General features: G+C 73.5%; 41 protein-coding genes and 2 pseudogenes (1 of these 43 running past the window's edge). 7 read left to right on the forward strand and 36 right to left on the reverse strand.

What is annotated here, in order from left to right; genetic code table 11:
• A pseudogene (locus tag AB0O09_RS18395) lies at positions 1–99 on the forward strand (ATP-binding protein); the annotation flags it as partial.
• Between the two features lie 111 nt (positions 100–210).
• On the opposite strand, the gene cimA reads toward AB0O09_RS18395, so the two are convergent.
• From cimA to AB0O09_RS18410, 3 genes are all read right to left on the reverse strand, one after another.
• Positions 211–1,824 (reverse strand): citramalate synthase, encoded by a 1,614-nt coding sequence (cimA, locus tag AB0O09_RS18400; RefSeq protein ID WP_363542694.1) that lies wholly within the window; start codon positions 1,822–1,824, stop codon positions 211–213.
• A 428-nt stretch (positions 1,825–2,252) separates the two neighbouring features.
• Positions 2,253–3,365: a branched-chain amino acid aminotransferase gene (locus tag AB0O09_RS18405; RefSeq protein ID WP_344628453.1), complete on the reverse strand. Its 1,113-nt coding sequence runs from the start codon at positions 3,363–3,365 to the stop codon at positions 2,253–2,255.
• Between the two features lie 179 nt (positions 3,366–3,544).
• A complete protein-coding gene (locus AB0O09_RS18410) occupies positions 3,545–4,582 on the reverse strand; it encodes a 3-isopropylmalate dehydrogenase (RefSeq protein WP_363542696.1) in 1,038 nt (345 codons plus the stop codon).
• A 157-nt stretch (positions 4,583–4,739) separates the two neighbouring features.
• On the opposite strand from AB0O09_RS18410, the gene AB0O09_RS18415 reads away from it, so the two are divergent.
• The 4 genes from AB0O09_RS18415 (at position 4,740) to AB0O09_RS18430 (ending at position 11,025) form a co-directional block, all read left to right on the forward strand.
• On the forward strand, positions 4,740–6,815 hold the full coding sequence (locus tag AB0O09_RS18415; protein ID WP_363542697.1) for a PIG-L family deacetylase: 2,076 nt from the start codon (positions 4,740–4,742) through the stop codon (positions 6,813–6,815).
• Between the two features lie 114 nt (positions 6,816–6,929).
• Positions 6,930–9,536 (forward strand): YfhO family protein, encoded by a 2,607-nt coding sequence (locus tag AB0O09_RS18420; RefSeq protein WP_363542698.1) that lies wholly within the window; start codon positions 6,930–6,932, stop codon positions 9,534–9,536.
• 68 nt (positions 9,537–9,604) lie between these two features.
• Complete coding sequence (locus AB0O09_RS18425; protein ID WP_363542763.1) at positions 9,605–10,579, forward strand: glycosyltransferase family 2 protein; 975 nt, start codon at positions 9,605–9,607, stop codon at positions 10,577–10,579.
• Positions 10,576–11,025, forward strand: coding sequence for a GtrA family protein (locus tag AB0O09_RS18430; protein WP_363542699.1), 450 nt, complete (start codon positions 10,576–10,578; stop codon positions 11,023–11,025). The genes AB0O09_RS18425 and AB0O09_RS18430 overlap by 4 nt, the downstream gene beginning before the upstream one ends.
• Here the strand turns inward: AB0O09_RS18430 and AB0O09_RS18435 are convergent.
• The 22 genes and pseudogenes from AB0O09_RS18435 to AB0O09_RS18540 all read right to left on the reverse strand — a co-directional run bounded on the left by AB0O09_RS18435 (position 10,966) and on the right by AB0O09_RS18540 (position 44,256).
• Entirely contained in the window at positions 10,966–14,241 is a 3,276-nt protein-coding gene (locus AB0O09_RS18435) for a S8 family serine peptidase (protein WP_363542700.1), read from the reverse strand. The genes AB0O09_RS18430 and AB0O09_RS18435 overlap by 60 nt on opposite strands.
• Positions 14,242–14,426: 185 nt before the next feature.
• Positions 14,427–14,588: a hypothetical protein gene (locus AB0O09_RS18440; RefSeq protein ID WP_363542701.1), complete on the reverse strand. Its 162-nt coding sequence runs from the start codon at positions 14,586–14,588 to the stop codon at positions 14,427–14,429.
• 303 nt (positions 14,589–14,891) lie between these two features.
• Positions 14,892–16,472 carry a phosphoglycerate dehydrogenase gene (gene serA / locus AB0O09_RS18445; RefSeq protein WP_363542702.1) on the reverse strand — a complete coding sequence of 527 codons (1,581 nt, stop codon included), beginning with the start codon at positions 16,470–16,472 and terminating at the stop codon, positions 14,892–14,894.
• A 215-nt stretch (positions 16,473–16,687) separates the two neighbouring features.
• Entirely contained in the window at positions 16,688–17,686 is a 999-nt protein-coding gene (ilvC, locus tag AB0O09_RS18450; RefSeq protein WP_263103553.1) for a ketol-acid reductoisomerase, read from the reverse strand.
• A gap of 127 nt (positions 17,687–17,813) precedes the next feature.
• Complete coding sequence (gene ilvN, locus AB0O09_RS18455) at positions 17,814–18,338, reverse strand: acetolactate synthase small subunit (RefSeq protein ID WP_263107951.1); 525 nt, start codon at positions 18,336–18,338, stop codon at positions 17,814–17,816.
• A gap of 36 nt (positions 18,339–18,374) precedes the next feature.
• Complete coding sequence (locus AB0O09_RS18460) at positions 18,375–20,228, reverse strand: acetolactate synthase large subunit (RefSeq protein WP_363542703.1); 1,854 nt, start codon at positions 20,226–20,228, stop codon at positions 18,375–18,377.
• Positions 20,229–20,523: 295 nt separating this feature from the next.
• A complete protein-coding gene (locus AB0O09_RS18465; protein ID WP_363542764.1) occupies positions 20,524–23,475 on the reverse strand; it encodes an EAL domain-containing protein in 2,952 nt (983 codons plus the stop codon).
• A gap of 524 nt (positions 23,476–23,999) precedes the next feature.
• On the reverse strand, positions 24,000–27,029 hold the full coding sequence (locus AB0O09_RS18470; RefSeq protein ID WP_363542704.1) for an AAA family ATPase: 3,030 nt from the start codon (positions 27,027–27,029) through the stop codon (positions 24,000–24,002).
• Positions 27,030–27,148: 119 nt separating this feature from the next.
• The gene (locus AB0O09_RS18475; protein ID WP_363542705.1) at positions 27,149–27,340 is read right to left on the reverse strand and encodes a hypothetical protein; all 192 of its coding nucleotides are present in this window, start codon (positions 27,338–27,340) and stop codon (positions 27,149–27,151) included.
• Positions 27,341–27,566: 226 nt separating this feature from the next.
• Positions 27,567–29,069, reverse strand: a complete 1,503-nt coding sequence (gene gatB, locus AB0O09_RS18480) for an Asp-tRNA(Asn)/Glu-tRNA(Gln) amidotransferase subunit GatB (protein WP_363542706.1) — start codon at positions 29,067–29,069, stop codon at positions 27,567–27,569.
• Between the two features lie 31 nt (positions 29,070–29,100).
• Positions 29,101–29,340, reverse strand: coding sequence for a hypothetical protein (locus AB0O09_RS18485; RefSeq protein WP_363542707.1), 240 nt, complete (start codon positions 29,338–29,340; stop codon positions 29,101–29,103).
• Positions 29,337–30,830, reverse strand: coding sequence for an Asp-tRNA(Asn)/Glu-tRNA(Gln) amidotransferase subunit GatA (gatA, locus tag AB0O09_RS18490; protein WP_363542708.1), 1,494 nt, complete (start codon positions 30,828–30,830; stop codon positions 29,337–29,339). The genes AB0O09_RS18485 and gatA overlap by 4 nt, the downstream gene beginning before the upstream one ends.
• Positions 30,831–30,833: 3 nt before the next feature.
• Positions 30,834–31,130, reverse strand: coding sequence for an Asp-tRNA(Asn)/Glu-tRNA(Gln) amidotransferase subunit GatC (gene gatC, locus AB0O09_RS18495; protein ID WP_030272430.1), 297 nt, complete (start codon positions 31,128–31,130; stop codon positions 30,834–30,836).
• Positions 31,131–31,502: 372 nt separating this feature from the next.
• Positions 31,503–32,351, reverse strand: coding sequence for a hypothetical protein (locus AB0O09_RS18500; RefSeq protein ID WP_363542709.1), 849 nt, complete (start codon positions 32,349–32,351; stop codon positions 31,503–31,505).
• Positions 32,352–32,548: 197 nt separating this feature from the next.
• Positions 32,549–34,207 (reverse strand): annotated as a pseudogene (locus tag AB0O09_RS18505) (bifunctional diguanylate cyclase/phosphodiesterase); the annotation flags it as partial.
• A gap of 358 nt (positions 34,208–34,565) precedes the next feature.
• The gene (ligA, locus tag AB0O09_RS18510; RefSeq protein WP_363542710.1) at positions 34,566–36,866 is read right to left on the reverse strand and encodes an NAD-dependent DNA ligase LigA; all 2,301 of its coding nucleotides are present in this window, start codon (positions 36,864–36,866) and stop codon (positions 34,566–34,568) included.
• Positions 36,867–36,884: 18 nt separating this feature from the next.
• Positions 36,885–37,889 carry a methionine synthase gene (locus AB0O09_RS18515; protein ID WP_363542711.1) on the reverse strand — a complete coding sequence of 335 codons (1,005 nt, stop codon included), beginning with the start codon at positions 37,887–37,889 and terminating at the stop codon, positions 36,885–36,887.
• 125 nt (positions 37,890–38,014) lie between these two features.
• Positions 38,015–40,276, reverse strand: coding sequence for a right-handed parallel beta-helix repeat-containing protein (locus AB0O09_RS18520; RefSeq protein ID WP_363542712.1), 2,262 nt, complete (start codon positions 40,274–40,276; stop codon positions 38,015–38,017).
• A 196-nt stretch (positions 40,277–40,472) separates the two neighbouring features.
• Positions 40,473–41,162, reverse strand: a complete 690-nt coding sequence (locus AB0O09_RS18525; RefSeq protein WP_363542713.1) for an SDR family oxidoreductase — start codon at positions 41,160–41,162, stop codon at positions 40,473–40,475.
• 15 nt (positions 41,163–41,177) lie between these two features.
• On the reverse strand, positions 41,178–41,705 hold the full coding sequence (locus tag AB0O09_RS18530; protein WP_363542714.1) for a TIGR00730 family Rossman fold protein: 528 nt from the start codon (positions 41,703–41,705) through the stop codon (positions 41,178–41,180).
• A gap of 130 nt (positions 41,706–41,835) precedes the next feature.
• Positions 41,836–42,963 carry a tRNA 2-thiouridine(34) synthase MnmA gene (gene mnmA / locus AB0O09_RS18535; RefSeq protein WP_363542715.1) on the reverse strand — a complete coding sequence of 376 codons (1,128 nt, stop codon included), beginning with the start codon at positions 42,961–42,963 and terminating at the stop codon, positions 41,836–41,838.
• A gap of 111 nt (positions 42,964–43,074) precedes the next feature.
• Positions 43,075–44,256 carry a cysteine desulfurase family protein gene (locus tag AB0O09_RS18540; protein ID WP_363542716.1) on the reverse strand — a complete coding sequence of 394 codons (1,182 nt, stop codon included), beginning with the start codon at positions 44,254–44,256 and terminating at the stop codon, positions 43,075–43,077.
• Between the two features lie 134 nt (positions 44,257–44,390).
• On the opposite strand from AB0O09_RS18540, the gene AB0O09_RS18545 reads away from it, so the two are divergent.
• The gene (locus AB0O09_RS18545; RefSeq protein WP_363542717.1) at positions 44,391–45,221 is read left to right on the forward strand and encodes an IclR family transcriptional regulator; all 831 of its coding nucleotides are present in this window, start codon (positions 44,391–44,393) and stop codon (positions 45,219–45,221) included.
• Here the strand turns inward: AB0O09_RS18545 and AB0O09_RS18550 are convergent.
• The 4 genes from AB0O09_RS18550 to AB0O09_RS18565 all read right to left on the reverse strand — a co-directional run bounded on the left by AB0O09_RS18550 (position 45,157) and on the right by AB0O09_RS18565 (position 48,506).
• Positions 45,157–45,816, reverse strand: coding sequence for a trimeric intracellular cation channel family protein (locus AB0O09_RS18550; RefSeq protein ID WP_344622903.1), 660 nt, complete (start codon positions 45,814–45,816; stop codon positions 45,157–45,159). The genes AB0O09_RS18545 and AB0O09_RS18550 overlap by 65 nt on opposite strands.
• Before the next feature lie 508 nt (positions 45,817–46,324).
• Entirely contained in the window at positions 46,325–47,104 is a 780-nt protein-coding gene (locus tag AB0O09_RS18555; RefSeq protein ID WP_363542719.1) for a ferritin-like domain-containing protein, read from the reverse strand.
• Positions 47,105–47,247: 143 nt separating this feature from the next.
• The gene (locus AB0O09_RS18560; protein ID WP_363542721.1) at positions 47,248–48,060 is read right to left on the reverse strand and encodes a class I SAM-dependent methyltransferase; all 813 of its coding nucleotides are present in this window, start codon (positions 48,058–48,060) and stop codon (positions 47,248–47,250) included.
• A complete protein-coding gene (locus tag AB0O09_RS18565) occupies positions 48,057–48,506 on the reverse strand; it encodes a VOC family protein (protein ID WP_344622897.1) in 450 nt (149 codons plus the stop codon). Before AB0O09_RS18565 ends, AB0O09_RS18560 begins: the two co-directional genes overlap by 4 nt.
• A 21-nt stretch (positions 48,507–48,527) precedes the next feature.
• On the opposite strand from AB0O09_RS18565, the gene AB0O09_RS18570 reads away from it, so the two are divergent.
• Positions 48,528–49,130, forward strand: a complete 603-nt coding sequence (locus AB0O09_RS18570) for a CGNR zinc finger domain-containing protein (RefSeq protein WP_363542722.1) — start codon at positions 48,528–48,530, stop codon at positions 49,128–49,130.
• A 159-nt stretch (positions 49,131–49,289) separates the two neighbouring features.
• Here the strand turns inward: AB0O09_RS18570 and AB0O09_RS18575 are convergent, their stop codons facing one another.
• The 7 genes from AB0O09_RS18575 to AB0O09_RS18605 form a co-directional block, all read right to left on the reverse strand.
• Complete coding sequence (locus AB0O09_RS18575) at positions 49,290–50,369, reverse strand: dipeptide ABC transporter ATP-binding protein (RefSeq protein WP_344622894.1); 1,080 nt, start codon at positions 50,367–50,369, stop codon at positions 49,290–49,292.
• A 34-nt stretch (positions 50,370–50,403) separates the two neighbouring features.
• A complete protein-coding gene (locus tag AB0O09_RS18580) occupies positions 50,404–51,465 on the reverse strand; it encodes an ABC transporter ATP-binding protein (protein ID WP_363542723.1) in 1,062 nt (353 codons plus the stop codon).
• Positions 51,462–52,460, reverse strand: a complete 999-nt coding sequence (locus tag AB0O09_RS18585; RefSeq protein ID WP_363542724.1) for an ABC transporter permease — start codon at positions 52,458–52,460, stop codon at positions 51,462–51,464. Before AB0O09_RS18585 ends, AB0O09_RS18580 begins: the two co-directional genes overlap by 4 nt.
• 117 nt (positions 52,461–52,577) lie before the next feature.
• Entirely contained in the window at positions 52,578–54,344 is a 1,767-nt protein-coding gene (locus AB0O09_RS18590) for an ABC transporter substrate-binding protein (RefSeq protein ID WP_363542725.1), read from the reverse strand.
• Between the two features lie 98 nt (positions 54,345–54,442).
• Positions 54,443–55,429 (reverse strand): ABC transporter permease, encoded by a 987-nt coding sequence (locus tag AB0O09_RS18595; protein WP_363542726.1) that lies wholly within the window; start codon positions 55,427–55,429, stop codon positions 54,443–54,445.
• Between the two features lie 589 nt (positions 55,430–56,018).
• Positions 56,019–56,906, reverse strand: a complete 888-nt coding sequence (locus tag AB0O09_RS18600; RefSeq protein WP_363542727.1) for an enhanced serine sensitivity protein SseB C-terminal domain-containing protein — start codon at positions 56,904–56,906, stop codon at positions 56,019–56,021.
• A 189-nt stretch (positions 56,907–57,095) separates the two neighbouring features.
• Positions 57,096–57,671: the 3' portion of an enhanced serine sensitivity protein SseB gene (locus AB0O09_RS18605; protein WP_363542728.1), read on the reverse strand. Its footprint extends 216 nt past the window's final position; 576 of the gene's 792 nt are visible here — the last part of the coding sequence; its start codon lies beyond the right edge, outside the window; its stop codon occupies positions 57,096–57,098.

Below are 57,671 nucleotides of genomic sequence, written 5' to 3' on the forward strand. Positions count from 1 at the left end.
GACACCCCCATCATCACCCTCGACGCCCGACGCCGGGACAGCGCCAAGAGCGCCCTCATCACCCTCGTCGAGCACGCCCTCCTGGCCCGCCTCCGCTGAGGCACGGGTCCACGGAGGGGCCGGACACCCCGGAGGGGGCGCGGAAACCGCGCCCCCTCCGGCGTTCTCACGCCCCCTCGTGCTCCAAGAGCCCCGGGCGTCGCGGAAGCCTCATTCCGTCTCCTCCGGCGCCAGTCCGGCCCGCAGCAGCCCGTAGGTGTAGGCGTCCTCCAGGGCCCGCCAGGAGGCCGCGATCACGTTGTCCGCGACACCGACCGTGGACCAGGACGCCGCCCCGTCCCCGGACTCCACCAGGACCCGGGTCTTGGAGCCGGTGCCGTGCTGACCCTCCAGGATGCGGACCTTGTAGTCCACCAGCTCCAGCTTCGCGAGCTGCGGGTAGATCCGCTCCAGCGCGGTGCGCAGCGCCCTGTCCAGGGCGTCGACCGGGCCGTTGCCCTCGCCGGTGGCGATCCGGCGCTCGCCCTTCGCCCAGAGCTTCACCGTGGCCTCGTTGCCCGGGGTGCCGTCCGCGCGCTGCTCGCTGATGGTCCGCCAGGACTCCAGGCTGAAGAAGCGCTCGCGGCGGCCGCGCACCTCGTCGCGGAGCAGCAGCTCGAAGGAGGCGTCGGCGGCCTCGTAGGTGTAGCCCTGGTTCTCCTGCTCCTTGACCTTGGCGACCACCCGGCCGACCAGGTCCCGGTCCTCGGACAGGTCGTAGCCGAGCTCCTTGCCCTTGAGCTCGACGGAGGCCCGGCCGGCCATGTCGGAGACCAGCATCCGCATGGTGTTGCCGACCAGCTCCGGGTCGATGTGCTGGTACAGGTCCGGGTCCACCTTGATCGCGGAGGCGTGCAGGCCCGCCTTGTGCGCGAAGGCCGAGAAGCCCACGTACGGCTGGTGGGTGGACGGTGCGAGGTTGACCACCTCGGCGACGGCGTGCGAGATCCGGGTCATCTCGGCCAGTCGGCCCTCGGGCAGCACCCGGCGGCCGTACTTGATCTCCAGCGCGCCGACCACCGGGAAGAGGTTGGCGTTGCCGACCCGCTCGCCGTAGCCGTTGGCGGTGCACTGCACGTGGGTCGCGCCGGCGTCCACCGCGGCCAGCGTGTTGGCGACCGCGCAGCCGGTGTCGTCCTGCGCGTGGATGCCGAGCCGGGCCCCCGTCTTCGCGAGCACCTCGGCGACGGTCTCGCGGACGCCCAGCGGCAGCATGCCGCCGTTGGTGTCGCAGAGCACCACCACGTCGGCACCGGCGCGGTGCGCGGTGGAGACCACCGCGAGGGCGTACTCAGGGTTCGCCTTGTAGCCGTCGAAGAAGTGCTCGCAGTCGATGAACACCCGCCGCCCCTGCGAGCGCAGGTACTCGACGCTGTCCCGGACCATCTCCAGGTTCTCGTCCAGGGTGGTGCGCAGGGCCAGCTCCACGTGCCGGTCGTGCGACTTGGCGACCAGGGTGACCACCGGGGCGCCGGAGTTGACGAGGGCGGCCAGCTGCGGGTCGTCCGCCGCCCGGCCACCGGCCCGGCGGGTCGCCCCGAACGCGACCAACCGGGCGTGCTTGAGGTCGAGTTCGGTCGCCGCCCGGGCGAAGAACTCGGTGTCGCGGGGGTTGGCGCCGGGCCAGCCGCCCTCGATGAAGCCGACGCCGAACTCGTCCAGGTGCCGGGCGATGGTCAGCTTGTCCGCGACGGTGAGGTTGATGCCCTCGCGCTGGGCGCCGTCGCGCAGCGTGGTGTCGAAGACGTGGAAGCTGTCGTTGGGGTGGTCGCTGGCCTCGGTCATGGCCCTGGGTTCTCCGTTCGGTGGAGTACTGCTGTTGCCGGTGGGATCCGGCTCCACTGTCCAGCATCCCGCGCGCTCCCCGGTGTCTCCGGGCCCCTTGTGGGGGCCGGTGCCGGTCCGGGGCAAAACAAAAGACCCCTCGCGGGTGCGAGAGGTCTGCGCGCGGGTCTGGACGCTCGTGGTCGCTCCGCAACGGGGTGGTGCGGAGCGGTCACTGCGGACCGGCGCGCCTGCTGCTAATGATCAGCGAAAGCGAGGACACACCGGCAGTCTGGCACACCATCCGCCATCCGGCCCGGACCATCCGCATACCGAGACACGCCTGCTGGCAGCAGGTGGTGAACCGCAGGGGCGCGTGGGGACGCCCCCAGCTTTAGGCCGGGAGGTGTCCCCACGCGCCCCTGGCGTGGTCGACCGCTCCGAAAAGGTCAGACGATCTTGTGGAGCCAGTTGTGGGTGTCCGGGGCCTGGCCGCCCTGGATGGCGAGGAGGGCCTTGCGGAGCTCCATGGTGGTCGGGCCGGGCTCGCCCTTGCCGACCGTCCAGTCGCCGCGGGCGGACTTCACGGAGCCGACCGGCGTGATGACGGCGGCGGTGCCGCAGGCGAACACCTCGGTGAGGGTGCCGTCGGCGTTGCCCTGCTTCCACTCGTCGGTGGAGATCCGCCGCTCCTCGACCGCGTATCCGAGGTCGGAGGCGAGCTGGAGCAGCGAGTCGCGGGTGATGCCGGGGAGGAGGGCGCCGGACAGCTCGGGGGTGACGATCCTGGCGTCCTCGCCCTCGCCGAAGACGAAGTAGAGGTTCATGCCGCCCATCTCCTCGATCCACCGGTGCTCGGCGGCGTCGAGCCAGACGACCTGGTCGCAGCCCTTCTCGGCGGCCTGGGCCTGGGCGATCAGCGAGGCGGCGTAGTTGCCGGCGCACTTGGCGGCACCGGTGCCGCCCGGCGCGGCCCGGACGTACTCCTCGGAGAGCCAGACGGAGACCGGCTTGATGCCGCCGGGGAAGTACGCGCCGGCCGGCGAGGCGATGATCATGAAGAGGTAGGAGTTGGCCGGGCGGACGCCCAGGCCGACCTCGGTGGCGAACATGAACGGCCGCAGGTAGAGGCTCTGCTCGGGCTGGTTCGGCACCCAGCCCTGCTCCTGCTGGACGAGCAGCTCGACGGCCTCGACGAAGGTCTCGACCGGCAGCTCGGGCATGGCGAGCCGGCGGGCGGAGGCCTGGAAGCGGGCGGCGTTGGCCTCGGGGCGGAAGGTGGCGATGGAGCCGTCGGCCTGGCGGTAGGCCTTGAGGCCCTCGAAGATCGACTGGCCGTAGTGCAGCGTCATGTTGGCCGGGTCGATCTCCAGCGGCGCGTACGGCGTGAGCTGGGCGTCGTGCCAGCCCAGGCCCTCCGTCCACCGGATGGTGACCATGTGGTCGGTGAAGATCCGGCCGAAGCCGGGGTTGGCCAGCCGGGCCTCGCGCTCCGCGTCGGACAGCGGGTGCGCGGAGGGCTTGAGCTCGAACGTGATGGGCGCCTGGGTGGGCGTACTCATGACTGTCTGTCCTTCACCGTGGGGTTGGTCCGGGCCGCCGCCGCCGAAGGGGTAGAACGCACGACGGCACGGCCCACTGTCGATACTCGCATCCAGAGGGCCGTGCCGAACAGCCGGTCGGCTGTCGTGCTGTGCGGTTCCGGCCCTTCGGGCAGGAACCCTGTGCTGTTCCCGGCCCGTCAGCCGGATACTCGGGCGGCGAGCGCGTCGCCGACCTCGGAGGTGGAGCGGGCGCCGGTGCGCTCGGCGAGGTCCGCGGCGACGGCGGCCTCGACCTTCGCGGCCTCGGCGGTGTGGCCGAGGTGCTCCAGCAGCATGGCGACGGACAGCACGGTGGCGGTCGGGTCGGCCTTGCCCTGGCCCGCGATGTCGGGGGCGGAGCCGTGGACGGGCTCGAACATCGACGGGAACGCGCCGGTGGGGTTGATGTTGCCGGAGGCCGCCAGGCCGATGCCGCCGGTGACGGCCGCGGCGAGGTCGGTGAGGATGTCGCCGAACAGGTTGTCGGTGACGATCACGTCGAAGCGCTCGGGCTGGGTGACGAAGAAGATCGTCGCCGCGTCGACGTGCAGGTAGTCGGTGGTGACCTCGGGGAACTCCTGGCCGACCTCCTGGAAGATCCGCGTCCACAGGTGGCCGGCGTGGACCAGCACGTTGTTCTTGTGGACGAGGGTGAGCTTCTTGCGGGGGCGGGCCTGGGCGCGGCGGTAGGCGTCGCGGACGACCCGCTCGATGCCGAAGGCGGTGTTGAGGCTGACCTCGGTGGCCACCTCCTGCTCGGTGCCGGCGCGCAGGGTGCCGCCGTTGCCGACGTAGGGGCCCTCGGTGCCCTCGCGGACGACCACGAAGTCGATCTGCGGGTCGCCGGCCAGCGGGGACTTCACACCGGGGAAGAGCTTGCCCGGGCGGAGGTTGATGTGGTGGTCGAAGGCGAAGCGGAGCTTGAGGAGCAGGCCGCGCTCCAGGACGCCGGACGGGACGCTGGGGTCGCCGATGGCGCCGAGCAGGATCGCGTCGCGGTCCTTGAGCTCCTCCAGGACGGCGTCCGGCAGGGTCTCGCCGGTGCGGTGGTAGAGACGGGCACCGAGGTCGTACTCGGTGGTCTCCAGCTTCACGTCGGCGGGAAGGGCGGCGCTCAGCACCTTGAGGCCCTCGGCCACCACTTCCTGGCCGATGCCGTCACCGGGGATCACTGCGAGACGAAGGCTGCGAGACATGCTCAGGACCCTACTCCGCGTCCCAGCCACTGACATCTCGTGTCCAGGATCCGGACATTCGGGGACGGGCCGGCGACAAAGGGGGGTACGGAGCCGTACCGGACCGCTCCGTTAAAATCCGACAGATCTACACGGGGAATTCACGGGGGAAAGCACTATGGGGGGTCGGATCAGCAGACGCCGCGCGCTCTGGCTGGCCGGTGGGGCGCTGGCGCTGCCCGCGGTGGGCTGCGGCGTCGGCCTGGCGGTCCGGGAGGACCGGCCGAAGGAACCGGAGCCGCTCGGGCCCGCACAGGTGACCGGTGTCGCCCATCACAGCATCACACAGTCGTTCGTGCACGTCATCGCGCATCCGGACGACAATCTCTACTTCATGAATCCGGACCTCGACCACGCACTGGCCTCCGGTGCCGCCTGCGTCACGGTCTGCCTCACCGACGGCGAGTCCGACGGCCGCAACGTGCTGCACACCGAACTCGGCCGGGTCGTCCGCGCCGACCGGCCGGCCTACACCCGCGCCCGGATCAACGGACTGACCGCCGCCCTCGCGCTGCTCGCCACCGGCGACGAGAACAGCCCCTGGGACGTGTCGCTGGTCAGCTACCTGGACGGCCGGCTGGTCGAGCAGCACACCCTGCGGGCCGCGCCCCAGGTGCAGCTGATCCTGCTCGCCCTGGTCGAGGCCCGCTCGGTCAGCCTGCCGCGCGCCGCGAGCCTGCGCGGCCTGTGGCTCGGCGAGACGGAGGCCCTCGAAACCCTGCCGCCGGTGCGCAGCGGACTGCCCGCCGGCGCCGCCTACAGCCGGGAGCAGCTGATCGCCACGCTGCACTCCGTCCTCGACCACTACCGCCCGACCGTGGTCCGCACCCTCGACCCGAACCCGGACCACTCCCCCAAGCCGCCGAAGGACCCGCGCAGCGGCCACGTCTACCTGGACCACCAGGACCACACCTACTCCGCGTACTTCGCGCAGGCCGCGCTCGCCCGGCACTGGGCCGGCGACCGGGCGCGGAACGCCACCGTCGAGCACTACCTCGGCTACGTGAACGCCGCGCTGCCGCACAACCTCGACCAGGCCGCCGTCGGCCGCAAGGTGCTCGCGCTGAACAGCTACGGCTGGGCGGACAACCGGCGCTGCGGCGACCCGGCCGGCTGCGGCGACCGCAAGGTCGGGGCCGGCGCGCTGCGCAACGGCTGGGCGCAGTCCACCCGGTACCGCGCCCCGGGCAGCGGCGCCTGGCTGGTGCCGCTGCCCGACGGGCGGCTGGCCGCGTTCGGCCTGCTCAACGGCGCCGCGGTGCAGTGGACGCAGTCGCCGCGGGGCTGGGACGGGCCGCGGCGCCTCGCCGGCACCGGGCTGGAGGGGCAGGTGCAGGCCTTCCGGCAGGGCGACGGGCTGATACGCCTGCTCGGCGTGCGCACCATGCTGCGCTACGCGGCCGACGAGCACCGCCGCGAGATCGTCACCGCCGTGCAGACCGGCCGGGACTCCTTCGGTCCGTGGGAGAGCCTCGGCGCCCCGGACGGCGAGGACCCGGTGCGCTCGATGGAGTTCGGCTACCCGGTCGGGCTCGCCCTGGCGGACGGCACCGTGCAGGTCGCGGCCCGCACCTGGGGCGGCACGGTCGCCGTCCGGACCCTCTCCGGCGCGGGGGAGACGTGGACGGCGCTGACCCTGCCGCCGCACGCCGGCGGCGGTGTCCAGGACGGCCTGGGCGCGGTCGTCGACGGCTACGGCAACACCCACGTCTTCGCGCCCGGCCCGCGCACCGTCGTGCACTGGGCCTCGGACGTGCCCGGCGGCCCGCTGCGGCCGGCACCGCCGACCGGGCTGCCGGTGCCGGGCGGCCCGGTCACCGCCGAGCTGGGCGAGGAGGGCGCGCTGCGGGTGCGCTTCCGCGAGCCGAAGAGCGCCCGGGTGCTCACCGCCGAGCGGGCGCCCGCCTCCGAGGCGTGGCGGGTGGTGGCCGAGTCGGCGCCGCCCGGCGGCTTCGGCCGGGTCGCCGTCGCGGACGGCGCGATGGCCGTCCGCGACGACCGCGGGCGGACGGCGTTGCGCGCCGACGGCCGGGACTGGCAGCACGACGGCCCGCTGCTCGCGCACACCCCCGCGCTGGCGGCCGACCGGGACGGCCGGCTGGTCGCCGTGGCGATCGGCTGCGACGGCCACCTGTACTCCGCCCGCCAGCCGGTGCCCGGCGCCCCGTTCGGTGCCTGGAGCCAGGCGGGCTGAGCCGTTGCATATGCTCGGTGGGCATCCCCCGCGCCCCGTCCGGCCGCCGCATGCCCGCCGGCCCGTCCCGTACGACCCCTTCGGCCCGCCCGGGCCAGGCAGGAGCACCGCGCTGTGAGCCAGGAGACGGCCCCGACCCGCCCGGTCGGCCGCGAGCCGGCGGCCCCGGCCACCGGTGCGGACGCCGCCCGGGAGACGGCCACCGCGCCGGCCGCCGGGCGCTCCCGCAGGGGCGATGCCAGCGCCGCGGCGCTGGCCGCCGTGCTGTCCATGGCGGCGTTCTGCCTGGCCGGCGCCCTGCGCGGGACGTACCCGTTCGGGGCGCGGTCGCGCGCGGTGAACGACCTCGGCAACCAGTTCGTGCCGTTCCACGCCCACCTGTGGGACCTGATGCACGGCCGGGGCGGCGGCGACCTGCTGTTCAACTGGAACAGCGGCTACGGCTCGCCCTTCCTCGGTGACTTCGTCACGTACCTGATGAACCCGTTCTCCTGGCTGGTCGGGCTCTTCCCGCGGGACGCCGTCGACTTCCCCGTGTTCCTCGTCACCCTGCTGAGCATCGGCCTCGGCGCGGCCGCGATGACGGTGCTGCTCGGCCGCCTGGTGCCGGGCGGCCCGTGGCTGCGCGCCCTGCTCGCGGTCGGCTACGGGCTCTGCGCCTGGGTGCTCAACGACGGCTCGCCGGACCCGATGTGGATGTGGGGCCTGGTCTCGCTGCCGGCCGTGGGCCTGGCCTGCGACTGGTGCCTGCGCGGCCGGCGCTGGGTGCTCGGCACCCTGCTGGTCGCCCTCGCCTGGGCGGGCAACTTCTACACCGGGGCGATGGCGACCATCGCCTCCTGCCTGGTGCTGCTGCTGCGCCTCGCGCTGGCCGGCACCCCGTGGCGGGAGCGGCTGCGGACGGCCGGGCGGGCGGCCGGGATGTTCACGGTCGGCGTGTTGCTGGCCGCGCCGGCGATGACGGTCTCGCTGAAGGCCAGCAAGGCCTCGCAGCCGGCCCCGCCCGCGACCTACGAAGGCGCGCCGGGCCTCACCGACTACCTGGCGCAGCTGCTGCCCGGCGGCCGCTCGGACCACTCGGTGCCGAACGTCTTCGTCGGCGTGCTGGCCCTGCTGCTGGTCGCCTCGCTGCCGTTCAACCGTCGGGTCCGGCCCGCTGAGCGGATCGGCTGGTACGCGCTGCTGCTGCTGGTCGGGGCGAGCTTCGTCTGGGAGCCGACGATCCTGCTGTGGCACGGGCTGGCGATCCCCAACGGCAGTCCGTACCGGGCGTCGTTCGTGCTCAGCGGCATGCTGGTGATGGCGGCCTGGGCGTCGCTCGCCCGCCGTCCGGACGTCCGGACGCTGCTGGGCGGCGCCGGGCTGGTGGCGCTGCTGGCGCTGGCCGGGCACGGGCAGAGCTCGGTCCGCTGGTCGACCTGGATCGAGGTCGGGGCGGGCGGCGCGCTGCTGCTCGGTGCGCTGCTGGCGCTCGCCCGGTGGCGCACGCGCCTGCTCGTGCGCCGGTCCGCCGGCGCGGTGCTGGTGCTCACCGTCTTCGCCTCGGCCGCGCACACCGCCTGGGCGGTCACCGAGATCCGTGACCGGCTGCCCTTCTACCAGCCGCGCACGACCGTCTCGGCGCAGTCGACGGCCGCGGCCGAGGCGCTGCGCGCGGCCGACGACTGGCCGAACGGCCGCACCGACCCCGGTCCGCACGAGTTCGCCAACAACGACCCGCTGCTGCTCGGCGGCCAGGGCGGCTCGTACTACAGCAGCTACCTGCCCGCGGTGACCGCCGGGATGCTGCAGGGACTCGGCGCCGGCTGGTACATCCAGGGCCGGCACACCCTCAGCCCGGCCGACCCGGTCGGGCGTGCGCTGTTCGGCGTCACCACGTACCTGGACTCCACCGGTGCGCCGGGCGGCTTCGCGGTGAAGCACGCCCCGGCCGCGCCGCTGGTCACCGTGCACCCGACGGCCGCCCCGGACACCCGCTCGGTGTGGAGCCGCCAGGAGTCGCTGCTCGGCGCGCGGGTCTACGAGACGCCGGCCCCCGAGTGGACGGCCGGTCCGCGACCGGTCCGCTCGCCGGGCGGCTGGCGGGTGCCGGCGACGCCGAAGGGCGGCACCTGGACGACGTTCACCGCCTCCTGCACCCCGGGGCGCACCGCCTTCCTGTACGCGCCCTGGCTGGGCGGCACGGTGACGGGCGCGGGCGGCAAGTACACCAGCTGGGGCCGGCAGCCGATGACGGCGATGCCGATCCGCGAACTCGGCCCCGTCCCCGCCGACGGGCGGGTCACCGTCCAGCTGCGGGCCGCGGCGAAGGCGGACGTCCCGGAGCTGCCGCTCGGCTGCCTCGATCCGGCCGCGCTGTCGGCCGCGTTGCACGGCCTGCACGGGGCGACGGAGGTCACCGCCGGCGGCCACGGGCTGCGGGCGGAGCTGCCGGCCGGGTCCACCGGCACCGCACTGATCTCGGTGCCGGCCGTGGACGGCTGGCGGTGCTCGGTGGACGGCGGCCCGGCGCGGGCCCCCCGGTCGGTGCTCGGCATGACCGGCGTCGACCTGGGCGCGGGCGCCTCCGAGGTGTCCTGCGACTACCGGCCGCCGGGTCTGCTGCCCGGTCTCGCGGCGAGCGGGGCCGCCGCCGCGGTGCTGCTGGGCGTGGCGCTGCTCACGCGGCTGCGCCGCCGGAACGGGCGGGCGGCCGACGGCGGGCCGGTACCATCTGTGTGAAATCAGACAGGCAGGGTGAGGGGTCAGTGCGTGCGGCCGCCGACTGCGTCGAGGCCGGAGGTGGACTGGTGCGGCTGTCCGTGGTGGTGCCCTGTTACAACGAGGAAGCGGTGGTCGAGCTCTTCGACACCGCGATCCGCGCGAGCCTCGACGCCCTGCCGGTCGAGTACGAGCTCTGCTACGTCGACGACGGCAGTGCGGACGGCACGCTGGAGCGGCTGCGCAAGATCGCCGCGGAGCACCCGGACACCACCCGCTACGTCTCCTTCAGCCGGAACTTCGGCAAGGAGGCCGGCATGCTGGCCGGCCTGCGCGAGGCGACGGGCGACGCGGTCGTGCTGATGGACGCCGACCTGCAGCACCCGCCGGAGCTGATCGAGCGGATGCTGGAGCTGTACGACCGCGGCCACGACCAGGTGATCGCCCGCCGCACCCGGGAGGGCGACAGGCCCGTCCGCACGGCGGTCAGCCGGCTCTACTACCGGATGGTCAACCGCTGGGTGGACGTCGAACTCCAGGACGGCGTCGGCGACTTCCGGTTGCTGTCGCGCGCCGCGGTGGACGCGCTGCTGTCCCTGCCGGAGTACAACCGGTTCTCCAAGGGCCTGTTCTCCTGGATCGGCTTCGACACCGTCACCTTCGACTACCAGAACGTCGCCCGCGAGGCCGGCGAGACGAAGTGGCACTTCGGCGCGCTGCTCAACTACGGCATGGACGGCCTGATCTCGTTCAACAACCGGCCGCTGCGGATCGCCATCTACCTGGGCCTGGCCCTGGTCGGGGTGGCGGCGCTGTACGCGGCGTGGATCACCGGCGTCGCCCTGGTCGACGGCGTGGACTCCCCCGGCTACGTCACCCTCATCGTGGCGATCGTGGGGCTGGGCGGCCTGCAGATGGTGATGCTCGGTCTGATCGGCGAGTACATCGGCCGGATCTACTACGAGACCAAGCGGCGGCCGCACTTCCTGGTCAAGGAGACCAACGTGCCGCGGGCCGCGTTCCGCGCCGAGGGCCACCGCGCCCGCGCCGGGGAGCCGGTGTGAGCCCGCAGCTGTGGCAGGTCGTCAGGTTCGGCCTGGTCGGTGTGGTCAACACCGGCACCTTCTACCTGCTGTACCTGGCCTTCCACCCGTACCTGCCGTACTTCGCGGCGTTCAGCGCGGCGTTCTTCCTGAGCATGGTCGGCTCGTTCTTCCTGAACACGTACTTCACGTACCGGACCCGGCCGACCTGGCGGAAGTTCCTGCTCTTCCCGCTGCCGAACATCACCAACTACCTGGTGCAGAGCGGCGGGGTGTTCGTGCTGGTGGAGTGGGCGCGGGTGGACGACCGGATCGCGCCGCTGCTGGCCGCAGCGGTCGCGATCCCGATCACCTACGTGCTGTCGAAGCTGGTGCTGACCGGGCGGGGCACGGGCCCCGCCGGCGGCTCAGCGCAGGGTGACGACCTCGGCCCGGCGTCCGCCCGGGTTGAGGTGGTGGAGCAGTAGCAGCCGGGCCGCGGCGTCCGCCCGGGCGACCCGCAGCACGCTGCCCGGCCGCTCCGGCACGGCGACGGCGGCCGGCCCGTCCGTGCCGTCGGTGCCGTCGCGGACGTCCAGTGCCGGGTGCAGCACGTCGAGGGCGAGGGTCGGCCGGCCGTCGGTGAGGCCGATCGAGCCGAGCGCGTCCTGTTCGCTCGGCGCACCGGGCAGCACCTGGCCCGTCCACAGCGCGTACCGGACGGTGCTCGCGCCGGACGTCAGCCCGGGCAGGGCGGAGAGCCGGACGGGCAGCACCAGGGCGTCGCCGTCGAGCAGCCCGGTGTCGGTGTCGCCCCAGCGGGCGTTCAGCGGCTGGACGTCCAGTTCCCTGCCGGTGCGGGCGTCCGTGGTGCGGGCCACCAGGACGTCGCTGCCGCGCAGTCGGGCGGCGGCGACGATCGCGTCGGTGCGGCCGTCCCCGTCGGTGTCCAGCGAGGCGCGCACCCCGAACATGCCGACCGGGGTGTCGGCCGGGCCCCACAGGGCGGCGGCCAGGTAGAGGGTGCCCTCGCCGAGCGGGTCCCCGTGCGCCGGGGCGTCGCTGGCCGCGCCCGCGAACCGCAGGTTGGCGGCGCGCTCGCCGGGCCGCTCCACGCAGATGTCGTCGGCGTCGCCGGCGTCGGCGCACTCCGGCCAGCGGGCGGCCTCTCCGCCGTACACGAAGGCGCTGAGCAGCCCGGCACCGTCGCCGGCCGGGGTGCCGGTGCCGGCCAGCGCGAGCATGGTGGCGCCGGCCCGACCGGCGGCGAGCTGCGGCCCGGCGGTGAACTGCGAGGCGGGCCGCGGGGCGGCGAACAGCGGAACCCGCAGCTGCGGCAGGCCGGTGTCGGCCGGGGTCAGCAGCAGCCGGCCGGAGAGCTCGCCGCGGTAGCTGCGGGCCCGGCCGGCCTGTTCGAGGTCGAGGGTCGGGTCGGGGGTGCGGGTCAGGCTGCCGGGGACGCGCAGGGTGACGGTGACCCGGGCGGTGCCGCCGGGCTCGACGGTGACCTGCCCGGGGCTGATGCCGAAGGAGGCGCCGGGCAGCTCGGTGGCGGCCGCGTAGCCGGTGGTGTAGGTGAGCGGGGCGTCGCCGTGGTTGCGGATCTCCACCTGGCGTTCGAGCTCGACCGGGCCGGTGGCCTCGACCGGGCCGAAGGAGACGCCGACCGCGCCGTCCACCGCGCCCTGGCCCGCCGCGTAGGCGACCGCCGGGGTGGCGACGGCGGCGTCGGCCCGGGCCCGGCCGGCGCCGGTGCGCTCCGGGCCGTACACCGGGCTGCCGGGGTCGGCGTCGTGCCGGGTGTCGACGGCGGTGTTCATCAGCGCTGCCTTGACCTCGGCGACCGGCCAGTCGGGGTGGGCGGCGCGGACGAGGGCCGCGAGGCCGGTGACGTGCGGGGCGGCCATCGAGGTGCCGTCCTCCCGCATGCCGCCGCTGCCGCTGCCCGCCTTCGCCGACCAGATCGTCTCGCCGGGCGCGGCGACGTCGGGCTTGACGATGCCGGGCACCCCGATCCCGCGGGAGGTGAAGGGGGTGAGCATGTCGGTGCGTTCGGGCCGGTCCTGGGAGACCGCGCCGTGCAGGGTGTTGCCCGGGGCGGCGAGCTGGACCTTCACCGGCCCGTCGGCCACCGCGGCGAGCAGCCGGTCGCCGTCGGTGCGGGCCAGCAGCACGGCCGGGATCCGGCTGTCGCCGGCGATCTCGGCGAGGGACTCGCCGTCGGCGGTGAACAGCGTGCCGACGGCGCCGGCGTCCGCGGCGTGGTCGGCGCGCACGGCCGAGCCGCAGGCCCGGTCGGCGTCCTTGCTGCGCCAGGCGAGCACCGCGATCCGGCCCTTGAGCCGGGCGGCGTCGGCCGCGTCGAAGGCGGTGCAGCCGTCCTGCTGGTCGGCGGGCCGGGCGAGTTCGGCGGTGACGTCCCGGTCGGACCAGCCGGTGTACTCGGAGCTCCAGTGGCCCGGGACGACGCCGGCGAGGGAGGCGGGGGCGAGCACCCGGATGCCGTCGGCGTCGCCGTGCGGGTCGACCGAGGCCGCGACGGTCACCACCCGGGCGGCGGTGCCGGGGCTGCCGCCGATCCCGTACAGGTCGCCCTCGTTGCCGGCCGATGCGACCACCACGGTGCCCAGGGCGGACAGCGCGTCGGCGGCGAGCGAGTCGGCGTCGTCCGGGCTGCCGAAGGCGCTGCCGAGCGAGAGGTTGACCACGTCGAGGCGGTCGGAGAGGTCGCCGTCGCCGTTCGGGTCGGCGGCCAGGTCGAGGGCGTGCGCGAGCTGGTCGGTGGAGCCGTCGCAGCCGAAGACGCGCAGGGCGTAGAGGGTGGCGCCGGGGGCCGCGCCGGGGGCGACGGAGAAGGCGGCGGGGTCGAGGCCCTCCCGGTAGGGGCCGCGGTAGGGCTTGCCGTCCTTGGTGACGCCGAGGCCGGCGGCGGTGCCGGCGACGTGGGTGCCGTGGCCGTTGGCGGCGCAGTCGATCGGGTTGGCGTCCGGGTGCGGCACGGGCTGGTGGTGCGGGGAGGAGGGGTCCGGGTTGTAGTCGTCGCCGACGAGGTCCTGGCCGCCGGCCACCTTGGCGTTGGGGAACAACGCGGCCGGTGCCGGGCGGGCGCCGTCGACGGCGGCGAAGACCTCCGGGGTGCCGGGGCCGCCGAAGTCGGCGTGGGTGTAGTCGATGCCGGAGTCGACGATGCCGATCCGCACCCCGCTGCCGGTGGTGCCGCCCGGGCCGGACCAGACGGCGGGTGCGCCGGTCAGCGGGACGGAGTGGGCGTTGGCCCGGTGCTGCAGGGTGACGCGGTGCACGGCGCGCACCCCGGGCAGCGCGGTCAGCCGGGGCACGGCGGCGGCGGGCACGGTGACGGCGACGCCGCTGAGCAGGGTCTGGGTGCGGTAGACCACCCGGGCACCGGGCGCGGCGGCCCGGACGCCCGCGGCGAGCCGGTCGACGGCCTGCACGGCGCGGGCGCGCTGCCCGGCGCCGGCCGCGGCCGCGGCGGCCCGGACGGCGTCCGGGGAGCGCCGCTGCCGGCGGGCGTCGGCGGCGGCCCGCTGCCAGGCGGGTGCCGCGGCCTCGGTGCCGAGTTCCAGCAGCACGGTGACCGGTGTGCCGGGCGGGGCGGGGGCCCGTCCGGCCGTGGGGGCGGCCCATGCTGCGGGGGCGGCGAAGGTGACGAGGGCGAGCGCGAGGGCTGCGGGCGTACGCACGGGTGCGGTCTCCCCGGCAGGGGTGGCCTGATCGTGCGGCCGCCCGCACCGCGCGGACGTCGATCCCCCTCCCGACGGCCCAAATTAGGATCATCGCGCCGGGCAGGGCGAGCCGCTTCGCTCGTCGGGGGCCACTGTGCACTCGTCCGTGTGACGCTGCGTCAGTCTTTCGGCCCAGTACGGCGTCAGCCCAGGTGGTGGCCCGTCACCCCGCCGTTGTCGCGGCGGTCCAGGGCGCGCTGCAGCGCGTCGGCGGCGGAGCGCGGGGCCTGCTCGGCGCGCCGGCGGCGGCGCGGAGCGGGGGCGGCGGGGGTGGCGGGGGCGTGGCGGTCTGCGGTGTGGGGCATACCGACTCCTTGGTGCGTGCGCCAGCTGCAGGGCGCGAAGAACGGGGAGGGTGGGTACGCCGGGCAGGGATCGCCTGCCGGTACGCGTACGGGCCGTACGGGCCGTCACCCTGGGCTTGCAGGGGTGGCTCACCGTATGGCCCTTCCACGGTACGACGACCGGCCGTGGATGTCTGCACGAATAGTTGGATTTCCTAGTATCTGAGACGCGGGCGCCTGCCGACGGCCCGTCCGGGGCCCGGAAAACGCCCGGGCCCGGACCGCCGTGGCGGTCCGGGCCCAGGTCAGCGGCCTGAGGGAGGCTCAGCCGAGGTTCACCGCACGGGCGAACTTGGCGCCGATCTCGGCGGCGATGGCGTTCAGCACGTCCTGCGAGATCTCGCTGTCGACGGTGATCGAGGCGAGCGCGCCGGAGCCGTCCCGGGCGACCTGCATGCCGGCGATGTTGATGCCGGCGTCGCCGAGGATGCGGCCGAGGGTGCCGACCACGCCGGGGCGGTCCTCGTAGGTGAAGAAGGCCATGTGGTCGGTGAGCGCCACGTCCACGTCGAAGCCGTCGACGCCGACGATCTTCTGGGTCTGCTTCGGACCGGAGAGCGTGCCCGAGATCGCCACCTCCTCGCCGTTGGCGAGGGTGCCGCGGACGGTGATGACGTTGCGGTGCTCGGGAGACTCGCTGGAGGTCGTCAGCCGGACCTCGACGCCGCGCTCCTGGGCGAACAGCGGGGCGTTGACGTAGGACACCGTCTCGGCCACCACGTCCTCGAACACGCCCTTCAGCGCGGAGAGTTCGAGCACCTTGACGTCGTGCTGGGTGATCTCGCCGCGGACCTCGACGTCGAGGCGGACGGCGACCTCGCCGGCCAGCGCGGTGAAGATCCGGCCGAGCTTCTCGGCGAGCGGCAGGCCCGGGCGGACGTCCTCGGCGATCACACCGCCCTGGACGTTGACCGCGTCCGGCACCAGCTCGCCGGCGAGCGCGAGGCGCACCGACCGGGCGACGGCGATGCCGGCCTTCTCCTGGGCCTCGTCGGTGGAGGCGCCCAGGTGCGGGGTGGCCACCACGTTGTCGAAGGCGAACAGCGGCGAGTCGGTGCACGGCTCCTTGGCGTACACGTCCAGGCCGGCGCCGGCCACCCGGCCGTCGCGCAGGGCGCTGGCGAGCGCGGACTCGTCGACGATGCCGCCGCGGGCGGCGTTGACGATGCGCACGGTCGGCTTGACCTTGTGCAGCGCCTCGTCGCCGATCAGGCCGATGGTCTCCGGGGTCTTGGGGAGGTGGACGGTGATGAAGTCCGAGACCTCCAGCAGCTCCTCCAGGGAGACCAGCTTGACGCCCATCTGGGCCGCGCGGGCGGCCTGGATGTAGGGGTCGTAGGCGACGATCTTCATGCCGAAGGCGGACATCCGCTGGGCGACCAGCACGCCGATCCGGCCGAGGCCGACCACGCCGAGCACCTTCTCGGAGAGCTCGACGCCGGTGTACTTGTTGCGCTTCCACTCGCCCTGCTTGAGCGCGGCGTTGGCCGGCGCGATGTTGCGGGCGACGGAGATCAGCAGGCCGCAGGCGAGCTCGGCGGCGGTGACGATGTTGGAGGTCGGCGCGTTGACGACCATCACGCCGGCCTTGGTGGCGGCGGAGACGTCCACGTTGTCCAGGCCGACGCCGGCGCGGGCGACGACCTTGAGCCTCTTGGCGGCGGCCAGCGCCTCGGCGTCCACCTTGGTGGCGGAGCGGATGAGGATCGCGTCGACGTCGGCGATCGCGGTCAGCAGCTCGGTGCGGTCCGCGCCGTTGCACTGGCGGATCTCGAAGTCCGGGCCCAGGGCGTCGACGGTGGCGGGAGACAGCTCTTCGGCGATGAGTACTACGGATTTGCTCACGACAGTGTGTCCTTAACTGTCCGGTTCGCCCCGGCACGAAGGTGGCGTGACCAGCGGGGGAAGGTGGCATGCCGCGTAGCTAGACGCACGACGCTGTGGGCCTGACGCGCACTCGGAAGTGTATCGGCGGGCTTCGGGAGGGGCTGCTCCCGTCCGGAGAAATCACCCGGACGGGAACAGCCGACTTGTACAAAGGGGATGACCCCCGGAGGTGCTTACGCCTCCTCGTCGACCCAGCTCATCAGCTTGCGCAGCTTCTTGCCGGTGGTCTCCAGCAGGTGGTCGGCGTCGGCGTTCTTGTACTCGTTGTACTTCGGCAGACCGGCCTTGTACTCGGCGATCCAGGTGTTGGCGAAGGTGCCGTCCTGGATCTCCTCGAGGACCTTCTTCATCTCGGCCTTGGTGTCGGCGGTGATGATGCGGGGGCCGGTGACGTAGTCGCCCCACTCGGCGGTCTCGGAGACCGACCAGCGCATCTTCTCCAGGCCGCCCTCGTACATCAGGTCGACGATGAGCTTCAGCTCGTGCAGGCACTCGAAGTAGGCGATCTCCGGCTGGTAGCCGGCCTCGACCAGGGTCTCGAAACCGGCCTTGACCAGGGCGGCGGTGCCGCCGCAGAGGACGGCCTGCTCGCCGAACAGGTCGGTCTCGGTCTCCTCGGTGAAGGTGGTCTTGATGACGCCGGCCTTGGTGCCGCCGATGCCCTTGGCGTACGACAGGGCCAGCGCGAAGGCGTTGCCGGTGGCGTCCTGCTCGACGGCCACGATGCACGGGACGCCGCGGCCCTCCTCGTACTGGCGGCGGACCAGGTGGCCCGGGCCCTTCGGGGCGACCATGCAGACGTCGACGTCCGCCGGGGGCTTGATGAAGCCGAAGCGGATGTTCAGGCCGTGGCCGAAGAACAGGGCGTCGCCCGCCTTCAGGTTCGGCGCGATGGACTCCTCGTAGACGTCGGCCTGGATCGGGTCCGGCACCAGGATCATGATGACGTCGGCCTCGGCCGCGGCCTCGGCCGGGGTCACCACGCGCAGGCCGGCCTCCTCGGCGACGGCCTTGGACTTGGAGCCCTCCTTCAGGCCGACGCGGACGTCCACGCCCGAGTCGCGCAGGGACAGCGCGTGGGCGTGGCCCTGGCTGCCGTAGCCGATGACCGCGACCTTGCGGCCCTGGATGATGGACAGGTCGGCGTCGTCTTCGTAGAACAGCTCGGCCACGGGGGCACATCTCCTTGCAGTGATGGTGATGCCGGGTGGTGCGGTCTCCACCGTAGGTGACCCGGCGGGGGTTCGGGGCGGTGCTTCAGGGGGTGAGACGGCGCGCCCGCGCGACGCGCCGGTGTCGCTACGCGCTGCGGTCGAGGGCGCGCAGCGAGCGGTCGGTGATCGACCGGGCGCCCCGCCCGATCGCCACCAGTCCGGACTGCACGAGCTCCTTGATGCCGTACGGCTCCAGCATGCGCAGCATGGCCTCCAGCTTGTCGGAGCTGCCGGTGGCCTCGATGGTCACGGCGTCCGGCGAGACGTCGACGGTCTTGGCGCGGAAGAGCTGGACGATCTCGACGATCTGCGAGCGGGACTCGGCGTCGGCGCGGACCTTGACCAGGACCAGCTCGCGCTGGACGGCCTGGCTCTGGTCGAGCTCGACGATCTTTATCACGTTGACCAGCTTGTTGAGCTGCTTCGTCACCTGCTCCAGCGGCAGGTCCTCGACGTTGACGACGATCGTCATCCGGGAGATGTCCGGGTGCTCGGTCGGGCCGACGGCGAGGGAGTCGATGTTGAAGCCCCGGCGGGAGAACAGCGAGGCGATCCGGGCGAGCACGCCCGGCTTGTTCTCGACCAGGACGGAGAGGGTGTGCTTGGACATGGCGGTCATGGGCTCTCTATCGGTTGGTCGGGGCCGTCAGTCGAGGTCGTCGCCGAAGTCGGGCCGGACGCCCTTGGCGAACTGGATCTCGTCGTTGCTGGTGCCGGCGGCCACCATCGGCCACACCATGGCGTCCTGGTGGACGATGAAGTCGATGACGACCGGGCGGTCGTTGATCTCCATCGCCTGCTTGATGACGGCGTCCAGGTCCTCCGGGCGCTCGCAGCGCAGGCCGACGCAGCCCATCGCCTCGGAGAGCAGCACGAAGTCGGGGATCCGGGTGCCGTTGGCCGGCGGCTCCTTGCCGTCGTGCTCCGGGCCGGAGTGCAGCACGGTGTTGGAGTAGCGCTGGTTGTAGAAGAGCGTCTGCCACTGGCGGACCATGCCGAGCGAGCCGTTGTTGATGACCGCGACCTTGATCGGGATGTTGTTCAGGGCGCAGGTGACGAGCTCCTGATTGGTCATCTGGAAGCAGCCGTCGCCGTCGATCGCCCAGACGGCGGTGTCCGGCTTGCCGGCCTTGGCGCCCATGGCGGCCGGGACGGCGTAGCCCATGGTGCCCGCGCCGCCGGAGTTGAGCCAGGTGGCCGGCTTCTCGAAGCGGATGAACTGGCTGGCCCACATCTGGTGCTGGCCGACGCCCGCGGCGTAGATGGCGTCCGGTCCGACCAGCTGGCCGATCCGCTCGATGACCTGCTGGGGCGACAGCTCGCCGGCCGGGGCGGGCTCGTAGCCGAGCGGGTAGGTGCGCTTCCACTCGTCGAGCTTGGCCCACCAGTCCGCGTAGTCGCCCTTGTGGCCGGCGTCGTACTCGGCCTGGACGGCGACGATCAGGTCGGCGATGACCTCGCGGGCGTCGCCGACGATCGGGACGTCGGCGGGGCGGTTCTTGCCGATCTCGGCCGGGTCGATGTCGGCGTGGACGACCTTGGCGTGGGGGGCGAAGCTGTCCAGCCTGCCGGTGACGCGGTCGTCGAAGCGGGCGCCGAGGGTGAAGAGCAGGTCGGCCTTCTGCAGGGCGGTGACGGCCGGGACGGAGCCGTGCATGCCGGGCATGCCGAGGTGCTGCGGGTGGCTGTCGGGGAAGACGCCGATCGCCATCAGGGTGGTGACGACCGGGGCGCCGGTCAGCTCGGCGAGGATCCGCAGCTCGGCGCTGGCCTGTGCCTTGAGCACGCCGCCGCCGACGTAGAGCACCGGGCGCTTGGCGTTCACCAGCATCTTCGCGGCCTCGCGGATCTGCTTGGCGTGCGGCTTGGTGACCGGGCGGTAGCCGGGCAGCGAGGTCTCGACCGGCCAGCGGAAGACCGTGGTGGCCTGCAGGGCGTCCTTGGCGACGTCGACCAGGACGGGGCCGGGGCGGCCGGTCGCGGCGATGTGGAAGGCCTCGGCGATCACCCGGGGGATCTCGGCCGGGTCGGTCACCAGGAAGTTGTGCTTGGTGATCGGCATGGTGATGCCGCAGATGTCCGCCTCCTGGAAGGCGTCCGTGCCGATCGCCTTGGAGGCGACCTGACCGGTGATCGCGACGACCGGAACGGAGTCCATGTAGGCGTCGGCGAGCGGGGTGACCAGGTTGGTGGCGCCCGGGCCGGAGGTGGCCATGCAGACGCCGACGCGGCCGGTGGCCTGCGCGTAGCCGGTGGCGGCGTGGCCGGCACCCTGCTCGTGGCGGACCAGGATGTGGCGCACCTTGGTGGAGTCCATCAGCGGGTCGTACGCGGGGAGGATCGCGCCACCGGGGATGCCGAAGACCGTGTCGGCCCCTACGGCCTCGAGGGAGCGGATGAGCGACTGCGCTCCGGTCATCGTTTCGACGGTGGTCTGCTGACCCGGAGCGTGGGCTGCCGGGGTGTCCCCGCGGCGGGGGGATGCGGCGTGCTCAGTCATCTGCCTGTCTCTTCTCGGGTTCTGCCGGCCCGGGCAGTTGAGGGTCCTGCCGTGCGTCGGACCGGTAAGCCGGCTCTGCCCCAATCGTCCCGATTTGCGACGCTTGGGGCCAGTGGTCTTGCAGGGATGGAACGGTTCGCGTGCAACAAAAAACCCCTCGTGCCCAGGGCATGCGAGGGGTGGCGCGTCGGTCTCTCTGATGTGGAGCACACGGGCCCACTCAGCCGACGCGCCCGCCAAGTACGAGAATTCGGGTGCGCATGGCACCGACCTTCCTCCCCCTCGGCGGGGGGTGTCAAGCTGGTGGGACGGAGGTCTCACCATGCGGACCCCCGGACGGACCCCCCACGGCATGGCGTTCCGGCAGGTCGGAGGGGGTGTGGTGGTGCCCCGGCCGACCCGGCGCGGCCTCGGCCCGGCCACCCGCCCGGGTGTCCGCGGCGAGGTGCGGACGGCGCCCGGACGCCGACCCGGACGGCCGGGGCACCGGGTACGAGCGGCGGGCCAGCGCCCGGCGCAGCCGCGGCTCGTCCAGCGGCGGTGCGAAGACCGGGCCCTGCGCCTGGCGGCAGCCGAGCTCCTGCAGCACCACGGCCTGCCGCGGGTGGTCCACCCCGTCGGCGGCGGTCACCAGACCGAGGTCCCGGCCGAGCCGCAGCGCGTGCCCGACCAGCGCCCGGGCGAGGGCGGAGTCGGCGACCTCCTGGACGAGGCTGCGGTCGAGTCCGAGGGTGTCCAGGGGCAGCCGGGCCAGCGCCCCGAGCGAGCCGCCGCCCGCGCCGAAGCCGCCCACCGCGGTGGACACCCCGAGGCGGCGCAGCGCGGAGAGCCTGCGGGCCACCTCGTCGGCGGTGCGGTCCGGGCCCGTCCTGGCCAGTTCGACCACCAGCAGCTCGGGGGGCAGGCCGCTCTCGCGCAGCGCGGCGGCGACCGTCTCGTACAGGCCGGGAGCGCAGATCCGCTCGGCGGTGAGCCGGACCCGGACGGGTACCGAGCCGGCCCGGTCGCGGCGGCGGGCGGCGGCCGCGGTGACCGCCTCCTGGAGCAGCCAGCGGGCGAACCGGGCGGCCGCGTCGCCGGGCTCGGCGGTGCGCAGGAACTCGGTGGGGGTGAGCAGCAGTCCCTGCGCGGAGCGCCAGCGGGGCTGGGCGTCGAGGCCGACGACCACGCCGGTGGCGAGGTCCACCACGGGCTGGTGGAGCAGGGTGAAGCCGCCCTCGCGGACGGCGGTGCGCAGCCTCGTCTCCAGCTCGCTGCGGCGCTCGACCTCGGCCCGCATGCCGGGCCGGTAGAGCACCACCCGGCCCTTGCCCTGGGACTTGGCGCGGTACATCGCGAGGTCGGCGTTGCGCATGAGCTCGTCGGTGGCGGCCTTGGGGTCGGGACCGCGGCCGGGCGAGGCGAAGGCGATGCCGATGCTGGCGGCGACGCCGAGCTCCGCTCCGCCGATCCAGTACGGCTCGGAGAGCGCGGCCCGGACCCGCTCGGCGAGGTCGCGGACGCGCTCCGGGCCGAGCCGGCCGCAGACCAGCACGGCGAACTCGTCGCCGCCGAAGCGGGCCACGGTGTCGCCGGAGCGCACCGCGCGGCGCAGCCGGCCGGCGGCCTGGACGAGCAGTTCGTCGCCGGCCTGGTGGCCGACGGTGTCGTTGACGGCCTTGAAGCCGTCGAGGTCGAGGAAGAGGACGGCGACGCCGTCCCGGTCGCCCGAGCCCAAACTGCCCGAGCCCGAACTGCCCGGGCCCGAACTGCCCGGGCCTGCGGGGCCGGGGCCGCCGTCGAGGCCGCCGGCCCCCAGGGCCGCGCCGAGCCGCTGGACGAACAGCGCCCGGTTGGGCAGGTCGGTGAGCGGGTCGTGGAAGGCGTTGTGCTGCAGCTGTGCCTGGAGGGCGACCCGCTCGGTGACGTCGCGGCTGTTGAGGATCAGTCCGTCGCGGTGCCGGTTGAGGGTGGACTCCACGTGCAGCCACTCGCCGGTGCCGGAGCGGATGCGGCACTCGACCCGGGCGGAGGGCTCGGTGCTCTCGGCGAGGCCGGGCAGGTGGCTGCGGGCGAGGAAGCGGCGGACCTCGCGGAGCACCCGTTCGACGTCCTCGGGGTGGACCAGGTCGAGCAGGTTGCCGCCGACCAGGTCCTCCGGGTCGCGGGAGTACACGCCGAGGGCGGCGGGGCTGACGTAGGACAGCTCGCCGTCGGCGGCGGCGATCATGATGACGTCGCTGGAGCCCTGCACCAGGGAGCGGAAGTGCGCCTCCTTGTGGGCGAGCTCCTGGGCGAGCGAGAGGTTGTCGAGCAGCATCACGCCCTGCCGGACGATCAGCGCGAGGCCGACGGTGCAGGCGGCGGCCAGCACCACCCGGTCGACGGGGTGGCCGTTGCCGAGGGCGTTGTAGAGGATGCCGGCGGTGCAGACGGCGGCCGCGGCGTACGGGGTGAGCGCGCTGAAGGTGGAGGCGACCCGGCGGCGGGGCAGCCCGCCGGCCGAGGGGTGCTCGCGGGAGGACCGGCGGGCGTCCGGGGACCACGGGGCCCAGGCGAGCAGCAGGCTGCCGGCGAACCAGCCGGCGTCGAGCAGTTCGCCGGAGTGGTAGCTGTTGCGCAGTTCGGGGGCGGTGAACAGGGCGTCGCAGACCACGGTGACGGCGAGCGCGAGCATCGCGGTGTGGACGGCCGCCCGGTTGCCGTCCCGGCGCCGGAAGCGCAGCCCGACGACCAGGCTGACCAGCAGGATGTCCATCACCGGGTAGGCGAGGGCGAGCGCGACCTCCATCGGGTCGCCGGACTGGCCCTGGGCGGTGCGGCCGAGCGCGAGGCTCCAGCTGAGGGTGAACAGCGAGCCGGCGACCAGCCAGCCGTCCAGCAGCAGGCAGAACCAGCCGGCCGGGGTGCGGGGGCGCTGGGCGAGCACCAGCAGGCCGGTGATGGCGAGCGGGGCGAACAGCAGGAAGGCGTAGTCGGCGGGCGAGTCCTGCGGCAGCGGGGTGCGCAGCACGACCTCGTACCAGCCCCAGGCGCCGTTGCCGAAGGCGACCACGGCGGAGGCCAGGCCGAAGAGCAGCCAGGCGGACCGGGCCGGGCCGCCGACCCGGAAGCCGTGCACCAGACAGGAGAGGGCGGCCGCGGCGGCGGCCGCGGCGAGGCCGAAGTCACCCATGACCAGGGAGACTTCGCGGGAGCCCCAGCCGAGGGCGGCGCCGGTGGTGTAGCCGGCGCCGAGCAGGACGAGCAGGACGGCCGGAATCCCGATGCGGCGCGCGGGCCGGCCGGGCCGGCCGGGTCTCGCGGAGCGGCGGCCGCGGACGGTGCGGCAGAGGCGTGCGCGGGAGCGCGGAGCGGGCGCGGAGCTCGATCCGGCGGCCGCCCCGGAGGCCGGTGCGGGGGCCGGGACCTCGGCGGGCAGCACCGCATCGGTGGAGTTCACTCGACATCTCCCCCTCCGGCCCGGGGCTCGTCCGTGCCCGGACCACGGCTGTGCGGCGGCGCGGCCGCGCGATCTGACGCCACGTCAACATCATGTCGCGGGGGGCCCGTTCCGCTCTGCCGTACCGGTGTTCCCACTCGGGACACTACACCACTGCCGTCACTCAACGGCACGTGCATTCAACTTAGAGTAATGAGCGGACGCCCGGCGGCGGCGCTGGTCCAGTCCTTCCGGTGGGTGTCGGCGGCGCACGGTCGAGGGGCGCGCGCTCACACGCGCCCCTCGCGCCCCCCGTTCGGCCGATCCCCCGTCAGGCCGCGCCGACGGTCTCCGGGCCTCTCCTCCCGGACCTACACGGCCGTCTCCGCCTCGAAGAGCCGCAGCCGGTGGGCGACCGCCGCCGCCTCGCCGCGGCCGCTCACGCCGAGCTTGGCGAGGATGTTGGAGACGTGCACGCTGGCCGTCTTCGGCGAGATGTACAGCTCCTCGGCGATCTGCCGGTTGGTGCGGCCGAGGGTGAGCAGCCGCAGCACGTCCCGCTCGCGCCGGGTGAGGCCGAGTTCCGGTCCGTCGTCGGCGGCGGTCCGCGCGCCGCCACGGGCCTCGGCCCGCTCGGCGGTCAGGCGGGCACGCCCGGCCAGGTGGGCGACCTCCGACTCCAGGTACCGGTCGCCGCTCGCCCGGGCGGTGTCGGCGGCCTCCTCCAGCAGGGCGCGCGCCTCGTCCCGGCGGCCCGCCGCGGCCGCGCTCTCGGCGGCCCGCAGCAGGGCCAGCGCCAGCGGGCCGGGCAGGCCCACCGGGCGCAGCAGCCCGATCGCCTCGGCCCAGTGCCGGCGGGCGTCGCGGCCCTCGGCGCGGGCGAGTTCGCCGTCCAGCAGGCGTACCCAGGCCCGGTGCAGCGGGACCTGCGGTTCGAGCCGGGCGGCGGCCTCGGCGATCCGCCGCAGCACCACCGGGCGGCCGAGGTCGGCGGCCGGCAGGCCGTGCGAATCGGCCTCCGCGCCGGCGCCGTGCACGAGCAGCGGCAGCATCAGCGCCTCGTGGCCGGCGGTGAGCTCGATGTCGAGCGCGGCGAGCAGTTCCGACCGGGCGGCGAGCGGCCTGCCCTGCCGGGCGTGGATCCGCACCGCGAGCATCGCGGAGGGCAGGACGTTCTGCGGCTGGCGGGCGAGGTCCGCCGCACGGGCCCGCCGGTTGAGCTCCGCGGCGGAGTCCAGGTCGCCCGCCAGGAAGCTGAGCTCGCCGCGGAGCCGGTCGAGGAACTCGTGGTACGGGTCGAGCGGCGGCCCGTACTCCCAGGCGTCGAGGGTCGCGGCGGCCTCGGCGCAGCGGCCGAGGGCGGTGAGCGCCTCCACCAGGTTGCCGGTGAGGCAGCCGCCGGCGGTGCCGAGCAGGCCGGTGCGACCGGCGACCTGGAGGCCCTCGCGGGAGCGGTCCAGGGCCTCCGCGGAGCGGCCGAGGCCCTGCATCAGGCAGGACAGGTTGTTGAGGCCGCGGCAGAGCACGTCGGCGGCGCCGAGTTCGCGGGCCCGGCCGATGGCGTCGGTGAGCAGGGCGATGGCGCGTTCCGGCTCGCCGAACTCGCCGTAGAGGCCGGCCAGGGTGATCCGGGCGTGCTGTTCGACGGCGTCGGCGCCGACCTCGCGGGCGATCTTGGCGGCCTGTTCGGCGACGGCCATGTGGGAACGGTCGGGGTGGCCCAGCATGCCCTGGGCGGCCTCCATCGCCAGCACCTCGGCCTGGACGGCGGACGGGCCGAGTCCGGACACCAGCCGGTAGGCGTACTGGATCTCGCCGCCGTCGGGGCGCTCCAAGTGCCCGCAGGTCTTGGCGAGCTGCACCCGGAACCACGCCGCGCGGGCCGGGTCGGTGTCCTCGTCGAGCAGGTCCAGGGCGCGCCGCACCAGGGCGATCGCGCGGTCCCAGTCGCCGCTGCGGCGGGCCGCGACGACGGCCTCCGCCAGCACGTCGACCAGGTGCAGCCCGGCGCAGCCGGGCTCGTGCGCCTCGCCGGTGCAGCCGCAGGAGGGGTAGGTCTCGGCCCGGTCGTAGGGGCGGACGGGGGTGCTGCGGACGCCGTCCGGCACCTCGTCCCACAGCTCCAGGACGCGTTCCAGCATGCGCAGCTGCTCGGCGAAGGCGTTGCGGCGGCGGGCCTGCAGGGCGGCATCCAGGGCGGTGGGCAGCGCCCGGTCCGCCTCGTGCGCGTGGTACCAGTAGTTGGCCAGCCTGGCCGCGCAGGCCTCGCCGCGGACGAGCCCGGGGTCGGCCTCCAGGACGGCGGCGAAGCGGCGGTTGGTGCGGTGCCGTTCGCCGGGCAGCAGGTCGTCGGAGACGGCCTCGCGGACGAGGGCGTGCCGGAAGCAGTAGCCGTCGCCGTCGGTGTCGGGGCGCAGCACGCCGGCGCCGACGGCGGTGCGCAGCGCCTCGATCAGCACCTCCTCGGGGTCGTCGAGGACGGCGGCCAGCAGGTCGTGCTCGACCCGGGTGCCGCCCTCGGCGGCGATCCGCAGGATCTGCTGGGTGTGGTCGGGCAGGGTCTCCACCCGGACGAGCAGGATGTCGCGGAGGCTGTCGGGGATGCCGGCGGTGCAGCCCTCGCGGGCGGCGGAGGCGAGCTGTTCGACGAAGAACGGGTTGCCCTCGGCGCGGCGGTGGATGCGGTCCACCAGGACCCGGTCGGGCGTGGCGACGCCGAGGATGCCGGCCAGCTGGGCGGCGGTCTCGGCCGGTCCGAAGCGCTCCAGTTCCAGCCGCTGGACGGTGCGCAGCCGCTCCAGCTCGGCCAGGTAGGGGCGGAGCGGGTGGCGGCGGTGCAGGTCGTCGCTGCGGTAGGTGGCGAGGACCAGCACCCGGGCTCGGTGCAGGGTGCGGATCAGGTAGGCGAGCAGGTCGCGGGTGGAGCGGTCGGACCAGTGCAGGTCCTCGACGACCAGGACGAGCGTACGGTCCTCGGCGAGCCGCTCGATCAGCCGGGCGGTGCGGTCGAAGAGCCGGGCGCGGCCGAACTCGTCGTTGGAGCCGGCGTCCGCCTCGCCGAACTCCGGCAGCAGCCGGGCGAGGTGGCCCTCCATGCCGGCCGCGGCCTGTTCGAAGGCGGGGCCGAGTTCGCGGTGCAGCCGGCGCAGCGCGGTGGCCAGCGGGCCGTAGGGCAGGCCCTCGGCACCGACCTCCAGGCAGCCGCCGACCGCGGCGACGGCGGACGGTGCGCCGACGCCGTCCAGGAACTCCTCCACCAGGCGGGTCTTGCCGATGCCGGCCTCGCCGCCGACGAGGACGGCCTGGGGCTCGCCCGCTGCGGCCCGGGCCAGCGCGGTGGCGAGGAGCTCGGTCTCACGGCCGCGGCCGACGAAAACAGGGCTGACCGAAATCTGCTCCATGCTGGCGAGCATGGCACAGGATTCGGACACGAACTGAGATGCGGTCCCAGGGAGTGGACGGCCGACGGGGAGGGCGCCGTGGGCGTCCTCCCCCGCGCGGTCCCCCTGACCGCCCGACATCAGCATCCGGCCGGTCCGGCGGTGCGCAGCGGCGCGGCCACGGGGGCGGCGTGCCGCAGGCTCCGGGCGAACCGGCGCATTCTGCCGGCCCGCGGTCCGCCGGCCCGTGCGGCCTCGCGTGCCAGCCGCTCGATCCCGGCCCGGTGCTCGAGTTCCCGCTGGCGCTGCAGGAAGAGCTCGTACTCCATCACGGCGGTTCACCTCGTCCTGTCCCGGTCCTGTCGTCCTGGTACCGAGACTCCTCTCCGAGGGGGGCGGGGCACATCGGGAGGCTGCCGGATCTTCCGGGGCCGCCGGGCTCAGACGCCGGGCCCCGGGAACGGAGCAGGCCCGTGCCGGCCCCTTAGTCGGGGCGGGCACGGGCCTGGGGCCGCTCCGGGGTACCTAGGGGTACCTCAGAGCGGGCCGGGCAGGTCCTCAGGCGCCGAGGCGCTCCAGGACGAGGTCCTTGACGCGGGCGGCGTCGGCCTGGCCGCGGGTGGCCTTCATGACGGCGCCGACCAGGGCGCCGACGGCCTGCACCTTGCCGTCGCGGATCTTCGCGGCGACGTCCGGGTTGTCGGCGATCGCCTGGTCGACGGCGGCGCCGAGCGCGGAGTCGTCGGAGACCACGGCGAGGCCGCGCTTGGCGACGACCTCGTCCGGCTCGCCCTCGCCGGCCAGCACGCCCTCGATGACCTGGCGGGCCAGCTTGTCGTTGAGCTTGCCCTCGGCGACGAGCGCGCAGACCCGGGCCACCTGGGCCGGGGTGATCGGCTGGTCGGTGAGCTCGGTGCCGGTCTCGTTGGCGCGCCGGGCGAGCTCGCCCAGCCACCACTTGCGGGCCTGGTCGGCGGGGGCGCCGGCGGCCACGGTCTCCAGGATCGGCTCGACGGCGCCGGCGTTCAGCACCGCCTGCATGTCCTTGTCGGACAGGCCCCACTCGGCCTGCAGCCGGGCCCGGCGGACCCGCGGCAGCTCGGGCAGCGCGGCCCGCAGCTCCTCGACCCACTCCCGGGAGGGCGCGATCGGCACCAGGTCGGGCTCGGGGAAGTAGCGGTAGTCCTCCGCCTCCTCCTTGATCCGGCCCGAGGTGGTGCTGCCGTTCTCCTCGTGGAAGTGGCGGGTCTCCTGGACGATGGTGCCGCCGTCCTGCAGGACGGTGGCGTGCCGCTGGATCTCGAACCGGGCGGCCCGCTCGACGCTGCGCAGCGAGTTGACGTTCTTGGTCTCGCTGCGGGTGCCGAACTTCTCCCGGCCGATCGGACGCAGCGACAGGTTGACGTCGCAGCGCATCTGGCCCTTGTCCATCCGGGCCTCGGAGACGCCGAGGGTGCGGATGAGCTCGCGCAGCTCGGTGACGTACGCCTTGGCGACCTCGGGGGCGCGCTCGCCGGCGCCGACGATCGGCTTGGTGACGATCTCGATCAGCGGGATGCCGGCCCGGTTGTAGTCGAGCAGCGAGTACTCGGCGCCGTGGATGCGGCCGGTGGCACCGCCGACGTGGGTCGACTTGCCGGTGTCCTCCTCCATGTGGGCGCGCTCGATCTCCACGCGGAAGACCTCGCCGTCCTCCAGCTGCACGTCGAGGTAGCCGTTGAAGGCGATCGGCTCGTCGTACTGGGAGGTCTGGAAGTTCTTCGGCATGTCCGGGTAGAAGTAGTTCTTCCGGGCGAACCGGCACCACTCGGCGATCTCGCAGTTGAGGGCGAGGCCGATGCGGATCGCCGACTCCACGCCGATCCGGTTGACGACCGGCAGCGAGCCGGGCAGACCGAGGCAGGTGGGGCAGGTCTGGGTGTTCGGCTCGGCACCGAGCTCGGTCGAGCACCCGCAGAACATCTTGGTCCTGGTACCCAGCTCGACGTGGACCTCAAGGCCCATCACCGGGTCGTACGAGGCCAGCGCGTCCTCGTACGAGACCAGACTGATGACGCTCACAGCGTTTCCTTCACTTCTTCTTCGAGGTCCGTCAGCCGAGCAGCACGTCGTCGTCGCCGAGCTGGCGGAGCTCGCGGACGAGGAGCGCGGTGCCGGTAATCAGGGCGGCGGCGCCGACCAGGGCGTTGATCAGCTTGAGCGTGTCGTTCTCGGTCCGGGCCTTCTTGACGTCCTTGGCGATGGTGACCGCCCCGAACGCGCTGGTGCCGATGGACAGCCACAGGCCGGGCTTGCTGTGCTTGAAGCCCTTGGCCTTCTCGATCCTGCTCACAGTGCCGGTGCCTCCTCCAGCAGGGGGTGTCCCCACTTCTCGTTGAGTGCGGCCTCGACGGCGCCGCCCACGCGGTACAGGCGGTCGTCCGCCATCGCGGGGGCGATGATCTGCAGGCCGACCGGGAGATTGTCCTCCGGGGCCAGGCCGCAGGGCAGCGACATGGCCGCGTTGCCCGCCAGGTTCGACGGGATGGTGCACAGGTCCGCCAGGTACATCGCCATCGGGTCGTCGGCGCGCTCGCCGATCGGGAAGGCGGTGGTCGGGGTGGTCGGGGAGACCAGCACGTCGACCCCGGCGAAGGCGGCGTCGAAGTCCCGCGAGATCAGCGTGCGGACCTTCTGCGCCGAGCCGTAGTAGGCGTCGTAGTAGCCCGAGGAGAGGGCGTAGGTGCCGAGCATGATGCGGCGCTTGACCTCGGGGCCGAAGCCGGCCTCGCGGGTGAGGGCGGTGACCTCCTCGGCGCTGCGGCTGCCGTCGTCGCCGACCCGCAGGCCGTAGCGCATGGCGTCGAAGCGGGCCAGGTTGGAGGAGGCCTCGCTCGGCGCGATCAGGTAGTACGCGGGCAGCGCCAGGGTGAACGACGGGCAGGACACCTCGACGACCTCGGCACCGAGCTCGCGGAGCAGCTCGACCGACTCCTCGAAGCGCTGCATCACGCCGGCCTGGTAGCCCTCGCCGGCGAACTCCTTGACGACGCCGATCCGCATGCCGCGGACGTCGCGCATCCGCGCCGCCTCGACCACGGCCGGGACGGGCGCGTCGATGGAGGTGGAGTCCAGCGGGTCGTGGCCGGCGATGGCCTCGTGCAGCAGCGCCGCGTCCAGCACGGTGCGGGCGCACGGGCCGCCCTGGTCGAGCGAGGAGGAGAAGGCGACCAGGCCGAAGCGGGACACCGAGCCGTAGGTCGGCTTGACGCCGACGGTGCCGGTGACGGCGCCGGGCTGGCGGATCGAACCGCCGGTGTCGGTGCCGATGGCCAGCGGCGCCTCGTAGGCGGCCAGCGCGGCCGCGGAGCCGCCGCCGGAGCCGCCGGGGATCCGGGAGAGGTCCCACGGGTTGCCGGTCGGGCCGTAGGCCGAGTTCTCGGTGGAGGAGCCCATCGCGAACTCGTCCATGTTGGTCTTGCCGAGGATGACCACGCCGGCGTCCTTCAGACGGGTCGTCAGCGTGGCGTCGTACGGCGGGATCCAGCCTTCGAGGATCTTCGAGCCGCAGGTGGTCGGGACGCCCTTGGTGGTGAAGACGTCCTTGAGCGCGAGCGGGACGCCGGCCAGCGGGCCGAGCTCCTCGCCGCGGGCGCGCCGGTCGTCCACCGCGCGGGCGGCCTTCAGCGCGCCCTCGGTGTCGACGTGCAGGAAGGCGTTGACCTTCTTGTCGACGGCCTCGATCCGGTCCAGGTGGGCCTGCGCGACCTCGACGGCCGAGACCTCGCCGGCGGAGACGGCGGCGGCGGTCTGCGCGGCCGTGTACTTGATCAGCTCGGTCATCGGTCAGTCCTCCCCGAGGATCTGGGGCACACGGAAACGCTGCTCCTCGCCGGCCGGGGCGCCGGACAGCGCCTGCTCCGGGGTGAGCGACGGCCGCACCTCGTCCGCGCGCATGACGTTCGTCAGCGGCAGCGGGTGGGAGGTCGGCGGGACGTCCTGTCCGGCGACCTCGGAAACGCGGGCGACCGCGCCGATGATCACGTCGAGCTGCTCGGCGAAGTGGTCCAGCTCTTCGGCCTGCAATTCGAGACGCGACAGCCGAGCGAGGTGGGCGACCTCCTCGCGCGTGATGCCAGGCATGCAGCGATCCTCAGGTTCGGGTTCGGGTGAGACCGGGTGCTTGCCCGTCCTCTTGGTCTAAGGACACATCCTATGGCGCGCGCCGCCTCCCCCGGCGCCGCACGGGTCCGGGCGCACCACCGGGAGGCGTCCCCGACCGCCCGCCGGTGGCGGGAGCGACGGGGGAGGGGGCGACGTCGGCGCCGGGTCAGGAGGGCCCGGCGGCGAGCGGGCGAGTCTCCCGCCCCGAGCCGAAGGGCCCGCCGGTGGCGAGAGCGACGAAGAAAGGAGCGACGGAGGAGCGACGGAACGTGGGGGGCACCTCCCGGCCGTCAGGCTGGGGGAGGGTGTCGGCGCCGGGTCAGGAGGGCCCGGAGGCGAGCGGGCGAGTGCTCAGAGCGACATCGTGGAGGGGTCGGTGGGTGCGTCGCCGTCGCCGTTCAGCCGGTCGAGGTCGACGGTGTCGGAGGGGGCGGGGGTCTCGGTCGGCACCGGCGTGCCGAACTCCTTGAGCTCGACCCGGCCGGTCTCCTCGCCGCCGGTGCGCTCCATCCGCAGCGGGTACGGGCGGCCGCGGGTGGCCACCGTGAGGGTGCTGGTCGCCCCGTCGGCGGTGCCGGTGACGGGGACGGCCGGGGTGCCGTCGACGGTGACGGGCTTTCCCACGGCGAGTCCCCCGGGGGTCTGCTCGACCAGGGCGCTGCCGAGGGCGTCGAGGTCGCAGACGGTGCCGATCTCGGAGAAGTCGGTGTTGTCGGTGGTGGTCTTCAGGTACTTGTCGCCGACCAGGTCCTCGGTGGCGGCGCCGCCGTGGGTGCGCCAGAACACCTCGTCGGGCTTGACCCACAGCTGGGTGCCGAGCTTGACCAGGCGGAAGGTGCCCTGACCGCTGAGGCCCATGGTGCCCGCGCAGTTGCCGGCGGTGTCGGCGGACAGGTCGAAGGTGACGGTCTGCCCCTGGCTGCTGCCGCGGCCGGTGATCCGGACCGAGCCGGCCTCCTTGAGCGCGGCCACCGAGCGCTGCACGATCTCGGCCCCCGCGAGGGCGGCGACGCCGTTCTCCGGCTGGGCGGAGGCGGGCGAGGCCGCAGCCGAGGAGCGCGCCGCGGTGCCGCTGCCCGAGCTGCCCGGGGCCGCGCCCGGCCCCCCGCCCGCACCGGTACCGGCGCAACCGGCGGCACTGGCCAGCAGGACGAGGCCGGCCAGGACGGCGGGCGTCCGCGCCGTCCGCTGCTCGCTCACGGCTGTCTCCTTCGACGGTCCGGTGTGTGCTCAGAGGGTCACACTCAACCGGAACCACCGCATCCGCAACAAGGGCTGCGTGCGAAGGGACCGCGGCACGGCGCCGCTGCGCCCGGCGGCCGTTCCGGGCCGGGCACGCGTCTGCCCCCGGACGTCCTGCGCACACCCCCGGGCCGCCCGCGGCGCGCGGGCGGCCGCTACTGCTGGGTCGTCGGGGCGGGCAGCGGGGCGCTCGGCGCCGGCAGCTCCGCCTGCGCCTGGACGGTCGGCAGCGAGCGCGGCTGCGGGACGGGCGGGGCCAGCGGCTGTTGCGGGGCGAGCCGCTCGACCCGGGCGGTACCGGTCTGCCGGACCATCAGCCAGGCGGTCGCCTGGTCGGCGGGCAGCGCGGCGGAGACCAGCCAGCCCTGCACGGCGTCGACGCCCATGCCGTGCAGCCGCTCCCAGGTCTCGTCGTCCTCGACGCCCTCGGCGACCACGGTCAGCCCGAGCGAGTGGGCGAGCTCGACCGAGCAGCGCACCACCGCGGCGTCGTGGTCGTCGGCGACCATCCGGGAGACGAAGGAGCGGTCGATCTTCAGCTCGCCGACCGGCAGGCTGCGCAGCCGGGCCATCGAGGAGTGGCCGGTGCCGAAGTCGTCCAGGGACATGCCGACGCCGTAGCGGCGCAGCTCGGCCAGGGTGTCGGCGGCGCGCCGGGAGTCGTCGAGCAGCAGGCGCTCGGTGATCTCCAGCTGGAGGGCGTGGGCGGGCACCCGGTGCCGGGTGAGGTGGCCGGCGACCCGGGTGGCGAAACCGGGGTTGAGGACGTCCCGCGGTGAGACGTTGACCGCGACGGGCACCTGCAGCCCCTGGTCGCGCCAGGCGGCGAGCTGGCCGACCGCCGCCTCCAGCACGTAGTCGGTGAGCCGCGGCATCAGGCCGCTGGACTCGGCGAGGCCGATGAACTCGTCCGGGGGGACGCGGCCCTGGCCGGGCCGCTCCCAGCGCAGCAGCGCCTCCAGGCCGACCACCCGGCCGTCGAAGGCGACCTTCGGCTGGTAGTGCAGCTGCACCTCGCCGGTCTCCAGGGCGCGCCGCAGGTCGCCGAGCAGGCCGATCCGGTACGGGGTGTCGGTGTCCTGGGCCTCGTGGTAGACCTCGACGCCGCTGCGGCCGCGCTGGGCGTGGCCCATGGCGACGTCGGCCCGCCGCAGAAGCGATTCGGCGTCCCGGGCGTGCGCCGGGTAGACGCAGACGCCTGCGCTGGCCTCCAGGACGAGCAGCAGGCCGTCCAGCCGGATCGGGGCGGCCAGTTCGGCGATCAGCGCCTTGGCGATCCGCTCCAGGGTCTCCGGGCGGCCGACGCCCGGCAGCAGGACGGCGAACTCGTCGCCGCCCATCCGGGCGACCACCGGCCGGCCGCCGCGGTGCAGCGGGGAGGGCAGGGCCGCGGCCACCTCGTCGGGGGTGGTGCGGGCCGGGTCGGCGGACGGCCGGGAATGGCCGGTCCGCAGCGCCCGGTGCAGCCTGCGGGCGATGTGCACCAGCAGCCGGTCGCCGGCGGTGTGGCCGAGGGCGTCGTTGAGCGACCGGAACCTGTCCAGGTCGAGCAGCACGATGCCGACGCTGTAGTCCTCCTCGTCGTCGTGCCGGGCGATGGCGTCCTGGGCGGCGAGGAGCAGGGCCTGACGGTTCGGCAGGTCGGTCAGCGGGTCGGTGAGCTGGTCCCGGGCCCGGTCGCGGGCGATCCGCCAGGCGGCGACCAGCACCGCCAGCGGGACGGCGAACAGCGGCAGCAGCTCCGGTTCGTACCGGTAGACCAGCACGGCCAGCGGGATGAGCGGCGCGGCCCCGGCCAACAGCACGCCGAGCAGCAGGACCGCCCCTGCCATCCCCTGCGGCGGGCGTGTGGGCGCGCCGCCGGTCGTACGATCCATATGCCCTGTCCTCCGTCGGGCCCGCCCCGTCAGGCCGCCTTACGGTGAGGCACCGTGCGGTGCCGGTGGACGTCAGGTACGGGGGTGCCCCACGAGCGGCGGCCGGAGCCGCCGCCATTCACCCCTGCTGACACTCTGTTGCGCCAAGGGTAAGCCGGAGTCCGCCGACAGGGCGGACTTTCGGACAACCCCGGGCGCGCCACCGGCAGACCGATGCCGGACAGTGACACAATGCCCGGTTTCCGGCCGGTACACCCCGTGACGCGGTGTCAGGACGATAACAGGATCGGGCCGGTCAGCCCTCGGCAGACCGCTCCGCGGACTGCTCGACCGGGCCCTCCGCGGGCTGCTCCCCGGTGTCCAGGCCCAGGTGGGCCCGGGCCGCGTCGGCGCCCTGCTCCAGCAGCACCGCGAACCCGGCGTCGTCCAGGACGGGCACGCCCAGCTGCACGGCCTTGTCGTACTTGGAGCCGGGGTTGTCGCCGACCACCACGAAATGCGTCTTCTTGGAGACCGAGCCGGTCACCTTGGCCCCGCGCGAGGTCAGCGCCTCCTTGGCGCCGTCCCGGGTGTGGCCGGCCAGGGTGCCGGTGACGACCACGGTCAGGCCCTCCAGCGGCCGCTCGCCCTCGTCCTCGGCGCCGGCCTCGGTGAACCGCACGCCGGCGGCCCGCCACTTCTCCACGATCTCCCGGTGCCACTCCTCGGCGTACCACTCCTTGACCGCCCGGGCGATGATCGGGCCGACGCCCTCGGCGGCGGCCAGCTCCTCCTCGGTGGCGGCGAAGATCCGGTCCAGGTCGCGGAACTCGCGGGCCAGCGCCTGCGCGGCGACCGGGCCGACGTGCCGGATCGACAGGCCGTTCAGGTACCGCCACAGCGGGCGATCCTTGGCCGCGGCGAGGTTGTCGAGCAGCACGCTCAGCGACTTCTTCGGCTCGCCCTTGGTGGTGGCGAAGAAGGTCACCACCTTCTCCTCGCCGGTGCGGTCGTCCGGCTTGGGCATGCCGGTCTTGGGGTCGCGCACCAGCACCTTGATCGGCAGCAGCTGCTCCTCGGTGAGGCCGAAGATGTCCCCCTCGTTCTTGACAGGCGGCTCCGCGGGCTCCAGCGGCTGGGTCAGCGCGGTGGCGGCGACGTAGCCGAGGCCCTCGACGTCCAGCGACTCGCGGCCGCCGAGGTACGCCAGGCGCTCGCGCACCTGGGCCGGGCAGTACCGGGCGTTGGGGCAGCGCAGGTCGATGTCGCCCTCGGACATCGGGCGCAGCTCGGTGCCGCACTCGTGGCAGTGCGTCGGCATCACGAACTCCCGCTCGGTGCCGTCCCGCAGGTCCTCGACCGGGCCGAGGATCTCCGGGATCACGTCGCCGGCCTTGCGCAGCACCACGGTGTCGCCCAGCAGGACGCCCTTGGCCTTGACGACCTGCTGGTTGTGCAGGGTCGCGTACTGGACCATCGAGCCGGCCACCTTCACCGGCTCGGCCATGACCGCGTACGGGGTGGCCCGGCCGGTGCGGCCGATGCCGATCTTGATGCTGGTGAGCTTGGCGGTGACCTCCTCCGGCGGGTACTTCCAGGCGATCGCCCAGCGCGGGGACTTGGAGGTCGCGCCGAGCCGGCCCTGCAGCGGGATCTCGTCGACCTTGACCACCACGCCGTCGATCTCATGCTCGACGGAGTGCCGCTGCTCGCCGTACTGCTTGATGAAGGCCCGCACCTCGTCGAGGGTGCCGACCACCTGGTTGTGGCGGGCGGTCGGCAGGCCCCACTCGCGCAGCAGGTCGTAGGCGTGCGACTGGCAGTCGATGTCGAAGCCGACCCGGGTGCCGATGCCGTGCACCACCATGTGCAGCGGGCGGGAGGCGGTGACCAGCGGGTCCTTCATGCGCAGCGAGCCGGCCGCGGCGTTGCGCGGGTTCATGAACAGCCGGACCATCGCCCGCGGCCGTCTGCCCTCCTTGGCCCGTTCCTCGTTCTCCAGACGGCGGCGCTCGTTCTCGGCGGCGAAGGAGGCGTTCAGCGCCTCGAAGGCCTCCGTCGGGAAGTACACCTCGCCGCGGATCTCGACCAGCTCGGGGACGTTGTCGCCCTGCAGCCGGTGCGGGATCTCCTTGATGGTGCGCACGTTGGCGGTGATGTCCTCGCCGACCCGGCCGTCGCCGCGGGTCGCGGCCAGCACCAGCTCGCCGCGCTCGTAGGTGAGGTTGACGGCGAGGCCGTCCACCTTGAGCTCGCACAGGTAGTGGTAGTCGAGGCCGTCGAGCTCGCGGGCGACGCGCTCGGCCCAGGCGGCGAGCTCCTCGTCGTCCATCGCGTTGTCGAGGCTGAGCAGGCGCTCCCGGTGCTCCACCGAGGCGAAGCCCTCGGCGACGGCGCCGCCCACCTTCTGGGTGGGCGACTCGGGCGTGCAGAGCACCGGGTGCTCGGCCTCGATCGCCTGCAACTCCCGCATCAACAGGTCGAACTCGGCGTCGCTGACGACCGGCGCGTCCTGCTCGTAGTAGCGGACGCGGTGGTCCTCCACCTCGGCCGCCAGCTCGACGTGCCGCCTGCGGACCTCCGCGGGAACGTCCTCCCAGCCCTCGACCGCCGCCACCGTGCGCCTCCTACCGTCTCACTCCGGGTTGTCCGCCAGGCTCTGCGCGGCCCTGGCGCTGTACGTCAGCGCCCGGCGCGCGTACGCGGGGGACGCCCCCGCCAGCCCGCAGGTCGGTGTCACCACCACGCGGCGGGCCAGCAGCTCGGGGCCGAACCCGAGCCTCTTCCACAGCGTCCTGACACCCTGGACACTACCGGCCGGGTCCGACACAGCCGTGTCGGTGGAGGGCACGACACCGGCGAGGATCACCGTGCCCGCCTCGACGGCCTCGCCGAGGTCGTCGTCCTCACGCTCCGTCAGCAACGAGAAGTCCAGCGACACTCCGGCCACCCCGGCCCGGCGCAGCAGCGGGATCGGCACGCCGGGGGCGCAGCTGTGCACCACCACGGGGACGTCCAGGGCGCGGATCACCGAGCGCAGCGCCTCCTCGGCGACCTGCCGGTCGACGGCACGCAACCGCTGGAAGCCGCTGGCGGTCTTCACGGCGCCGGCCAGCACGGCGGGCAGCGAGGGCTCGTCCAGCTGCAGGACGGGCTGCGCGCCCGGCACCCGGCGGCGGACGTCGGCGAGGTGGCGGCGCAGGCCCTCGGTGAGCGACTCGGCGACGTCCCGGCAGGCGCCGGGGTCGGCGAGGGCCTTCTCGCCGTGCTTGAGCTCCACCGAGGCGGCGAGCGTCCACGGGCCTACGGCCTGCAGTTTGAGCGGGCCCTCGTGGCCCTGGGTGAACTCCTCCAGGGCGTCGAGGTCCTCGCCGAGCCAGGAGTGGGCGCGCCGGGTGTCGCGGCCGGGCCGGTCGGCGAACCGCCAGCCGCTCGGCTCCACCTGGGCGAACAGTTCGACCAGCAGACCGGCCCCGCGGCCGATCATGTCGGCGCCGGGGCCGCGGGCCGGCAGCTCCGGCAGGTGGGGAAGGTGCTCCAGCGCGCCGACCGCCGTCCGGGCCGCCTCCCGGGCGTCCGTACCGGGCATCGACCCGACGCCGGTGGCGGCGCCGTACAGCTCAGGGAATTCGGTGCTCACGCCGCACGAGCCTAGTGCGCCCGCGCGGTCCCGCCCACGACGGCGGCCCCGGCGCCGAGCGGGTGCTCGGTGCCGGGGCCGCCGGGTCGGTCAGGTGGGTGGGGCAGGTTGGTCGGCCAGGCGGGTCAGGGAGCCTGGTAGCCGAAGACGTCCACCACGACGTGCACGGGGTAGCCGCTGGCGTTGTAGAACGACACCTTGCCGTTCTTCACCGGGACCACGACCTGGTTGGCGATGGTCTGGCCCGCCACCCAGTTGAGGTTGGAGGCGTTCGGCCGGGCGGCGCCGTTCGGGTAGACCGTCAGGAAGCCGGGGCCGCCGGGCTCGGTCACCGTGACGTTCAGGGTCACGGCCGTCGCGTTGGGGACGTTGACCGCCAGGTCGAGGGTGCCCTTGGCCGCGACGGCGCCCGCGGGGCGGGCCGGTCCTTCGCCGCCGCCCCAGTTCTGGCGGGTGTCCATCGCCCGCCACGGGCCGAGCGGCCGGTAGGTGTCGAGGCCCTTGGCTCCGTAGTAGCCGGCGAGGTCGGCCACGATGTGCACGGTGCCGCCGGAGGAGTTGTGGAAGGAGACCTTGCCGTCCTTGACCGGGACGGTCACCAGGTTCGGGATCGTCCGGCCCGCCGTCCAGTTCAGGTTCGAGGCGTTGGGAACGGCATCACCGTGCGGGTAGACCGTCAGGAAGCCCGGCTTGGCGGTGTCGGTGACGGTCACGTTCATGGTCACCGCGGTCACCCCGCTCGCCGGCACCCCGGCCACGCCGGCCACCTGGAGTGCCACGTCGCCGCCGGCGGCGACCGCGGTGGTGGTCGGCACGCCGATCTTCGACCGGGTGTCCAGCAGCCGGGTCGGGCCGGCGGCGGTGAAGACGCTGCCCTTGGTGCCGTAGTAGCCGGCGAGGTCGGCCACGATGTGCGCGGTGCCGCCGGAGGAGTTGCGGAAGGACACCTTGCCGTCCTTGACCGGGACGGTCACCAGGTTCGGGATCGTCTGACCCGCCACCCAGTTGATGTTCGAGGCGTTCGGCATCTCGTCGCCGTGCGGGTACACGGTCAGGAAGCCCGGCTTGGCGGTGTCGGTGACGGTCACGTTCATCGTCACCGCCGTCACCCCACTCGCCGGGATCCCGGCGACACCCGCCACCTGGAGGTCGACCGTGGCACCGGGGGCCACCGCGGTGGTGGTCGGCACGCCCACCTTCTCCCGGGTGTCCAGCAGCCGGGTCGGACCGGCGGGGGTGAAGACGCTGCCGAAGTCCGCGAACTCCATCCAACCCCGGTCCCGGTAGCTGCTGCCGGTGCCGGTGTTCGAGATCACCGGGTCGTCGAGGATCGGGCGGCCCGGGCCGTCGGTGGTCAGCATGCCGGGCGCGTTCTCGTCCGCCGAGTCGATGATCGGGGACGGCGCGCCCTTCGGGTCCGACCGCCACGAGGAGCTCGGGTCGGCCACGAAGTCGTGGATACCCTGACTGCTCGCATCGGTGAACGCCTGCCGGTCCGTGTAGGCCGTGCCGGCCCAGTTGTAGGCGGCACCGCCGCTGAGCGGAGAGACCACGTTGTAGTCGACCTTGGTGCCGGCGGTGGCCGTCTGCGCGACGGTGATTCCGGTGTCGCGTGCATGCGACGCGCACGCCTGGTACGAGGTCGACGTGTCGACCACGTTGTTCTCGACGGTCGCACCACCGGAGGCACCGTTCAGCACGATGCCCGGCGAACAACGCGCGATGACGGTGTTCGCCACCACGACCGTGTTCGGCGCGTCGTTCACCAGCACGCCGGTCATGTCTTCCAGGTTGCTCGCGAAGATCCTGTTGGTGGTCACGACCGTACCGGTGGAACCGCCGTCCACCAGGACGGTGGGCCCCGATTTGAAGGCGAAACTGCTGCGGCCGTAGACCACGTTGCTGGAGCCGTTGGTGATCCTCACACCGCCCATCCAGGTCGGGACGCCCATGAAGGTGACGTCGGAGGCACCGTCCACCAGCACGGCCTGCTGCTGGTTCGCCTCGACCGACAGGCCCTCGATCCTGAGGTGCCGGGCACCCTGCACGACCAGCCCGTGACCGGGGCTGCCCGGCGCCTTGAGCCTGGCGGCGCCCGCTGCGCTGTGGAAGGTGATCGGCGCCTCGGCCGTGCCCGAGCGGGTGAGGACGACGTTGCCGTTGTAGTCGCCGCGCGCGATCTCGACCGTCTGGCCGGGCTCCACGACGGCGGCCGCGGCCGAGACCTGACAGAACGGGACGGCCTGCGTACCGTTCCCGGAGTCCGAACAGTACGAACCCGGAGCGTTGTTCACGTAGAGCGTGGCGCCCTCGGCCGCCGCACCGCCGGACGCGACGGCGGGCAGGCCGACCGCGCCGAGCACGGCGGCCCCGACGGCAGCCGCCATTCGATTCCTGTAGATGGTTGCCCCCCTGGGCAAGAAGAAGTGAGCCGCTGTCAGCGGAGCTCTCGACATTCGCACACACATGTGGATGGAGAGCGAACGGATCATGCCACAGCGGCGACCCGCATGCCAGGAGGAATTTCGCAGACGGACGGGCCCCGGCATGGATCGCCCTGCCGGGGGCCCGTCAGGCTGTTCGTCAGTTGCCGGGGCGGACGGTGATCTCGGTGAGTTCGGCGTCGCGCGGGAGGTCGAGCGCGGTGAGGATCGCGGTGGCCACGGACTCGGGGGCGATCCACTGCGCCGGGTCGTACGCGCGGCCTTCCTGGCGGTGGACCTTCTCCTGCATCGGGGTGGCCGTGCGGCCCGGGTACACGGTGGTGACCCGGACGCCGTTGCCGTGCTCCTCGGCACGCAGCGCATCGGCGAGCGCCCGGACGGCGAACTTGCTGGCCGCGTAGGCGGACCAGTCGGCGTCGGCGCGCAGCCCAGCACCGGAGTTGACGAAGACCACGTGGCCGCGGGCCAGCCGCAGCGAGGGCAGCAGCAGCCGGGTGATCTCCGCGGGTGCGACCGCGTTGACGTTCAGCTGCTCCTGCCAGGCCTTCACCGGGAGGTCGCCGACCCGGCCGAGTTCGACCACGCCGGCGATGTGCAGCAGCGAGTCCAGCTCGACCGGCAGGCTCTGGTGGCCGAACGCCCAGGACAGCTTCGCCGGGTCGCCGAGGTCGCCGACCAGGGTGGCGGCACCGGTGAAGCGCTCGCGCAGCTCGGCGGCGCGCCGGGCGTCCCGGGCCAGCAGCAGGACGTCCTCGCCGCGGGCGAGCAGTCTCTCGGCGACGACCGCGCCGATGCCGGAGCCGGCGCCGGTGATCAGGTGGGTTCCCATGGGGTGGTCCTGTCGTCAGAGGCGGTCGAGGGCCGCGAAGGCCTCGGCCGGGGTGGTGGCGAACACGACGAGCTCGGCCAGCGGACGCGGCAGGAAGCCCTCGGTCTCCATCCGCTCCAGCTGCATGCGCAGGCCCGCGTAGAAGCCCTCGGTGTCCAGGAACACCACCGGCTTGTCGTGCAGGGCGTGCTTCTTGAGCTCCAGCACCTCGGTGACCTCGTCCAGGGTGCCGAGGCCGCCGACCAGGACGACCACGGCGTCCGCGCGCTCCAACAGCCGGGCCTTGCGGTCGGCCAGGTCGGGCGCGGTGACCAGCTCGTCGGCGCCCTCGTAGGCCTTGTGCGCGAGCAGCTCCACGGAGATGCCGACGAGCCGGCCGCCGGCCTCCTTCACGCCGTCGGCCAGCAGGCCCATCAGGCCGGCGTGCGAACCGCCCCAGACCAGGGTGTGGCCGCGCTCGCCGAGCAGCCGGGCGAACTCGGCGGCCGGTGCGGTGTAGCGCTCGTCGAGCGAGTACGCGGAGCAGAAGACGGTGATGTTCACAGGACCCCAGATCTACCACGGGCGGCATCCCGCCCGACGAACGATTTCGGTGCGCGGTCGGCGGCGCGGCCGGTCGGCGCCGTACGGCGACGCCGCCCGGACGGCGACGGTGCTCGGACGGCGACGGTGCTCAGACGGCGACGGTGCGGCGCTCGGTGGTGGCGATCGTCGCCGAGCCCACCACCCGGGTGCCGTCGTACAGCACCACCGCCTGGCCGGGGGCGATGCCCCGGGCCGGGGTGTCCAGCCGGACGCGCAGCACCTCGCCGTCCAGCTCGGCGGTGACGGGCACCTCCTCGCCGTGCGCGCGCAGCTGCGCCGTGTACCGGCCCTCCCCCGCGGCGGGCTCGCCGCACCAGCGCGGCTTGACCGCGGTCAGCCCCAGCACATCCAGCCCCTCGGCCGGGCCGACGGTGACGGTGTTGGTCACCGGCGAGATGTCCAGCACGTAGCGGGGCTTGCCGTCCGCGGCCGGACGCCCGATCCGCAGGCCCTTGCGCTGGCCGATGGTGAAGCCGTACGCGCCCTCGTGCTCGCCCAGCTTGGTGCCGTCGGCGTCCACGATGTCGCCGGTGGCGGTGCCGAGGTGCCGGGCCAGGAAGCCCTGGGTGTCACCGTCGGCGATGAAGCAGATGTCGTGGCTGTCCGGCTTCTTCGCCACGGCCAGACCGCGGCGCTCGGCCTCCAGCCGGATCTCGTCCTTGGTGGTGTCGCCGAGCGGGAACAGCGAGTGCGCCAGCTGGTCGGCGTCCAGCACGCCGAGGACGTACGACTGGTCCTTCGCGCCGTCCACCGCGCGGTGCAGCTCGCGGCCACCACCGGGGAGGTCGACGATCCGGGCGTAGTGGCCGGTGCACACCGCGTCGAAGCCGAGGGCGATCGCCTTGTCGAGCAGCGCCGCGAACTTGATCTTCTCGTTGCAGCGCAGGCAGGGGTTGGGGGTGCGGCCCGCGGCGTACTCGGCGACGAAGTCGTCGATGACGTCCTCGCGGAAGCGCTCGGCGAGGTCCCAGACGTAGAACGGGATGCCGATCACGTCGGCGGCCCGGCGGGCGTCGCGGGAGTCCTCGATGGTGCAGCAGCCGCGGGCGCCCGTCCGGAACGACTGCGGGTTCGACGACAGCGCCAGATGCACGCCGGTCACGTCGTGGCCGGCCTCGGCCGCACGGGCCGCGGCGACGGCGGAGTCCACACCGCCGGACATCGCGGCGAGCACACGGAGGCGGGGGGTGGTCGGGGCACCGGCGAAGTCACTCATGATGCCCCCAAGCCTACGTGCTCCACCCGACCGAAATCCGGTCGGCACATCAGGGGCGCGTGGGGGCACCTCCCGACGTGCTGCCCCTGCGTTGCTTCCCGGCGGAGCGCGTCAGCGGCGGGCGGTGGCGAGGCCCGCGTTGCGGGCGCGTTCGACGGCCGGGGTGATGGCGGCGGTGAGGGCCTCGACGTCCCCGGGGGCGGAGGTGTGGCCGAGGGAGAAGCGGAGGCTGGCGCGGGCGAGCAGCGGGTCCGCCCCCATGGCGAGCAGCACGTGGCTGGGCTGCGGCACGCCCGCCGAGCAGGCGGAGCCGGTCGAGCACTCGACGCCCTGGGCGTCGAGCAGCATGAGCAGGGCGTCGCCCTCGCAGCCGGGGAAGGAGAAGTGGGCGTTGGCGGGGAGCCGTCCGGCCGGGTCGGGGTCGCCGTTGAGGACGGCGTCGGGGACGGCGGCGGTGACGGCGGCGACGAGTCCGTCGCGGAGGGTGCCGACCGTGGTGGCGAAGTCGCTGCGCCGTTCGACGGCGAGTGCGGCCGCGGCGGCGAAGCCCGCGGCGGCGGGCACGTCGAGGGTGCCGGAGCGGACGTCGCGTTCCTGGCCGCCGCCGTGCAGCAGCGGGACGGGGGTGGCGTTGCGGGCGAGCAGCAGGGCGCCGATGCCGTACGGGCCGCCGATCTTGTGGCCGGTGACGGTGAGTGCGGTGAGTCCGGAGTCGGCGAAGGAGACCGGGACCTGGCCGAGCGCCTGGACCGCGTCCGCGTGCATGGGGATGTCGAACTCGCGGGCGACGGCGGCGAGTTCGACGACGGGCTGGAGGGTGCCGACCTCGTTGTTGGCCCACATGACGGTGATCAGGGCGACGTCGGCGGGATTGCGGAGCACGGCCTCGCGCAGCGCGTCGGGGTGGACCCGTCCGTACGCGTCGACGGGCAGGTAGTCGACCTGGGCGCCCTCGTGCTCGGAGAGCCAGTGGACGGCGTCGAGGACGGCGTGGTGCTCGACGGGGCTGCACAGGATGCGGCGGCGGGCCGGGTCGGCGTCGCGGCGGGCCCAGTAGAGGCCCTTGACGGCGAGGTTGTCCGACTCGGTGCCGCCGGCGGTGAGGACGATCTCGCTGGGTCGGGCGCCGAGGGACTCGGCGAGCGACTCCCGGGACTCCTCGACGACCCGGCGGGCGCGGCGGCCGGCCGCGTGCAGCGAGGAGGCGTTGCCGACGACGCCGAGGTGGGCGGTCATGGCGGCGACCGCCTCGGGCAGCATCGGCGTGGTGGCCGCGTGGTCGAGGTATGGCATGGCGGCTCCCAGTGTAGGGGCCGTCACCGGGTGCGCCGGGCGGGAGGTCCGCCGGGGTCACGATTTGGCCATTGCAGCCCGTGCAACGCGCCGTTAGCCTCCTGCCTCACTGCCGTGCGTTGAGGGGTGGACGGATGTCGCAGACGGTGGACCGGGCCCTGACGATCCTCGCCTCGCTCGGAGAGGGTCCCGCCTCGCTCGAACAGGCGGCCGCCCGGATCGGCGTGCACAAGTCGACGGCGCTGCGGCTACTGCGGACCCTGCAGGAGCACGGCTTCGTGCACCGCCAGCCGGACCACCGCTACCGGCTGGGCGGGCGGCTGTTCGGGCTGGCGCAGCAGGCCCTGGAGTGCATCGACATCCGGCAGGTCGCCGCGCCGTACCTGGCCTCGCTGTGCGAACGGTACGGGCACACGGTGCAGCTGGCGGTGCTGGAGGACGGCTCGGTGCTGTACCTGGACCGGGTCGAGGGCCGGTACCCGGCGGAGCCGAGCGGCGCCCCGGAGGCGGCCGGCCGGATCGGCACCCGTGTCCCGGCGGCGGCGAGCGCGGCCGGCAAGGTGCTGCTGGCCGATCTGCCGGAGGAGCAGCTGACGGCCCTTCTGGACGGCCTGGACGACGGGCCCGGGAAGGCCGGTCCCCCGGCCGGCGGACTGCGGGCCGACGGGCTGCGGGCGGAACTGGCGGCGGTGCGCCGGCAGGGCTGGGCGGCGGGACAGGGCGGATACCGGGACTCGGTCGACTGCCTGGCGGCGCCGATCGTGGGCGCCGAGGGCCGGTCCATCGCGGTGTGCACCATCTCCGCCCCGCCCCGCCTCGCACCGGACGCCGAGCTGAGCCGGCTGCTGCCGGAGCTGCTCTGCACGGCGGAGGCGATCTCCCTGGCGTACGGCGGTTCGCCTACTCCTCGCTGGTGCGAGAATCGTTGCGGTGCCAGGCACGCGGTGCGCGCCAGCCGTACCTGAGCGCGAGCATCCGGATGGCGAAGGCGCTGAGCGCGGCCGCACCGGCGTTCAGCGGGGTGAGCCGGTTGCCGGCGATAAGCGCCGCGACGACGGTGGAGCCGACCAGGGCGGGCACGGCGTAGATCTCGCGGTCCCAGCGCAGCAGGGCGGGCGGTTCGAGGGCGAGCAGGTCACGGACGACGCCGCCGCCAGCCGCGGTGAGCATGCCCAGGGCGACGGACGGGACGAAGCCGAGGCCGTAGTCGTGGGCCTTGATGGTGCCGGCGACGCAGAACAGGCCGAGTCCGGCGGCGTCCAGGGTCTGCACGGCGGTGTTGATCCGTTCGACCTGCGGGTGCAGGAAGAAGACGACGAGCCCGGCGGCGAGCGGGGTGGAGAAGTAGCCGAGGTCGGAGAAGGCCGCCACCGGCGTGGCCCCGATGACCAGGTCGCGCATGACGCCCCCGCCGAGGGCGGTCGCCTCGGCGAGGACGCAGATGCCGAAGATGTCCATGTTCTTGCGGACGGCCAGCAGGCCGCCGGACAGGGCGAAGACGAAGATGCCGACCAGGTCCAGGGCCTGCTGCAGCCCCGGGGAGAAGATTTGCGAGCTCACCGCCCCATCCTCCCTGGTCGGATTGTCCGATCTTGCACCACCCGGCTGCGAGCCACGCCCGGTCGGGGGACCGCCCCGGGCGGCACCGTTGCGGCGGACTCCGTTGCAGGACCGAAGGACGGGGGGCGCGGGTGCCGTACGGCGCCGTCGACCGGTGCGACTGCGGAGCCGCCCGGCCGAACGGGCGGCAGCCGGTCCGCCGCGGCTGCCTGACGCCGTACGCACTGCTGCGGCCGGGGTTCCCGACCGGCACCGTCGAACCGGCCGCCGGCGAGCAGGCGGTGCTCGGCCGGGACCCGGTGCAGTCGCCGTACGCGCGGCTCTTCCGGGACCTGCCCATCATGTCGGCACGCCACCTGAGGGCCGGGGACTCCCGCCCGCGGACCACGTCGGAGAGGTCGACGACCACGTCGGCGGCGAGCACGTCGACGGCGAGGTGCGGCTCCGGCTGCACGGCACGGAAGGCGGCACCCCGCCGTCGGGCGGTTCGGTCCTTCGCCCGATCGGGTCAGGCGAAGGACTCCTGCGGGGCCGGGCCGCCGAGGGCGTTGCGCCGCTCGGGCATCGCCAGGGTGGTCATCCGCCGCCAGCCGAGGGCGCGTTCGTAGAGGTAGACGCCGTGGATGCCGGCCGCGAGCGCCGCCGACTTGGCGCGCGGCCAGCGGAGGATCGCCCCCATGTGCGCCATGACGGCGAGGCTGACGTCGCGGTAGGTGCGGATCTCGGCGTGCGCGGTCCGCTGAAGGGTGGTCAGGATCGCCCTGCCGTGGCCCTCGGCGGCGAGGCGCAGCAGCTCCTCGTGGCAGAAGGCGAGGTGGTTGTCCTCGTCGTTGGAGATCATCCGTACCGCGCGGCCGACCACCGGGTGGTCGCCGAAGACCTTCTTCAGCAGCTGCATCTGCTCGGCGGCGCGCTGCTCGGTGACCCGGCTGTGCGCGAGGTAGGTGATGACGTCCTGCTGGGTGAGCGGTTCGTCGCGCTTGAGCCTGGTGTGGGCGAGGCCGATGCCCTGGCGTTCCAGCATCATCGTGTAGTCGGTGTCGTCGGGGACGTCGACCGGTGCGAGGCCGCGCTTGTGGAGCAGGGCGTTGAAGATCCGGCCGTGCTTGTCCTCGTCGGCGCCGTGGCGGGCGATCTTGGGGGCGAGGACCTGGTCGGAGACCAGCTTGGAGATCCGCCCGTTCTCCCAGCCGCCCTGGTCCTCGCCCTTGGCGGCGATGCTGCAGAACAGCCGGAACGAGTCGTCGTTGTCGTGGATCTCCTGGAACAGGCTGCGTGCGGAGAGCATCTGGCCCACCTCCCCCGGCCGCCGGGCAGGCGCCGTCGTCGATCGGATCCGAACACCGTCAGTGAACGCAGCCTCCCGGGCGCCCGCAACAGCAGGCCGGGCGGCACTGGTCCGGACGAAGGACCCGCGCCGCCCGGGGCCGCTCAGCCGCGGGTTCCGGTGGCGACCAGTGCGGCGACCGGCAGGCCCCGGGCGGCGTACGGGGCGGCCAGCCGGAGGTACTCGGTGCGGATCGCGTCGATCTCCTCGGGCGGGCGGCCCTCGACCAGGGCGGCGGTGATCACGGTGCCGCCGAGGACGTGCCGCCACCAGTCGGCCGGGTCGACCCGGTGCGTCCAGCGGACCCGGTCGACCGACACCCCGGTGAAGCCTGCGCCGGCGAGCAGGGCGGCGAGGCCGTCGGGCGAGGCGTACCGGGTGAAGGGGGCGGCGCCGGGGAGTCCGGCGGGCGGCGGGCCGCCGGCTGCGCGGACGGCGTCGAAGACCAGGCCCTGTGCCCGGTTGGCGGCGAGGGTGTCCCAGCAGGAGAGGGCGAGCCGGCCGCCGGGGGCGAGCACCCGGTGGAGGTCGGCCGCGGCGGCGGGCGGGTCGGGCACGTGGTTGATCACGAAGGCGCCGACCGCCGCGTCGAACCGGCCGTCCGGGTACGGGAGTCCGGGCAGGGCCGCCCGTTCGACCCGGGCGCCGGGCAGCGCGGCCGCGGCGGCCTCGACCATCTCGGGGACGGCGTCGGTGGCGGTCACGTCGGCGCCGCGCCGCAGGGCGAGCGCGGCGAGCCGGCCGGTGCCGCAGCCGACCTCCAGCAGCCGGGTGCCGGGGCCCGCGCCGACGGCGTCGAGCAGGGCCGGGTGGGCCCCGGCGGTCATCGCGCCGAAGCCCTCGCCGTAGGTGGTGCTGCGGGCGGCCCAGCCGCGCCGTTCGAACGCGGCGAAGTCCGCCGCCCCTGCGCCGCTCACTGGACGCAGAACTCGTTGCCCTCGGGGTCGGCGAGGGTGACGTGCCTGGTGCCGGGCTCGTCGATCCGGGCGAGCACGGTGGCGCCCAGGGCGACCAGCCGGTCCACCTCGGCCTCACGGCGCTCGGGCCCGGCGTGCAGGTCGAGGTGGAGGCGGTTCTTGACGGTCTTGGCCTCGGGGACGGCCTGGAAGAGCAGGCGCCGGCCGTGGCCGATGCCGGTGGCCGGGTCGAAGGGGTCCTCGGGGTGCCGGACGGCGGCCATCGCCTTGAAGGCCTTGCGGCCGTCGACGACCGTCCAGGCCTCGGCGGGCAGCATGCCGCCGGTGATCAGCCGCTCCACGACGGGGCTGTTGTCCTCGACGAGGTAGCCGAGGGCCTCGCCCCAGAACGCGGCCTGGCGGTGCGGGTCCGCGCAGTCCACGACGATCTTGTAGTCGAGAGTCATGCCACCGGTTATAGTGGTTACATGGACGACGCCGCAACCGGACTCGTGCTGAACCACCCCGACGGCACCTCCCACCGCTTCGACCCCGGCGCGCTCTGCCTGGAGCTGCTGCCCACCGGCGGGCCCGGCGCGTACGCCCGCTACGAGGTGCTGCACCGGCCGGCCGACCTCGCCGACTGGATCGCCGCCTGCCGGCTGGACACCGGCGAGGTCGCCGTCGACGAGGCCGGGGTGGCCGCCGCCCGGGAGCTGCGCGACGCGCTCTGGCGGCTCACCGAGGCCAGGGCCGAGGGCCTCCCCGGCGCCCCCGAGGACTACGCGGCGGTCAACCGGGCCGCCGCCGCTCCCCCGCCCGTCCCCCGGATCGGCCCCGACGGACGGCGCGCCGGACCCGCGCCCACCACCGCGGGCGCGGTGCTCTCCGCGGTCGCCCGGGACGCCGTCGAGCTGTTCACCGGCCCGTACGCCGACCGGATCCGCGTCTGCGGCGCCCACGACTGCCAACTGCACTTCGTCGACACCTCGCGGCCCGGCCGGCGGCGCTGGTGCTCGATGGAGCGCTGCGGCAACCGGCAGAAGGTCCGGGCGCTGCGCGCCCGGCAGACCGCACGGGGAGACGACTGACGCCCGGCGGACGCACCCGCGACGCCGGCTGACGGATCGGCGTCCCGCGCACCCCGCCGCACCGGGCCGCGGTGACCGGCGCCCTGGAACGCCTCGGCCCGGGTGCCTGGATCAGGCACCCGGGCCGGGTGGGGTACTGCTCCGGACGGACCCTGCGGGTCAGCGGCCGCGCTGGGCGTGGATGCCCGGCTTGCGCGTGCCGACCGACAGGTCGTCGTTCTCCGGGAAGTGGCAGGCCACCTGGTGGCCCGGCCGCGCGGCGACGAGCGGCGGCTCCTGGGTGGCGCAGACGTCCTGCGCCTTCCAGCAGCGGGTCCGGAAGCGGCAGCCGCTCGGCGGGTTGAGCGGCGACGGCACGTCACCGGTGAGCAGGATGCGCTCGCGGCGCTCCTTGCGGCGCGGGTCCGGCGTCGGCACCGCCGACATCAGCGCGTTGGTGTACGGGTGCATCGGCACGCTGTAGAGCGAGTCGCGGTCGGCGATCTCGACGATCTTGCCGAGGTACATCACCGCGACGCGGTCCGACACGTGCCGGACGACCGAGAGGTCGTGGGCGATGATCAGGTAGGTCAGGCCCAGCTCGTTCTGCAGGTCGTCGAGGAGGTTGACCACCTGCGCCTGGATCGACACGTCGAGCGCGGAGACCGGCTCGTCCGCCACGATCATCTTCGGCTTGAGGGCCAGCGCGCGGGCGATGCCGATGCGCTGGCGCTGGCCGCCGGAGAACTCGTGCGGGTAGCGGTTGTAGTGCTCCGGGCTCAGGCCGCAGAGCTCCAGCAGCTCCTGCACGGCCTTCTTGACGCCGCCCTCGGTGGCCACCTTCTGCAGCCGGAACGGCGCGCCGACGATGGTGCCGACGGTGTGCCGCGGGTTCAGCGACGAGTACGGGTCCTGGAAGATCATCTGGATGTCCCGGCGGAGCGGGCGCATCGCCGAGACGCCGAGGTGCGTGATGTCCGTGCCCTCGAACTCGATCTTCCCGCCGGTGGGCTCGTCCAGACGGGTCACCAGACGGCCCATGGTGGACTTGCCGCAGCCGGACTCGCCGACCACGCCGAGGGTCTCGCCGGGCCGGACCTCGAAGTCGAGGCCGTCCACGGCGCGCACGGCGCCGGCCTGGCGGCGCAGCAGCCCCTTGGTGATCGGGAAGTGCTTGGTCAGCCCGGTCACCTTGAGCAGGGGCTGACGGTCGGAGGCGGGCGCGGGTGCGGGGATCGCCGCCGTCTTCGAATCCGTCATCGGTTGTCTCCTGAGTGTGTTGCTGGCGGCCGGGTCACAGCCGGGGCGCGATCTCGTCGGCGAAGATCCGGTGCCGTTCGGCGATCGGCAGGTGGCAGGCCGCGAGGTGCCGGGGGGCGGCCTCGGCCAGCACGGGCACCTCGGAGGTGGACCGGCCGCCGGTCAGCTCGGCGTACGGGCAGCGCGGGTGGAAGGCGCAGCCGGACGGCACGTTGATCAGGCTCGGCGGGGTGCCCTTGACCGGGATCAGCCGGTCCTGGAGCTCCCGGTCGAGCCGGGGCATCGAGCCGAGCAGGCCCCAGGTGTAGGGGTGCTCGGGCGCCTCGAAGAGGGACTCGGCGGGGCCGCGCTCCACGGACTTGCCGCCGTACATCACCAGGATGTCGTCGGCCAGTTCGGCCACCACGCCGAGGTCGTGCGTGATAATGATGACGGCCGAGCCGAACTCCTTCTGCAGGTCCCGGATGAGGTCCAGGATCTGCGCCTGGACGGTGACGTCCAGGGCGGTGGTGGGCTCGTCCGCGATCAGCAGCGACGGGTCGTTGACCAGGGCCATCGCGATCATGGCACGCTGGCGCATGCCGCCGGAGAACTCGTGCGGGTAGGCGTCCACCCGCTTGTCCGGCTGCGGGATGCCGACCCGGTCGAGCATCTCGATCGCGCGGGTGCGCGCCTGCTTCTTGGTGGCACCCGGGTGGTGGGCCCGGTAGCCCTCGATGATCTGCGCGCCGACCGTGTAGTACGGGTGCATCGCGGTCAGCGGGTCCTGGAAGATCATCGCCATCTTCTGGCCGCGGAGCTTGCGGACCCGCTCGGGGTCGGCGGCGACGAGCTCCTCGCCGTCCAGCCAGACCTCGCCGGTGATCCGCGGGGCGCCGCGCTTGGTGCCGGTGCGGTGCAGGCCCATGATCGACAGCGAGGTGACGGACTTCCCGGAGCCGGACTCGCCGACGATGCCGAGGGTCTTGCCCTTCTCCAGGTCGAAGGTGAGGCCGTCGACCGACTTGACCAGTCCGTCCTCGGTGGGGAAGTGCACCCGCAGGTCGCGCACCGAGAGGAAGGCGGAGGGCTTGGTGGTGTTCAGGGTCTTGCTCATGCCAGCCTCACCCGAGGATCGACAACGGCGTACAGCACGTCAACCAGCAGGTTGGCGATGATGATGAAGAAGCCGGCGAAGAGCGTGACACCCATGATCACCGGGAGGTCGCTGGAGCTGACCGCGGAGACCGCCTCGTAACCCAGACCACGGAAGTTGAAGGTCGACTCGGTGAGCACCGCGCCGCCGATCAGGGCGCCCAGGTCCATGCCGAAGACGGTGAGGATCGGGGTGAGGGTGGAGCGCATGGCGTGCTTGCCGATGACCGTCCGCTCGCCGAGGCCCTTGGCCCGGGCGGTGCGGATGTAGTCCTCGCCGAGCACCTCGAGCAGGGTGGCGCGGGTGAGGCGGGCGTAGGTCGCGGCGTAGAGGAACGCCAGGGTGACCCACGGCAGCACCAGGTTCTGGAACCACGCGACCGGGTCGTCGCCCAGGTTCACGTAGTCGTGCGGGAACCAGCCGAGCTGGTAGACGAAGATCGCGCTGGCGAGCATGCCGGTGAAGTAGATCGGCAGCGAGACGCCGGCCAGGGCGGTCGTCATGGTGAAGCGGTCCAGCAGGGTGCGGCGGCGCAGTGCGGAGACGACGCCGGTCGCGGTGCCGAACACGAGCCACAGGGTGGCCGCGCCGGCGGCGAGCGAGGCGGTGACGCCCAGTCGGTCCAGCAGGACGGGCCACACCTCCTGCTCGGTCTTGAAGGAGTAACCGAAGCACGGCGCGGAGCAGTGGGTGACGTCCACGCCGGTGCTGTAGTCGCGCCCGACGAACAGGCCCTTCAGGAACAGGAAGTACTGCTCGACGATGGACTTGTCGAGGCCCATCTTGTGTCGGATACCCTCGACGGCCACCTTGTCGGCGATCTTGCCGACGTAGAGCAGCGCGGGGTCGGTCCCGGTCAGTTTCGGCACCATGAAGAAGATGCCGAAGGTGACCGCGGAGACCACCAGCAGCATGGCGACGACATTGACGAGCCGTCGGATGAGATATACGAGCACTGCGGTCGGCCCCGCCCCGGGCCGGCCGCGTCCCTGTGGGGACGCCGGCCGACCCGGGCGGAGCCTTCACCTGCCCTTCGGACTAGCTGTGCGAACTACGATTGCGGGCGGGTCAGGTCACTTGCCGTCGGAGACGCCCAGGGCCTGGAAGTCGACCTCGCCGAACGCGTCGTTGATGAAGACGTTGGTCAGGCGCGGGTTGCGGTAGTTGAGCGCCTTGTCGGCCACGACCGGCAGCCACACCGCGGTGTCGACGACCTTGTGGTTGATCTGCTTGTAGAGCTCGGCGGCCTTGGCCGGGTCCGTCTGGGCGGCGGCGTCGTCGAAGAGCTTGTCGACCGCCGGGTCGGAGGTCTCGGGGTAGTTGCTGTTGCCGTTCTTGGTGATGAAGCGGCTGTCCATCAGGGGCTGCATGTAGCCGGCGCCGTTCGGGTAGTCGGCACCCCAGCCGGCGACGATCAGGCCGTAGCCCTTCTGGTGGACGACGTCCGGCGCACCGGCGACGGAGGCGAGCAGCTTGCCGTCGTACTGGTCGACGTTCACCGTCACGTTGATGGCCTTGAGGGCGGTCTGCAGCGCGACGGCCGAGTTGACCTCCTTGGCCTTGTTGCCGCGGACGGCGATCGTGGTGGTGAAGCCCTCGGGCTTGCCGCACTCCTTGAGCTCGGCCTTGGCCTTCTCCAGGTCGGCCTTGCCGTCGGTCAGGCCGAACGGGTCGTAGTCGTCCGAGCCGAGGATGTTCGGGGGCAGCATGTTGCCGTAGGTGGAGCCGGCGACCGAACCGCCGCGGGCGGTCTGCAGCGCGGTCGGGTCGGCCGCGTACAGCACGGCCTTGCGGCAGTGGATGTTGTCGAAGGGGGCGACCTTCTGGTTCAGCGCGATGAAGCGGATGAAGCCGTTGTACGGGTCGTCCGTGTTGGCCTTCAGCTTCTCGTCCTGCAGGACCTTGACCTGGGCGGCCTGGGAGAGACCGGTCTGGCCGAAGTCGATGTCGACGGAGCCGGCCAGCAGGCGGGCGTCCATGTCGTCGGCGTTCGAGGTGACGGTCAGCTTGACGGTGTCCGGCAGCGCCTTGCGGAACGGGTCGGTGGCCGGGTCCCAGTTCTCGTTGCGGACCAGCTCGTAGCCCTTGCCCGGCTCGACCTTGGAGAACTTGTAGGGGCCGGAGGAGACCGGCTTGTCACCGTACTTCGCACCGGTGTCCAGCTTCTGCGGGACGGGCGAGGCGGAGCCCATCGCGAGCAGGAACGGGAAGGACGAGTCGGCCTTCGCCAGGTGGAAGACGATGGTGGTGTCGGTCGGGGTCTCGACCGACTTCAGACCCAGCTTGTTGGGGTCGGTGTCGGTGTAGGGGCCCTTGTAGTTCTGGCCCTGGTCCAGGGACTGGATCAGGTAGGTCGGACCGCCGGAGACGACGTCCTGCGCGAAGATGCGCTCGATGCCGTACTTGATGTCCTTCGAGGTGATCGGCGAGCCGTCCTCGAACTTCAGACCCTGCTTCAGGTGGAAGGTGTAGGTCTTGCCGTCGGAGGACACGGCCGGCTGGTTCGCCGCCAGGTCCGGAACGAGCTTGAGGCCGTCCTTGCCCGGCTTCGCGTCGAAGGCCAGGAGGGTGCGGGCGTAGTAGCGCTCGAAGTTCCACACCGAGGCGTAGTAGGCACGGCCCGGGTCGAGCGAGTCGACGTCGGTGCTCGTCCAGAGGTTGAGGTTGCCGCCCTTCTTGTCGGAGGGGTTCAGCACCTTGTCAACCGCGGCGTTGAAGCCGGCCGAGCCCTTGCTCGCGCTGTCGCTCGTGCCACCGCCCTTGGTGCCGCCGCAGGCCGCGGTGGTCAGGGCGAGCGCAGCCACGAGGGAAGCTGCGGCAAGTGTCCTGTTGCGCTTCATGGGTACGGAGTCCTCCTGGTGATGTGCGGGCACGAACGGTCCGCCGGGGGTGGGCAGGCTGAGAGGGACCTGCCTGGTATGTGGGGGGAGAGGGAGGGCTAGTTGCCCTTGGGGTCGAGCGCGTCCCGGAGGCCGTCGCCGAAGAGGTTGAACGCGAGCACCGTGACGAAGATCGCGAGACCGGGGACGACCATGTAGGTCGGGTCGGCCTGGTAGATCCGGGTCGCCTCGGAGAGCATCTGTCCCCAGGAGGGCGTCGGCGGCTTCACGCCGGCACCCAGGAAGCTGAGCGCCGCCTCGCTGAGGATGTTGGTGGGGATGATCAGCGTCGTGTAGACGAGGATCGGGGCGACCAGGTTCGGCAGCAGCTCGCGGAAGAGGATGTGGATGCTGCCGGCGCCGAGGCTGCGGGCGGCGTCCACGAACTCCCGCTCGCGCAGCGACAGCGCCTGGCCGCGGACGATGCGGCCGATGTACGGCCAGCCGAAGAAGCCGATGACCAGGACCAGGATGCCCATGCGCAGGGCGGTGCCGCCGAGGCCGAGCAGCGAGTTCGGCATGACCGAGACGAGCGCGATGGAGAACAGCAGCTGCGGGAAGGCCAGCAGCACGTCCATCACCCGGCTGATCGCCGCGTCGACCCAGCCGCCGAAGTAGCCGGCCGCGGCGCCGAGCACGACGCCGATCAGGACGGACACGCCGGCCGCGAGGAAGGCCACGGTGAGCGAGATCTGGGCGCCGTAGAGGATCCGGCTGAAGACGTCGCGGCCGAACGTCGGGTCGACGCCGAGCAGGAAGTCGCCGCTCATGCCGCCGAACGCGCCCCTGGGGAGGCCGAGGTCCGGGTTGATCTGGTCCGGGTGGGGCTCGTCGACCGGGTGGCCGAACAGCGCCGTCAGCACCGGCGCGAAGATCGCGGCGAGGATCAGCAGGAGCACCACGGTGCCGCCCGCGAGGGCGACCTTGTCACGCTTCAGCCGGTCCCAGGCGATCCGGCCCGGAGAGCGGCCCTGGATGCGCTTGGCCGGGGCGGCAGGTGCGGCCTCGGGCCGGGCGGAGCCGGTGGTCTCGGTGGGTGTGGTCATGAGTCAGTTCGTTCCCCTCGCCGACGGTGGCCGGCCCACGGCCCGGTCCGGCGGGGCGACCCGGGCCCGATCAGGGCCCGGACCCCGGTGCGGTCCGGAGTTCGCGACAGGTGCGGTGCAGAGCGGTGCGGTGGTTCCGTACGCCGGTGCGGCGGTGCAGAGTTCGTTTTCGGGGTGCCGGAGCCTGCCGTCCGGGCACGGGGCCGGGGCGGCGGATCACGGCGTTTGCGGGGGTACTGCGGGTCCTGCGTGGTGCCGGAGTGCGCGGCATGCACATCGCGCGGTTCGGCGTCGCCAGGGCGCGATCACCTTTGTGGGGATCGGCTCGCGCACTGGCCGTGGGCAGCACTCTCTGTCATCGGGGAGAGGTTCCGCCAGAGGGGGCAACCGAAGGATGCCTAACTGTGATCTGTCGGCATGCAGCCCGTTGTGACCGCGAATACGCCTCTTCACACGGCTGAAACAAGCCTGTCAAGACGGGTACTGACGGAAGCCCGCCAACGGCGGGAAACCGCCACCACCTGGGCATGACCCGCCGCTGGCGGACGGTCGCCACAAGGGCGGGTAAAGGGGAGGGAAAGGGAAAGGATCAGCGGCCGGGGTAGCCCGGCCACGGCTGCTGGGGCCACGGCTGCGGACCCGGCGCCGATTGCGGAGAGTAACCGTAGGGCGGGTAGGGAGCCGCGCCCTGCGGGTGCCCGAACTGGGTGTCGCGGTCGAAGAACGGCCGGGCGTTCGCCCGCATCCACATCGCGACCGGGTCGAACTCGTCCGCCATCGCGACCGTCGACACCGCCAGCCCCTCCGGGGCGAGCTGCGCGGCCCGCTGCACCAGGGCGCGGGCGGCCTCCACCGACGGCGGAGAGTTGTCGTACAGGTCCAGGCCGACGGCCAGGTACGCCTCGCCCAGCGCGGGCTGCACCCACGCCTGGCGCAGCGAGCGCAGCGGACGGGTCTGCACGGCCTGCTGCTCCAGCAGCCCGTAGAACTGCGGCGCGTTCAACCGCGGCTCGGAGATCCGCAGCGGACCGGCCGGCAGCCGGTCCAGGCCGACCGCGATGCGTCTCAGGTCGGCCCAGGGGACGCCGACGCCGCCGCCCGGGGCGTGCGGGTTCAGCCACAGGCCCCAGCGGGTGCGGAAGAGCGCGGCGGCGATCTCCTGGCCGGAGATCACCTCGTGGGCGCGGGCCCAACCGCTGGCGGCGAGCTGCTCGGCCGAGGTGACGGCGGGGGCGTAGCCGTGCCCGCCGATGTCCATGTTCCCGTACTGGGCGTCCGGACTGCCGGGCGTGCCGTGCCAGAGCAGCATCCAGACCTGCCCCTGGGCGAGCGCCCGCAGCAGGTTCTCGTACGCGTCGTAGCGCTCCGGGACGACCGCGCCGAGGGCGCGCTCGATGGCGCCCGGGTCACCGCCGGGCGGTGCCACGGGTGCCTGGCCCCACGGGCCCGGCCCGCCGCCTGCCGCTGCCGCGCTCATGCGCCCGCCTCGCTCCGCTCGCTCACGTCGCCGTGCCCCGTCTTGTTCCGTCTTCCGCCGCTCGTGCCCACTGCCGGGCAGCACCCTATTGCGCGCGGCCGACAGGCGTCATGCCGCATACCCCCTCGTGATGCCCCCGGGCGGCGCCGGTGTCCCGCCGGCAGGCGCCCGGGCCGGCCGGACCGGCGGTCACGCCCGGACGTAGAAGGGCGCCACGCAGGTCAGCAGCCACTCGACGACGGGGTCGTCGGCCATGTCCAGCAGCACCAGGTGGACGCCCCACGGCGGCGGCGCGGTTCCGAGCGCGCGGCCGAGCGCCTCGTTGACCTGCACCGGATCGGCCGGCCCGGCCGGGTCGAGCTGGATCCCGACGTACAGCTGCGGGGCGTCCGCCTCCACCCGGGCGAGCGCCCGACGGGCCGTCAGCACGCCGGGCAGCCGGGACAGTTCGGAGGTGGCCGCGGCGAGGAAGGCGTACGGCTCCTGGTGCGGCTCGGGCTCGCGCAGCGCCACCGAGGCGCCCTCGGCGACCTCGCCGGCGGTGCGGTCGCCCTGCGGTCCGCGGCGCAGCTCGCCGACGCCCTCCGGCGGCACCGGGATGCCCACCGGCGCCTCCGGGTTGACGGCGATGCCGATGCCGAGCGGGAGCCCGCGGGCGAACTCCCACACCGGTGCGATCGCGAACGCCATGCCCGGGGCGTGCTGCAGGAACTGCTCCTGCGAGGAGAACACCGGCACGTAGGGGGTGCCGGCGAGTTCGATGGT

This window comes from Kitasatospora sp. NPDC093679, from assembly GCF_040683455.1.
GTDB classification, from domain to species: domain Bacteria; phylum Actinomycetota; class Actinomycetes; order Streptomycetales; family Streptomycetaceae; genus Kitasatospora; species Kitasatospora arboriphila.

Bases quoted from the DNA above. Each gene is read 5' to 3' on its own strand.
- gatA (WP_363542708.1), bottom strand. From the start codon at position 30,830: ATGACCGAGCTGATCAAGTACACGGCCGCGCAGACCGCCGCCGCCGTC.
- gatC (WP_030272430.1), bottom strand. From the start codon at position 31,130: ATGCCTGGCATCACGCGCGAGGAGGTCGCCCACCTCGCTCGGCTGTCG.
- AB0O09_RS18415 (WP_363542697.1), top strand. From the start codon at position 4,740: ATGGGGGGTCGGATCAGCAGACGCCGCGCGCTCTGGCTGGCCGGTGGG.
- AB0O09_RS18540 (WP_363542716.1), bottom strand. From the start codon at position 44,256: ATGCCATACCTCGACCACGCGGCCACCACGCCGATGCTGCCCGAGGCG.
- ilvN (WP_263107951.1), bottom strand. From the start codon at position 18,338: ATGTCCAAGCACACCCTCTCCGTCCTGGTCGAGAACAAGCCGGGCGTG.
- AB0O09_RS18575 (WP_344622894.1), bottom strand. From the start codon at position 50,369: ATGACGGATTCGAAGACGGCGGCGATCCCCGCACCCGCGCCCGCCTCC.
- cimA (WP_363542694.1), bottom strand. From the start codon at position 1,824: ATGACCGAGGCCAGCGACCACCCCAACGACAGCTTCCACGTCTTCGAC.
- AB0O09_RS18470 (WP_363542704.1), bottom strand. From the start codon at position 27,029: ATGGAGCAGATTTCGGTCAGCCCTGTTTTCGTCGGCCGCGGCCGTGAG.
- AB0O09_RS18460 (WP_363542703.1), bottom strand. From the start codon at position 20,228: ATGACTGAGCACGCCGCATCCCCCCGCCGCGGGGACACCCCGGCAGCC.
- AB0O09_RS18555 (WP_363542719.1), bottom strand. From the start codon at position 47,104: ATGCTCTCCGCACGCAGCCTGTTCCAGGAGATCCACGACAACGACGAC.
- AB0O09_RS18590 (WP_363542725.1), bottom strand. From the start codon at position 54,344: ATGAAGCGCAACAGGACACTTGCCGCAGCTTCCCTCGTGGCTGCGCTC.
- AB0O09_RS18440 (WP_363542701.1), bottom strand. From the start codon at position 14,588: ATGCCCCACACCGCAGACCGCCACGCCCCCGCCACCCCCGCCGCCCCC.
- AB0O09_RS18600 (WP_363542727.1), bottom strand. From the start codon at position 56,906: ATGAGCGCGGCAGCGGCAGGCGGCGGGCCGGGCCCGTGGGGCCAGGCA.
- mnmA (WP_363542715.1), bottom strand. From the start codon at position 42,963: ATGAGTGACTTCGCCGGTGCCCCGACCACCCCCCGCCTCCGTGTGCTC.
- AB0O09_RS18525 (WP_363542713.1), bottom strand. From the start codon at position 41,162: ATGGGAACCCACCTGATCACCGGCGCCGGCTCCGGCATCGGCGCGGTC.
- AB0O09_RS18595 (WP_363542726.1), bottom strand. From the start codon at position 55,429: ATGACCACACCCACCGAGACCACCGGCTCCGCCCGGCCCGAGGCCGCA.
- AB0O09_RS18570 (WP_363542722.1), top strand. From the start codon at position 48,528: ATGGACGACGCCGCAACCGGACTCGTGCTGAACCACCCCGACGGCACC.
- AB0O09_RS18410 (WP_363542696.1), bottom strand. From the start codon at position 4,582: ATGTCTCGCAGCCTTCGTCTCGCAGTGATCCCCGGTGACGGCATCGGC.
- AB0O09_RS18545 (WP_363542717.1), top strand. From the start codon at position 44,391: ATGTCGCAGACGGTGGACCGGGCCCTGACGATCCTCGCCTCGCTCGGA.
- AB0O09_RS18405 (WP_344628453.1), bottom strand. From the start codon at position 3,365: ATGAGTACGCCCACCCAGGCGCCCATCACGTTCGAGCTCAAGCCCTCC.
- AB0O09_RS18520 (WP_363542712.1), bottom strand. From the start codon at position 40,276: ATGGCGGCTGCCGTCGGGGCCGCCGTGCTCGGCGCGGTCGGCCTGCCC.
- AB0O09_RS18580 (WP_363542723.1), bottom strand. From the start codon at position 51,465: ATGAGCAAGACCCTGAACACCACCAAGCCCTCCGCCTTCCTCTCGGTG.
- AB0O09_RS18565 (WP_344622897.1), bottom strand. From the start codon at position 48,506: ATGACTCTCGACTACAAGATCGTCGTGGACTGCGCGGACCCGCACCGC.